64 protein-coding genes, 1 tRNA gene and 1 pseudogene (1 of these 66 only partly in view) are annotated in these 53,904 nt (G+C 62.0%); 32 read left to right on the forward strand and 34 right to left on the reverse strand.

Features of this window, described 5'->3' with window-relative positions:
- Positions 1-27: 27 nt before the first annotated feature.
- A complete protein-coding gene (locus NKI61_RS07070) occupies positions 28-636 on the reverse strand; it encodes a hypothetical protein (protein ID WP_196815042.1) in 609 nt (202 codons plus the stop codon).
- A gap of 271 nt (positions 637-907) precedes the next feature.
- Between NKI61_RS07070 and NKI61_RS07075 the strand changes: the two genes are divergently transcribed.
- Positions 908-2,281, forward strand: coding sequence for a class II 3-deoxy-7-phosphoheptulonate synthase (locus NKI61_RS07075; protein ID WP_023681558.1), 1,374 nt, complete (start codon positions 908-910; stop codon positions 2,279-2,281).
- Positions 2,282-2,343: 62 nt separating this feature from the next.
- On the opposite strand, the gene NKI61_RS07080 is transcribed toward NKI61_RS07075, so the two are convergent.
- The 3 genes from NKI61_RS07080 to NKI61_RS07090 all read right to left on the reverse strand — a co-directional run bounded on the left by NKI61_RS07080 (position 2,344) and on the right by NKI61_RS07090 (position 4,648).
- Positions 2,344-3,114 carry an RES family NAD+ phosphorylase gene (locus tag NKI61_RS07080; protein WP_023681557.1) on the reverse strand — a complete coding sequence of 257 codons (771 nt, stop codon included), beginning with the start codon at positions 3,112-3,114 and terminating at the stop codon, positions 2,344-2,346.
- Positions 3,074-3,472 carry an MbcA/ParS/Xre antitoxin family protein gene (locus NKI61_RS07085; protein ID WP_023681556.1) on the reverse strand — a complete coding sequence of 133 codons (399 nt, stop codon included), beginning with the start codon at positions 3,470-3,472 and terminating at the stop codon, positions 3,074-3,076. Before NKI61_RS07085 ends, NKI61_RS07080 begins: the two co-directional genes overlap by 41 nt.
- 105 nt (positions 3,473-3,577) lie before the next feature.
- The gene (locus NKI61_RS07090) at positions 3,578-4,648 is read right to left on the reverse strand and encodes a GGDEF domain-containing protein (RefSeq protein WP_023681555.1); all 1,071 of its coding nucleotides are present in this window, start codon (positions 4,646-4,648) and stop codon (positions 3,578-3,580) included.
- A gap of 338 nt (positions 4,649-4,986) precedes the next feature.
- Here NKI61_RS07090 and NKI61_RS07095 point away from each other — a divergent pair, with 338 nt between their 5' ends.
- From NKI61_RS07095 to NKI61_RS07105, 3 genes are all read left to right on the forward strand, one after another.
- The gene (locus tag NKI61_RS07095) at positions 4,987-5,406 is read left to right on the forward strand and encodes a GFA family protein (RefSeq protein WP_023667555.1); all 420 of its coding nucleotides are present in this window, start codon (positions 4,987-4,989) and stop codon (positions 5,404-5,406) included.
- 75 nt (positions 5,407-5,481) lie between these two features.
- Entirely contained in the window at positions 5,482-5,841 is a 360-nt protein-coding gene (locus NKI61_RS07100; protein WP_023681553.1) for a diacylglycerol kinase, read from the forward strand.
- Positions 5,842-5,884: 43 nt separating this feature from the next.
- Positions 5,885-6,472 carry a hemerythrin domain-containing protein gene (locus NKI61_RS07105; protein ID WP_023667553.1) on the forward strand — a complete coding sequence of 196 codons (588 nt, stop codon included), beginning with the start codon at positions 5,885-5,887 and terminating at the stop codon, positions 6,470-6,472.
- Between the two features lie 3 nt (positions 6,473-6,475).
- On the opposite strand, the gene NKI61_RS07110 is transcribed toward NKI61_RS07105, so the two are convergent.
- Both NKI61_RS07110 and NKI61_RS07115 read right to left on the reverse strand, forming a co-directional pair.
- Positions 6,476-7,084, reverse strand: a complete 609-nt coding sequence (locus NKI61_RS07110) for a DedA family protein (protein WP_023688331.1) — start codon at positions 7,082-7,084, stop codon at positions 6,476-6,478.
- Positions 7,081-7,644 carry a DUF1003 domain-containing protein gene (locus tag NKI61_RS07115; protein ID WP_023681550.1) on the reverse strand — a complete coding sequence of 188 codons (564 nt, stop codon included), beginning with the start codon at positions 7,642-7,644 and terminating at the stop codon, positions 7,081-7,083. The genes NKI61_RS07110 and NKI61_RS07115 overlap by 4 nt, the downstream gene beginning before the upstream one ends.
- Before the next feature lie 91 nt (positions 7,645-7,735).
- On the opposite strand from NKI61_RS07115, the gene NKI61_RS07120 reads away from it, so the two are divergent.
- The 6 genes from NKI61_RS07120 to NKI61_RS07145 all read left to right on the forward strand — a co-directional run bounded on the left by NKI61_RS07120 (position 7,736) and on the right by NKI61_RS07145 (position 14,785).
- A complete protein-coding gene (locus NKI61_RS07120) occupies positions 7,736-8,452 on the forward strand; it encodes a DNA-3-methyladenine glycosylase I (protein ID WP_352518646.1) in 717 nt (238 codons plus the stop codon).
- A gap of 62 nt (positions 8,453-8,514) precedes the next feature.
- Positions 8,515-10,230 carry an NAD+ synthase gene (locus NKI61_RS07125; protein WP_023725738.1) on the forward strand — a complete coding sequence of 572 codons (1,716 nt, stop codon included), beginning with the start codon at positions 8,515-8,517 and terminating at the stop codon, positions 10,228-10,230.
- Between the two features lie 32 nt (positions 10,231-10,262).
- Entirely contained in the window at positions 10,263-11,147 is an 885-nt protein-coding gene (locus tag NKI61_RS07130; protein ID WP_352839082.1) for an SPFH domain-containing protein, read from the forward strand.
- Positions 11,148-11,160: 13 nt separating this feature from the next.
- Complete coding sequence (locus NKI61_RS07135) at positions 11,161-12,111, forward strand: diacylglycerol kinase catalytic domain-containing protein (protein ID WP_352811363.1); 951 nt, start codon at positions 11,161-11,163, stop codon at positions 12,109-12,111.
- A 264-nt stretch (positions 12,112-12,375) separates the two neighbouring features.
- Entirely contained in the window at positions 12,376-12,591 is a 216-nt protein-coding gene (locus NKI61_RS07140; RefSeq protein ID WP_352811362.1) for a GNAT family N-acetyltransferase, read from the forward strand.
- A 388-nt stretch (positions 12,592-12,979) separates the two neighbouring features.
- Positions 12,980-14,785, forward strand: a complete 1,806-nt coding sequence (locus NKI61_RS07145; RefSeq protein WP_352811361.1) for an ABC transporter ATP-binding protein — start codon at positions 12,980-12,982, stop codon at positions 14,783-14,785.
- A gap of 43 nt (positions 14,786-14,828) precedes the next feature.
- Here the strand turns inward: NKI61_RS07145 and NKI61_RS07150 are convergent, their stop codons facing one another.
- From NKI61_RS07150 to NKI61_RS07180, 7 genes are all read right to left on the reverse strand, one after another.
- Positions 14,829-15,242, reverse strand: coding sequence for a GFA family protein (locus tag NKI61_RS07150; RefSeq protein WP_023741437.1), 414 nt, complete (start codon positions 15,240-15,242; stop codon positions 14,829-14,831).
- A 20-nt stretch (positions 15,243-15,262) separates the two neighbouring features.
- Positions 15,263-15,727 carry an SRPBCC family protein gene (locus NKI61_RS07155; RefSeq protein WP_023688339.1) on the reverse strand — a complete coding sequence of 155 codons (465 nt, stop codon included), beginning with the start codon at positions 15,725-15,727 and terminating at the stop codon, positions 15,263-15,265.
- Positions 15,724-16,044 (reverse strand): ArsR/SmtB family transcription factor, encoded by a 321-nt coding sequence (locus NKI61_RS07160; RefSeq protein ID WP_023741436.1) that lies wholly within the window; start codon positions 16,042-16,044, stop codon positions 15,724-15,726. The genes NKI61_RS07155 and NKI61_RS07160 overlap by 4 nt, the downstream gene beginning before the upstream one ends.
- Before the next feature lie 185 nt (positions 16,045-16,229).
- The gene (locus NKI61_RS07165; protein ID WP_023667541.1) at positions 16,230-16,727 is read right to left on the reverse strand and encodes an NUDIX hydrolase; all 498 of its coding nucleotides are present in this window, start codon (positions 16,725-16,727) and stop codon (positions 16,230-16,232) included.
- Positions 16,728-16,933: 206 nt separating this feature from the next.
- The gene (gene gpt, locus NKI61_RS07170; RefSeq protein WP_023667540.1) at positions 16,934-17,434 is read right to left on the reverse strand and encodes a xanthine phosphoribosyltransferase; all 501 of its coding nucleotides are present in this window, start codon (positions 17,432-17,434) and stop codon (positions 16,934-16,936) included.
- 87 nt (positions 17,435-17,521) lie between these two features.
- Entirely contained in the window at positions 17,522-18,355 is an 834-nt protein-coding gene (locus NKI61_RS07175; RefSeq protein ID WP_023741435.1) for a universal stress protein, read from the reverse strand.
- 98 nt (positions 18,356-18,453) lie between these two features.
- Positions 18,454-19,194: a competence/damage-inducible protein A gene (locus NKI61_RS07180; RefSeq protein ID WP_023734438.1), complete on the reverse strand. Its 741-nt coding sequence runs from the start codon at positions 19,192-19,194 to the stop codon at positions 18,454-18,456.
- A 173-nt stretch (positions 19,195-19,367) separates the two neighbouring features.
- Between NKI61_RS07180 and NKI61_RS07185 the strand changes: the two genes are divergently transcribed.
- Positions 19,368-20,429 (forward strand): alpha/beta fold hydrolase, encoded by a 1,062-nt coding sequence (locus NKI61_RS07185; RefSeq protein ID WP_352839083.1) that lies wholly within the window; start codon positions 19,368-19,370, stop codon positions 20,427-20,429.
- Positions 20,430-20,433: 4 nt separating this feature from the next.
- A complete protein-coding gene (locus NKI61_RS07190; protein WP_352839084.1) occupies positions 20,434-20,706 on the forward strand; it encodes a hypothetical protein in 273 nt (90 codons plus the stop codon).
- A 117-nt stretch (positions 20,707-20,823) separates the two neighbouring features.
- Here NKI61_RS07190 and NKI61_RS07195 read toward each other — a convergent pair whose 3' ends face one another.
- The 4 genes from NKI61_RS07195 to NKI61_RS07210 form a co-directional block, all read right to left on the reverse strand.
- Complete coding sequence (locus NKI61_RS07195; protein WP_023667535.1) at positions 20,824-21,063, reverse strand: DUF2188 domain-containing protein; 240 nt, start codon at positions 21,061-21,063, stop codon at positions 20,824-20,826.
- Positions 21,064-21,122: 59 nt separating this feature from the next.
- A complete protein-coding gene (locus NKI61_RS07200) occupies positions 21,123-21,401 on the reverse strand; it encodes a DUF982 domain-containing protein (protein WP_032891817.1) in 279 nt (92 codons plus the stop codon).
- Positions 21,402-21,577: 176 nt separating this feature from the next.
- Positions 21,578-21,853: an SH3 domain-containing protein gene (locus NKI61_RS07205; RefSeq protein ID WP_023734434.1), complete on the reverse strand. Its 276-nt coding sequence runs from the start codon at positions 21,851-21,853 to the stop codon at positions 21,578-21,580.
- Positions 21,854-21,869: 16 nt separating this feature from the next.
- Entirely contained in the window at positions 21,870-22,967 is a 1,098-nt protein-coding gene (locus NKI61_RS07210; protein WP_352839085.1) for an NADH:flavin oxidoreductase/NADH oxidase, read from the reverse strand.
- Positions 22,968-23,111: 144 nt separating this feature from the next.
- On the opposite strand from NKI61_RS07210, the pseudogene NKI61_RS07215 reads away from it, so the two are divergent.
- Together NKI61_RS07215 and NKI61_RS07220 are read left to right on the forward strand one after the other, a co-directional pair.
- Positions 23,112-23,689: pseudogene (locus NKI61_RS07215) on the forward strand (NUDIX domain-containing protein).
- A gap of 89 nt (positions 23,690-23,778) precedes the next feature.
- The gene (locus NKI61_RS07220) at positions 23,779-24,750 is read left to right on the forward strand and encodes an ATP-grasp fold amidoligase family protein (RefSeq protein WP_352839086.1); all 972 of its coding nucleotides are present in this window, start codon (positions 23,779-23,781) and stop codon (positions 24,748-24,750) included.
- Positions 24,751-25,125: 375 nt separating this feature from the next.
- Here the strand turns inward: NKI61_RS07220 and NKI61_RS07225 are convergent, their stop codons facing one another.
- On the reverse strand, positions 25,126-25,314 hold the full coding sequence (locus NKI61_RS07225; protein ID WP_023688348.1) for a hypothetical protein: 189 nt from the start codon (positions 25,312-25,314) through the stop codon (positions 25,126-25,128).
- A 724-nt stretch (positions 25,315-26,038) separates the two neighbouring features.
- The gene (locus NKI61_RS07230; RefSeq protein ID WP_023681532.1) at positions 26,039-26,260 is read right to left on the reverse strand and encodes a hypothetical protein; all 222 of its coding nucleotides are present in this window, start codon (positions 26,258-26,260) and stop codon (positions 26,039-26,041) included.
- A gap of 86 nt (positions 26,261-26,346) precedes the next feature.
- On the opposite strand from NKI61_RS07230, the gene NKI61_RS07235 reads away from it, so the two are divergent.
- Positions 26,347-27,210, forward strand: a complete 864-nt coding sequence (locus tag NKI61_RS07235) for an ATP-dependent DNA ligase (protein WP_023667527.1) — start codon at positions 26,347-26,349, stop codon at positions 27,208-27,210.
- Here the strand turns inward: NKI61_RS07235 and NKI61_RS07240 are convergent.
- The 5 genes from NKI61_RS07240 to NKI61_RS07260 form a co-directional block, all read right to left on the reverse strand.
- Positions 27,207-27,455 (reverse strand): hypothetical protein, encoded by a 249-nt coding sequence (locus NKI61_RS07240; RefSeq protein WP_023691191.1) that lies wholly within the window; start codon positions 27,453-27,455, stop codon positions 27,207-27,209. The two genes, NKI61_RS07235 and NKI61_RS07240, sit on opposite strands and share 4 nt — an antisense overlap.
- Before the next feature lie 899 nt (positions 27,456-28,354).
- Complete coding sequence (locus NKI61_RS07245) at positions 28,355-28,546, reverse strand: hypothetical protein (protein ID WP_023667524.1); 192 nt, start codon at positions 28,544-28,546, stop codon at positions 28,355-28,357.
- 1,097 nt (positions 28,547-29,643) lie between these two features.
- Positions 29,644-29,729 (reverse strand) — tRNA-Leu (locus tag NKI61_RS07250).
- A 128-nt stretch (positions 29,730-29,857) separates the two neighbouring features.
- The gene (locus NKI61_RS07255) at positions 29,858-30,520 is read right to left on the reverse strand and encodes an outer membrane protein (RefSeq protein WP_023681530.1); all 663 of its coding nucleotides are present in this window, start codon (positions 30,518-30,520) and stop codon (positions 29,858-29,860) included.
- A 127-nt stretch (positions 30,521-30,647) separates the two neighbouring features.
- Positions 30,648-31,499 (reverse strand): alpha/beta fold hydrolase, encoded by an 852-nt coding sequence (locus NKI61_RS07260; RefSeq protein ID WP_023681529.1) that lies wholly within the window; start codon positions 31,497-31,499, stop codon positions 30,648-30,650.
- A gap of 261 nt (positions 31,500-31,760) precedes the next feature.
- On the opposite strand from NKI61_RS07260, the gene ade reads away from it, so the two are divergent.
- Positions 31,761-33,572 (forward strand): adenine deaminase, encoded by a 1,812-nt coding sequence (ade, locus tag NKI61_RS07265; RefSeq protein ID WP_352839087.1) that lies wholly within the window; start codon positions 31,761-31,763, stop codon positions 33,570-33,572.
- Between the two features lie 21 nt (positions 33,573-33,593).
- On the opposite strand, the gene NKI61_RS07270 is transcribed toward ade, so the two are convergent.
- The 3 genes from NKI61_RS07270 to NKI61_RS07280 form a co-directional block, all read right to left on the reverse strand.
- Positions 33,594-34,757, reverse strand: coding sequence for an alpha/beta hydrolase (locus NKI61_RS07270; protein ID WP_352518636.1), 1,164 nt, complete (start codon positions 34,755-34,757; stop codon positions 33,594-33,596).
- A 133-nt stretch (positions 34,758-34,890) separates the two neighbouring features.
- Positions 34,891-35,964 carry an alpha/beta hydrolase gene (locus NKI61_RS07275; RefSeq protein WP_023695396.1) on the reverse strand — a complete coding sequence of 358 codons (1,074 nt, stop codon included), beginning with the start codon at positions 35,962-35,964 and terminating at the stop codon, positions 34,891-34,893.
- Positions 35,965-36,110: 146 nt separating this feature from the next.
- On the reverse strand, positions 36,111-37,514 hold the full coding sequence (locus tag NKI61_RS07280) for an aminopeptidase P family N-terminal domain-containing protein (RefSeq protein WP_352518635.1): 1,404 nt from the start codon (positions 37,512-37,514) through the stop codon (positions 36,111-36,113).
- A 124-nt stretch (positions 37,515-37,638) separates the two neighbouring features.
- On the opposite strand from NKI61_RS07280, the gene ilvA reads away from it, so the two are divergent.
- From ilvA to NKI61_RS07295, 3 genes are all read left to right on the forward strand, one after another.
- On the forward strand, positions 37,639-38,895 hold the full coding sequence (gene ilvA, locus NKI61_RS07285) for a threonine ammonia-lyase IlvA (RefSeq protein ID WP_023715803.1): 1,257 nt from the start codon (positions 37,639-37,641) through the stop codon (positions 38,893-38,895).
- Entirely contained in the window at positions 38,892-39,437 is a 546-nt protein-coding gene (locus NKI61_RS07290) for a DUF1697 domain-containing protein (RefSeq protein WP_352839088.1), read from the forward strand. Before ilvA ends, NKI61_RS07290 begins: the two co-directional genes overlap by 4 nt.
- 145 nt (positions 39,438-39,582) lie before the next feature.
- Positions 39,583-40,287, forward strand: a complete 705-nt coding sequence (locus tag NKI61_RS07295) for an outer membrane protein (protein WP_352518634.1) — start codon at positions 39,583-39,585, stop codon at positions 40,285-40,287.
- A gap of 105 nt (positions 40,288-40,392) precedes the next feature.
- On the opposite strand, the gene NKI61_RS07300 is transcribed toward NKI61_RS07295, so the two are convergent.
- Together NKI61_RS07300 and NKI61_RS07305 are read right to left on the reverse strand one after the other, a co-directional pair.
- Positions 40,393-40,686, reverse strand: a complete 294-nt coding sequence (locus NKI61_RS07300) for a DUF2218 domain-containing protein (protein WP_023681521.1) — start codon at positions 40,684-40,686, stop codon at positions 40,393-40,395.
- Between the two features lie 133 nt (positions 40,687-40,819).
- Positions 40,820-41,260, reverse strand: a complete 441-nt coding sequence (locus tag NKI61_RS07305; RefSeq protein WP_352518633.1) for a VOC family protein — start codon at positions 41,258-41,260, stop codon at positions 40,820-40,822.
- Between the two features lie 354 nt (positions 41,261-41,614).
- Here NKI61_RS07305 and NKI61_RS07310 point away from each other — a divergent pair, with 354 nt between their 5' ends.
- The 6 genes from NKI61_RS07310 (at position 41,615) to NKI61_RS07335 (ending at position 45,026) form a co-directional block, all read left to right on the forward strand.
- Positions 41,615-42,211 carry a cold-shock protein gene (locus tag NKI61_RS07310; protein WP_031194802.1) on the forward strand — a complete coding sequence of 199 codons (597 nt, stop codon included), beginning with the start codon at positions 41,615-41,617 and terminating at the stop codon, positions 42,209-42,211.
- Positions 42,212-42,323: 112 nt separating this feature from the next.
- Entirely contained in the window at positions 42,324-42,896 is a 573-nt protein-coding gene (locus NKI61_RS07315) for a DUF192 domain-containing protein (protein WP_352839089.1), read from the forward strand.
- A 10-nt stretch (positions 42,897-42,906) separates the two neighbouring features.
- Positions 42,907-43,674: an alpha/beta fold hydrolase gene (locus NKI61_RS07320; protein WP_352839090.1), complete on the forward strand. Its 768-nt coding sequence runs from the start codon at positions 42,907-42,909 to the stop codon at positions 43,672-43,674.
- A 100-nt stretch (positions 43,675-43,774) separates the two neighbouring features.
- Entirely contained in the window at positions 43,775-44,101 is a 327-nt protein-coding gene (locus tag NKI61_RS07325; RefSeq protein WP_156933922.1) for a hypothetical protein, read from the forward strand.
- A gap of 70 nt (positions 44,102-44,171) precedes the next feature.
- The gene (locus tag NKI61_RS07330; RefSeq protein ID WP_023667509.1) at positions 44,172-44,486 is read left to right on the forward strand and encodes a hypothetical protein; all 315 of its coding nucleotides are present in this window, start codon (positions 44,172-44,174) and stop codon (positions 44,484-44,486) included.
- Positions 44,487-44,525: 39 nt separating this feature from the next.
- Positions 44,526-45,026, forward strand: a complete 501-nt coding sequence (locus tag NKI61_RS07335; RefSeq protein ID WP_023734418.1) for a GNAT family N-acetyltransferase — start codon at positions 44,526-44,528, stop codon at positions 45,024-45,026.
- Here the strand turns inward: NKI61_RS07335 and NKI61_RS07340 are convergent.
- Complete coding sequence (locus NKI61_RS07340; RefSeq protein ID WP_027050421.1) at positions 45,023-45,637, reverse strand: HD domain-containing protein; 615 nt, start codon at positions 45,635-45,637, stop codon at positions 45,023-45,025. The two genes, NKI61_RS07335 and NKI61_RS07340, sit on opposite strands and share 4 nt — an antisense overlap.
- Positions 45,638-45,770: 133 nt before the next feature.
- Here NKI61_RS07340 and cysE point away from each other — a divergent pair, with 133 nt between their 5' ends.
- Both cysE and NKI61_RS07350 read left to right on the forward strand, forming a co-directional pair.
- Positions 45,771-46,619 carry a serine O-acetyltransferase gene (gene cysE, locus NKI61_RS07345; RefSeq protein WP_023691209.1) on the forward strand — a complete coding sequence of 283 codons (849 nt, stop codon included), beginning with the start codon at positions 45,771-45,773 and terminating at the stop codon, positions 46,617-46,619.
- Between the two features lie 255 nt (positions 46,620-46,874).
- Entirely contained in the window at positions 46,875-47,078 is a 204-nt protein-coding gene (locus NKI61_RS07350; RefSeq protein WP_006200852.1) for a DUF3126 family protein, read from the forward strand.
- A 255-nt stretch (positions 47,079-47,333) separates the two neighbouring features.
- On the opposite strand, the gene NKI61_RS07355 is transcribed toward NKI61_RS07350, so the two are convergent.
- On the reverse strand, positions 47,334-48,059 hold the full coding sequence (locus NKI61_RS07355) for a hypothetical protein (protein ID WP_352839091.1): 726 nt from the start codon (positions 48,057-48,059) through the stop codon (positions 47,334-47,336).
- A 110-nt stretch (positions 48,060-48,169) separates the two neighbouring features.
- Between NKI61_RS07355 and NKI61_RS07360 the strand changes: the two genes are divergently transcribed.
- The gene (locus NKI61_RS07360; protein ID WP_023734415.1) at positions 48,170-48,538 is read left to right on the forward strand and encodes a DUF6949 family protein; all 369 of its coding nucleotides are present in this window, start codon (positions 48,170-48,172) and stop codon (positions 48,536-48,538) included.
- Positions 48,539-48,622: 84 nt separating this feature from the next.
- Positions 48,623-49,150: a gamma carbonic anhydrase family protein gene (locus NKI61_RS07365; RefSeq protein ID WP_023710583.1), complete on the forward strand. Its 528-nt coding sequence runs from the start codon at positions 48,623-48,625 to the stop codon at positions 49,148-49,150.
- A gap of 243 nt (positions 49,151-49,393) precedes the next feature.
- Here the strand turns inward: NKI61_RS07365 and NKI61_RS07370 are convergent, their stop codons facing one another.
- The 3 genes from NKI61_RS07370 to NKI61_RS07380 form a co-directional block, all read right to left on the reverse strand.
- A complete protein-coding gene (locus NKI61_RS07370; RefSeq protein ID WP_502899862.1) occupies positions 49,394-50,002 on the reverse strand; it encodes a transglutaminase-like cysteine peptidase in 609 nt (202 codons plus the stop codon).
- A gap of 288 nt (positions 50,003-50,290) precedes the next feature.
- Positions 50,291-50,908 (reverse strand): PilZ domain-containing protein, encoded by a 618-nt coding sequence (locus tag NKI61_RS07375; RefSeq protein WP_352839092.1) that lies wholly within the window; start codon positions 50,906-50,908, stop codon positions 50,291-50,293.
- A 124-nt stretch (positions 50,909-51,032) separates the two neighbouring features.
- On the reverse strand, positions 51,033-51,668 hold the full coding sequence (locus NKI61_RS07380; protein WP_023706619.1) for a PAS domain-containing protein: 636 nt from the start codon (positions 51,666-51,668) through the stop codon (positions 51,033-51,035).
- A 400-nt stretch (positions 51,669-52,068) separates the two neighbouring features.
- Between NKI61_RS07380 and NKI61_RS07385 the strand changes: the two genes are divergently transcribed.
- From NKI61_RS07385 to gatB, 3 genes are all read left to right on the forward strand, one after another.
- Entirely contained in the window at positions 52,069-52,836 is a 768-nt protein-coding gene (locus NKI61_RS07385) for a rhomboid family intramembrane serine protease (RefSeq protein WP_023706620.1), read from the forward strand.
- A 138-nt stretch (positions 52,837-52,974) separates the two neighbouring features.
- Positions 52,975-53,406 carry a CBS domain-containing protein gene (locus NKI61_RS07390; protein ID WP_023667498.1) on the forward strand — a complete coding sequence of 144 codons (432 nt, stop codon included), beginning with the start codon at positions 52,975-52,977 and terminating at the stop codon, positions 53,404-53,406.
- A 202-nt stretch (positions 53,407-53,608) separates the two neighbouring features.
- On the forward strand, positions 53,609-53,904 hold the start of the coding sequence (gene gatB / locus NKI61_RS07395; RefSeq protein WP_023688375.1) for an Asp-tRNA(Asn)/Glu-tRNA(Gln) amidotransferase subunit GatB. Its footprint extends 1,204 nt past the window's final position; the window shows 296 of its 1,500 coding nt (coding positions 1-296); the start codon lies at positions 53,609-53,611; its stop codon lies beyond the right edge, outside the window.

Consider the following 53,904-nt stretch of genomic DNA (forward strand, 5'->3'; position numbering starts at 1 on the left):
GACCCAGCTGGCGCGGCTGGTGGCCGCCTAGACTTTCGGATGGAAATTCGACTGCAACTGCAGGTCGGATGCCGAGAACGTGCCGGCGCCGACGATGACGTGCCCGGCAGGCACGGTGAAGCCGCGCGCGGCGCCGGCGCCTTTCAGCAATCCGGCCCGGCGGTCGGGGTCGGGCTCACGAAAACTGCCGCCCGGTTCCAGCCGGCAACTGTCGACTGTGATTGCACCGAGAAGCTGGCTGCCTGAACCCAGCACCGTTTCGCCGAAGACCGCCGCGCCGTTGAGATAGCGGCCTCGATCGCCGATCACGATCGAGGCTCCCGGCCTGTTGGCCTTTGCAGTAAAACCGCCTTCGCCAAACTGGTTGCGTGAGCCGACGCGGATTGCGCCGGCGGATGCTTCGAACAGTGTGTTGGCGTGGAAAATGTTGGCGTCGCCGATCTCCAGCGCGCCACCGTCGGTGCAGAACAGGTAGACGCCGGGGAAGAAGACGTTGCCTCGCCCGATGACGGCGCCTGCGGAAATCAGCGTGGAGTAGGGGTCGTAGATCACGTTGCCGCGCTCGGACAGGCCAACCACCTCTTCGATCGTAAACAGGCCTTGCTCGCGGCGCACGCGGTCAAGGTAGGCGGACACGGACATAGGGACTCCATGGAGAATTGTTGCGCAGCGGACGATGACCGGCGCGACTAGATCGGTGAGGATCGATTCTGGCACCAAGCGATATTGCACAGCCGTCGCGAAGATAAGAAGCCAAAGTGGGTCGCGGCATGGCGCTCCCCATCATTCGCCAGCGCTTGAATTCCGGTCTAGAATAGGAAATCGGCTTCGTGTATGGAGCCGCCATCCCCATATGGGGCGGGAATGGCGGGCAAAAGCCTGCTGGAAAGAGCGTTTGGGTGCAGCGATGACGAAATGGTCGCCGAATTCTTGGAGAGCAAAGCCGATCAAGCAGGTTCCTGCTTATCCGGACCTTGCCGCGCTGAAGAACACGGAAGCCCAGCTCGCCACCTTTCCGCCGCTGGTTTTTGCCGGTGAGGCGCGCAAGCTGAAGAAGCAGCTTGCGGCTGTCGCTGCCGGCGACGCATTCCTTCTGCAGGGCGGTGATTGCGCCGAGAGTTTCGCCGAACATGGCGCCGACAACATCCGCGACTTCTTCCGCGTCTTCCTGCAGATGTCGGTGGTGCTGACCTTTGCCGGCGCGCAGCCGGTGGTGAAGGTCGGCCGTGTCGCCGGCCAGTTCGCCAAGCCGCGCTCGTCTGACAATGAGACCAAGGGCGAGGTGACGCTGCCAAGCTACCGTGGCGACATCATCAACGGCATCGAGTTCGACCCGAAGTCGCGCATTCCCGACCCGGCCCGCCAGGAAATGGCCTACCGCCAGTCGGCGGCGACGCTTAACCTGCTGCGTGCCTTCGCCCAAGGCGGCTACGCCAGCCTGGAGAATGTGCATCGCTGGATGCTGGGCTTCGTCTCCGACAGCCCGCAAGGCGAGAAGTATGGCATGCTCGCCAACCGCATCACCGAGACGATGGACTTCATGAAGGCCGTCGGCATCACCTCCGAGACCAATTACGCGCTGCGCGAGACCGACTTCTACACCAGCCACGAAGCGCTGCTGCTTGGCTATGAAGAAGCACTGACCCGCGTCGATTCGACCTCGGGCGACTGGTACGCAACGTCGGGCCACATGATCTGGATCGGCGACCGTACCCGCCAGCCCGACCATGCGCATGTCGAATATTGCCGCGGCATCAAGAACCCGCTCGGCCTCAAATGCGGTCCGTCGCTGACGGCGGACGGCTTGCTGGAGCTGATCGACCTGCTCAATCCGGAGAACGAGCCGGGCCGGCTGACGCTGATCGCCCGCTTCGGCTCCGACAAGGTCGCCGACCATCTGCCGAAGCTGGTGCGCGCGGTGCAGAAGGAAGGCCGCAGCGTCGTCTGGTCGTCCGATCCGATGCACGGCAACACGATCGAGGCCGCCGGCTACAAGACGCGGCCGTTCGACCGCATCCTCAAGGAAGTGCAGACCTTCTTCGAGGTGCATCGCGCCGAAGGCACGCATCCGGGCGGCATCCATGTCGAGATGACCGGCAAGAACGTCACCGAATGCACCGGCGGCGCCCGTGCCATCACCGCAGAGGAACTGCAGGATCGCTACCACACCCATTGCGACCCACGCCTTAACGCCGACCAGGCGATCGAGCTGGCGTTCCTGGTGTCCGACCTCTTGAAGAAAACCCATCCGATCCAGCACAAGCAGGCCGTGAACGGCTGAGAGCCTGTTTTCAGAAACTGAAATAATAAGCGCCGGAGAAATCCGGCGCTTTTTCGTTTTGATCAACGCCCGCGTTCCCAGCGCAATCCGTTGAGCCGGGGATCGTTGGCAAAGGCAGTTCTGGAAAACTCGATCCGCTTCTCCGGAAATTCTGAGATGGCCTGGACGCCGAACGAGCCGAGCCGGATGCGCCAGGTATGCGGCTCCAGCGGCTTGGCCTTGGCAAAACCGCGGCATGTCAGCAGCGCTACATTGGTGCCCTTCGGATCGCGCGCCGAGCGGTAGCGGATCGCCGCCAGCCCGACCTCGCGAGCGACATCGGCAATCGCCTGGCAGGCGGCGTAGTCGGTCGGATGCGTCCACTCAGCCTCATCGCGGTCGAGCGGCGGCCGCGTCAGGTCGACAGCTTTGTCGGTGCGGATCGCTGCAGCGAAAGCGGTGTATTCCGCGGCGTCATGCGGCCATGGCGTGTCGGGCGAATCGGCGAAGAACAACAAGCGGTAGAAGGTCATTTCGGCGACCGCCGCCATGATCGTCTCCGCGGCATAGTAGACACCCAGGGTGCGGCCAGCGCGGCGGAAGCGCGAGCCGTACGGATAGATCGACCCGTAGCGGAACGGCGTCGCCAGGAGGTAGTGGAGATGCCGGCACTCCATGGGGATTTGCGGCTTGGTTTCCTCGATCAGATCCTCAAGCAGCGCCTGTTCATCCAGCGTGTCGACGACTTTCAGCGTCGAGACCCTGTGCTGCGCCTCGACCATGCGCCAGTATTTGCCGTCGAGCCGGACGGCTTCAGACGAGAGCGCGTCGGGAGTCCAGATAGGCAATGACATCGACAAGCCCGGTAATGGTGAGGATCTTTTCAAGCGGGCTGCCATCGAAAGCCGTGTTGGCGTTCTTCAGCCATGCCCGGGCTATCGTCTCGTCACCGCCGACAATGGCATCGAGCGAACGGAACAGCCGCACGAACAGCACCGCGAGTTCGAACGGCTTGGTGCCGCGCTCCAGCAGGAATTCCTGCCTGCGCATGCGTGAAACCGTGGCTTCCGAGACGCCGATGATCGACGCAAGCACCCTGGCGGTTATATCCAAGAGTTCGGCGGCGCGCAGCGTGGCCTTGGTCAGAACCGCGTTTTCGGCCGCCTTCGCGGTCAGATCAGGGGCGGCAGCATTGGGTTGTGTAACAGACATGGCCTCTCTCTTTCCATGGAAAATATAGTCCACGGAAATTCATATGGAAAGAAGCGAGATCCGATAAATTTGCCTGTGCCCGGGAATTGGCTGCACGCCGAAGCGTCAGTCTTTCTTGTATAGCAGCCAGTTCTTGCCGGTGCGGCCGGCCATTGTCGAGTGCCGGGTGACGCGGTTGCGCCCGCCAACCTTGGAGCGGTAGAGCGCCCGGTCCGCCTTGGTGTAAAGATCCTCCGGGCTTTCCGCTTCGGAAGCCATGCAGATGCCCATGGAAACGGTCACTGTGCCGTAATTGGCGCCGGTCTGGCTGCTGGTGAACGGCGTCTGTTCGATCAGCACGCGGATGCGTTCGGCGATCTCGTAAGTGGTATCCTCGCTGGCGCCCTCGACGATCAGCGCGAATTCCTCGCCGCCGGTGCGGGCTACGAACATGTCTTCACGGATGCTGGTCTGGAAGATTTCAGCGACGATCTGGATGATCTTGTCGCCGACCGGGTGGCCGTAGCGATCGTTGACACCCTTGAAATGGTCGATGTCGGCAAGGATCAGGGCGTTGAACAGGATCCCCTTGTTGGAGGTGTAAATCGCCGTGATTTGCTTGTCGAAGGCGCGGCGGTTCCAGATATGGGTCAAGGGGTCGGTGTCGGCGAGCCGCTTGTACTCCTCAAGCTTCGACTTGACGCTCTCCAGTTCCGCCGTCTTGTCGCTCAGCGTGGTTGCAACCTGCTTGCCGTGGTCGAGGGTCGAGTTGGTGGCCGCCGCCATGGCGCTGGCGACCTTCTGCAGCAGATCCTGCGAAAGCAGGCTGCGGTTGGCGAGGCCGCTTGACGTCTCATCGAGGATCTTGCCGTATTTCTCGATATGGCTACGTTCGCTGCGCAGCAGCAAGGCGATGTCCTCGAGTTCCCTGGCCAGCACGTCGCGCGCCTGCTCGACAATGCCGGGACCGTGATGCTGGGCAAAGAAAGCGCGGCCGATGCGGTCGAGATCGTCCTGCGTCGGCTGGTTGCCCAGCGCGACGACGGCCAGGCCGAGTTCGCGATTGGTGCCTTTCAGTGCTTCGTAGAAGATTTCGTAATTGCGCGGCAGGCCAAGCACGCCGAGCTGACGCATGGTCGCCACAACGGCTGTTGCAATGTCGCTGTTTCGGTCGGTCTGGACGGCTGCCGGCTGCATGTTCTGTTCACTCTGCCTCTGGGAACCATCGCAGACCGTGCGAGATGCCGCCGACCGGAGAGTGCCAGCCGTATTTCGGATCATCCTGCGAAAGACACGTCCCCAATCGCGACATTCGCTTGGCAACGACCATAGATGCGCCGGCGCTAAAGTTTCCTTAATTTGCCGCCAGGTAACGCGTCCGTTCTACCGCAGGCTGCAGAAATGGTTTGCAAAGATCCTGAGGTCAGGTCCGAACACGCCCACCCCATGTCGCATTTGCCGGTGCCCGGCTGCGGCAAAACTGAAATCCTCTCGGCCAGCGGCGAAGCCGTGGACGATGGCTGGTGGAGGTAGGGATGAGCAACAACCACAGCGGATCTTGCCTGTGTGGAGCCGTGCGTTTCCAGACGCGAGGGCCGTTGCGCGGCGTCATTTATTGCCACTGTTCGCAGTGCCGCAAGCAGAGCGGGCATTTTTACGCCGCGACCAACGTCGCCGACGGCGACATCACGATAACCGGCGCCGACAACATCAGCTGGTACGAATCGTCTTCCTTTGCCAAGCGCGGCTTTTGCAAGATCTGCGGCTCGGTGCTGTTCTGGAAGCCGGGTCAGGATGCCTATGTCTCAGTTCTGGCCGGATCGTTCGACAACCCGACCGGGCTCGAAGGCCAATGCCACATCTTTGTCGGCGACAAGGGCGATTACTATACGATCGACGATGGACTGCCGCAGTTCGAGAAGTCGACGCCGACGATCAAGGTTGCGGAGGAGTGATTTTGCGGCGGCTGCCTTATTCCCTTGATCCAGCCATTGCGATATCCCCTGCCGGTGATTCGAAGGGGATGCGGCATGCAGCGGCTGATCGGTGCTTACTTCAATTCTGTGCGAGCCTTTCGCAAGCTCGCCGCCAGCGAAAGGGCATTTCAGCAGGAACTGATGCTGCTGGTGCTGGCGCTGCCGCTCGGCTGGTTCGTCTCGGTCTCGTGGCGCGGCTACGCGCTGTTGATCGGCGCGGTGCTGCTGCTCATCATGGTCGAAGTGCTGAACACCGGCATCGAGGCAGCCTGCGATGCCTTCAGTCGCGAGTTCAACGTCGACATCCAGCTCGCCAAGGACTGCGGCTCGCTGGCGGTGCTGATTTCGGTTATTATCGTCGCCGGCGTCTGGGGAATCGCCCTCATCGAGCGCATCACGGGACTACCGATCTGATCTGAACGCTCCCATATGTTAGTCACCAAAGGAGACTGACGTCGTGGAAGCCAATTTTCTGCTGCTTGAAAGAGCCGGCCTGCCGGAAGACCTGCGCTGGCTGGCGGAAAAATATCCGCGCGAGACATGGCAGGGCCACGCCAACATCCACGGCATGGCAAACATGTGGCTGCAGCGGCACGACATGTTCCGAGAGCTGGGCGGCATGCTCACCAACGGCATTGGCGACTATCGCGAAGGCAGGCTGACGGCGCCGGATTTCGCGCGCTGGTTCGCGCCGCGGCTGAACCACTTTCTCGGCAATCTCGACGGCCACCACAATGTCGAGGACTACCAATATTTCCCGGCTTTCGCCAAGGCGGAGCCGCGCCTGAAGCGCGGCTTCGAAATCCTCGATGCCGACCATCACACCATTCATGAGGGGCTGGAGCGCAACGCCGAGACGGCGAACGCCTTCATCCGCACGCTCGAGGAGAGCGAGGACAGGCAGCGCTTCGCCGCCGACGCCTATGCGGACGAGAACAGCCGGCTGATCGCCATGCTGAAGCGGCATCTGGCCGACGAGGAAGATCTCATCATCCCGCTGATCCTCGATCGCGGCGACCGGGCTCTGGTCGAGGACGACGACTGAACCTTACGATGTGGTTTCGCTGTCGCGGGCGTCCTTGGCGCGCTCCTTGCCGGCGACGGTGCGGGCGATGAGCCAGGCAAGGATGGCGACACCCAGACCTATGGCAAGCGCGATCAGCAGCCGTTCGTGATGGAGCAGTGCCTTGCCTATCATCTGCTCGGCGCCGAGGCCGAAGACGTAGCCGATGCCGCAGAACAAAGCCGCCCAGACCAGCGACGACACCGCGTTGAGGATAACGAAGCGCGCTACCGAAATGCTGGCGAAACCGGCCGCGATGCCGCCGACCAGGCGCAGGCCATAGATGTAGCGGTTGGACAGGACGAATATGTTGGGATGGGACGAGACGAGACGGTAGGCGTGGTTGAAGCCGGGCCTCGCCTTCAGTTTCAGCACCCTGGGATGGTCGGCAAAGCTGCGGCCGAGAATGAAGAAAAACGTGTCGCCGACGAAGGCGCCAATGGCGGCCGTGAGGAAAGCCTTCCAGAGGATGAAGACATGCTGATGGGCGAAGAAGCCGCCGAGGATGGCCGCACTTTCGCCTTCGGCGACACAGCCCAGGAAAACCGCGATCAACCCATATTGCTCGATGAGGTGATGGACGATCCCGGTCATTGAGAGGTTTGCCGGCCCGACAGTTTTTCGTCTATGCGGTTCACCTGTTCGGCCAGGCGCGCGATGTCCTCGCGCACGCAGATGATCTGGCTGTGGCGCAGTTCGTCCAGCTTTTCATGCAGAGCCATGATCTCGATCTCGGCCTTGAGGTTGACCTCATAGTCATGCGCGGCGTCGATGCGGTCGCGCGCGGCCTGGCGGTTCTGCGACATCATGATCACCGGCGCCTGCAAGGCGGCGATCATCGACAGCACCAGGTTGAGGAAGATGAAGGGGTAGGGGTCGAACGAGTCTCGCCCGAGCAGCCACCAATTGGCGCCGATCCACAGCACCAGGAAAGCAATGAAGGACAGGATGAACGTCCACGAGCCGCCGATGCGGGCAATGGCATCGGCGATCCGGTCGCCGGCGCCCTGAAGGCCGGTGAGGCTGTCGTTGATATCCTGCGAGATGGGCTTGCGATCGACGGTGCTCTGCAACACCCGCCGCTCGAGCTCGCTGAGGCCCTCCGGCGTTCGCTTCAGCCAGCGGTTGGCCAGTTCTGGCACGGTCTTGTGCATGGATGTCTCCATAGGAAAAGCGTCGGCTTGGCAGCCTCGTTTGCATATAGGAAGATGGCGTTTCGTCAAAAGCGCGGCGCGAGGATGCAGGATGCCCGATTTCGCGAAGATTCGCGCCCGTGCTGCAAAACGCAAAGGCGGCGACGCGGTGCTGACCTCGCTGCTCGGGCCGGCGCCTGACAATGCCGCCGTGGCTGACATTACGGACGATCGTATCCTCTCGACAATGGCCGAGCGGGTGTTTGCCGCCGGCTTCGTCTGGCGCGTTATTGAACAGAAATGGCCCGGGTTCGAGGACGCGTTTCTCCATTTCCAGCCGAAACGGCTGTTGTTTCAGCCTGATGACTTCTGGCACGACCTGACGGCTGATCAACGCATTGTGCGCAACCCGCAGAAGATCAAATCCGTCCGCGACAACGCCGCCTTCGTTGAGCGTGTGTCGAAGGAACATGGCGGTTTCGGCAAATTCCTCGCGGAGTGGCCTGACGACGACCAGGTCGGGCTGATGGCGTATCTCGGCAAGCATGGCAGCCGGCTTGGCGGCAACACCGGCCAGTATTTCCTGCGCTGGCTGCAATGGGACGCCTTCGTCATCTCGGCCGATATGGTCGCGGCTTTGCGTGACGCCGGCCTCGACATCGCCGAAAGTCCGACGTCGAAGAGGGATCTCGACAGGATTCAGGCGCAGATCAACAAATGGGCGCAGGAAACCGGCCTGCCGCGCCGGCACATTTCGCGCATTCTGGCGATGTCGATCGGAGAGAACCATTCGCCGCAATCGCTGCGCGAATATATGGGCGATGACTGATCACCGAATTGGTCCAAACGAACGCCATTGCCCGGGCAAATTTGCCGCGCTAAACCGCAGGCATGACCCAGAAGACCGCACCCGATATTCTGCGCATCGCCGTTGCCCAGCTCAACCCGACGGTCGGCGATGTCGCCGGCAACCTTGCCAAGGCGCGCGAGGCGAGGGCCGATGCCGCCCGCCAGGGCGCCGACATCGTGCTCTACACCGAGCTTTTCCTTGCCGGTTACCCGCCGGAGGACCTGGTGCTGAAGCCGGCCTTCCTCAAGGTTTGCGAGAAGGCCGCGCAAGACTTCGCCGGAGATACCGCCGATGGCGGGCCGGGCGTCATCATCGGCACGCCGCTGAAGCGCAAGAGCGGCACCCACAATTCGATCATCATCGCCGATGGCGGCAAGATCCTCGCCGAGCGCTACAAGCTCGATTTGCCAAACTATGGCGAGTTCGACGAGAAGCGCGTCTTTCAGGCCGGACCCGAGGCTCAGGGACCCGTCAACTTCCGCGGTGTGCGCATCGGAATTCCGATCTGCGAGGACATCTGGGGCGACGTCGGCATCTGTGAAACCCTGGCCGAAAGCGGCGCGGAAATCCTGCTGGTGCCGAACGGCTCGCCCTACTACCGCGCCAAGATGGACGTGCGCCATCAGGTCGTTATCCGCCAGGTCATCGAGACCGGTTTGCCGATGATCTATGCCAATCAGATCGGCGGCCAGGATGAGCTGATCTTCGACGGCGCCTCTTTTGCCATAGGCGCCGACAAGACGCTTGCCTTCCAGATGAGCCAGTTCGAGGAAACTGTCGACGTCACCACCTGGAAGCGCAACCGCGTCGCCGCAGGCGCGCAAAACGCAGAAGAGTTCGACGGCTGGGTCTGCTCGGAAGGGCCGATGTCGAAAATCCCCGAGCGCGAAGAGGCGGACTACCGCGCCTGCATGCTCGGCCTGCGCGACTACGTCAACAAGAACGGCTTCAAGAACGTCGTGCTGGGTCTCTCCGGCGGCATCGATTCGGCGATCTGCGCCGCATTGGCCGTCGATGCGCTCGGCGAGGAGCGGCTGCGGGCGGTGATGATGCCCTACCGCTATACCTCGGAGGATTCGCTGAAGGATGCCGAGGATTGCGCCCGTGCGCTTGGCTGCCGCTACGACATCGTGCCGATCTTCGAACCGGTCGAGGGTTTTCTGCATACGCTGACGCAGCTTTTCGAGGGCACCAAGGAAGGCATTACCGAGGAAAATTTGCAGAGCCGCGCGCGCGGCACGATCCTGATGGCGATCTCCAACAAGTTCGGCTCGATGGTCGTCACCACGGGCAACAAGAGCGAGATGTCGGTGGGCTACGCCACGCTTTATGGCGACATGAATGGCGGCTTCAACCCGATAAAAGACCTCTACAAGATGCAGGTCTATGCGCTGTCGCGCTGGCGCAACAGCCATGTGCCGCCGGGCGCGCTCGGTCCCTCAGGCGAGGTGATCCCCAGGAATATCATCGACAAGGCGCCGTCGGCGGAATTGCGCGAGAACCAGACCGACCAGGATTCGCTGCCGCCCTATCCGGTGCTGGACGACATTCTGGAATGCCTGGTCGAGAACGAAATGGGCGTCGACGACATCGTCGCGCGCGGCCACGACCGGGCGACGGTGACGCGCGTCGAACATTTGCTCTACATTGCCGAGTACAAACGCCGGCAAGCGGCGCCGGGTGTGAAGATCACCCGGAAGAATTTTGGCCGCGACCGCCGCTATCCCATCACCAACCGTTTCAGGGATCGCGGCTGAACTTCGTTTAATTAGAGAACCTTGGGGCTTTCATGTTTTTCAGCTATTTCAAGGGAACGCCTGAATATCACATCCTGCGCTTCAAGAACGGCAAGGTCCGTGAGCAGGGGCGCGGCATCTCCTTCTGGTACGGCACGTTCGGCACCACGATAGCGATCGTGCCGGTGACGTCGCTCGATAACCCCTTCATCTTCACCGAGACGACGGCGAATTTCCAGGATCTGGCAATCCAGGGGTCGGTCAGCTACCGCATCATCGATCCGCTCAAGGCAGCCGAAGGTTTTGATTTCAGCGCCAAGCTCAGCCGTTCCGACGTTGTTGGCGACGGCCGTGAGAAGATCGCCGAACGCCTGGTGCTGGCGATACAGAGCCGCGCCCGCGCGGTGGTTTCGAGCATGACGCTGGAGCAGGCGCTGGCCGAGGTGACCAAGCTCGGCGGCAATCTCGCCGAACTCCTGCGCAACGATCCGATTGCGGCAACCGCCGGCCTGTCGATCGAGGAGGTCCACATCACCGCGGTCCAGCCGACGCCGGAGATCCGCAAGGCGCTCCAGACCGAATATCGCGAGGCGCTGCAGCGCCAGGCCGATGCCGCGATCTATGGGCGCCGTGCCTGGGGCGTGGAGAAGGAGCGCGAGATCAAGCAGAGCGAACTGGCGACCGAAATCGAGCTTGCCGAACGCAACAAGCTGCTGGTCGACACCGAAGCGCGCAACAAGCTGACGCTTGCCGAGGCGCAAGCCAAGGCGCAGCAGCTCGAACTCACCGTCTATTCGTCGGCGCCCGCCCACGTGCTGACGGCGATGGCCTTCAAAGCCTGGGCGGAAAAGGGCGGTTCGGTCGGCAATCTGTCGATCACGCCTGATATGCTCACCAGCGCGCTCAGCCAGCTTTCCACGCCGAAAGCCGGGTCCTGAAAGGCAAGCTCGGGTGGCAAGCGACCAGAGCGGCAGGCCGATCGACCGGGTGATCGTCGTCACCCGCAAGACCGAGCTGGATGAGCTGACGACGCGCTTCAACACGCAGGGACAGGCGCGCTTTTATCTCCGGCAGGCCGGCATGAATTTCGACCCGGTCAAGGCAGCGCATGACGCCTATCACCAAGCGCTCGACCGGGTGATGGGTTCGCTTCCCCAAGGCCTCAAGCAGTTGCGGCTCGACCGAGAACTGGTCCCGCAGTTCGAATTCGGCTCCGACGCGGTGATCGCGCTCGGTCAGGACGGGCTGGTGTCCAACACCGCGAAGTACCTCCCGTACCAGCCGCTGATCGGCATCAACCCGAACCCGGCGCTTTTCGACGGCGTGTTGCTGCCGTGGAATGCCGACGATACCGAAAAGGTCCTCGGCCTGACGATCGCCGGCAAGGCGAAGCGCCAGGCGGTGGTGATGGCCGAAGCGCGCTCCAATGACGGACGCCGGCTAATCGCCTTCAACGATCTGTTCGTTGGCGCCTCGACGCATATCTCGGCGCGCTACGAATTGACCTATGGCGGCAGGACCGAGCGCCAGTCGTCGAGCGGCATTATCATCTCCACGGGCGCCGGCTCTACCGGCTGGCTGCGCTCCGTGATGGCGGGCGCCGCGGGACTGGCCGCGGCCTATGGTGACAACTCCGTGCCGACCGTGCCGCCGCAAGGCTATGACCGCGAAGGCGAACAGCTGTTCTTTTCGGTGCGCGAACCGTTTCCGAGCAACACGACCGGCGTGTCGCTTGTGCATGGCGTCATCACCCGCGACCGGCCGCTGGTGGTTTCTTCGCGGCAGAGCAGGGGCGGCGTCATCTTCAGCGACGGGATGGAGCTCGATTTCGTCGAGTTCAATTCCGGCACCGACGTGACCATCGCGATCGCCGACCAGAAGGCCTATCTCGTGGTGCCATAAGCGCGCCACGTGGGCAGCCAAATCACCGGCCGGACTGAATTCGGCCGCCCTCCATTCTTTGCGAGGCACCATGCCCGACTGTGAGATCAGCTTCGACATGTCACGGATCGATTTCCGGGCGACCTCCGACCTGTTGATGGCAAGTTATTGGGGCGCCGGCCGCAGCGATGAGTTTCATCGCCGCGCCTTTGCCAACTCGTTCTGCACCGCGGCCTATCTCGACGGGAACCAAGTCGTTTTGGCCGGGCCATCACCGACCGTACGGTGTTTGCCTATCTCGCCGACATCATCATCTGGCCGCAGCATCGCAGCCAAGGCATTGGCTTGCAACTGGTGCAGGCGCTCATCGACCACCCTGAACTCAGCACGGTCTCGCACTGGAGCCTGTCGACCAGTGACGCGCATGGCCTTTATGAGAAGCTGGGCTTCAAGGCATCGACCGACGGCCGCTACATGCGCCTCGATCGCAACCCGGAATGAGGCATAGCGAGGGGGTTGACCGGCTGTTGTTGCAAAATAACCTCACTGGTTGGACCAGTTACGCTTTGCCACGTGCCCGGCCTTGGCGATCCTTCATGGCGTCTCTATAAGGACCGCTCCGCAAGTGTCGTGCGGGAGGTCCGAATGGCAGTATTTCACATGGTAATGCGAGGCCGCGAAGCCTAGGTCTCACCTGGCGTCCGGCGAAGGTTTGTCCTTCGCGCCGATGCCGGGTCGAGTACAGGCTTCTGCCGATGCCGGTCGCCACCCGACGAATCGGGCGCGCCGCCACCTATGCCGAACCTCCGCAGCCCCGGGCGAATTGCCCAGCGCGGTTTTCAATTTCAGACCTTACCGGGACCGGGCAGATTTGCGCCCGGATGACAACATGGCTCGTTTCCGAATCGATCTGCGTGCAAGCGCCTTTCGCAGCGTTCTTGGCTTCACGCTCAGCCACTGGCGGCGCCAGCCGTGGCGGCTTTCGCTGATCATGGGCAGCTTCCTGCTGTCGACCCTGGCCGACGTCTTGACGCCGCTCTATTCCGGCCGGCTGGTCGACGCCGTCGCCAGCAGTGCGTTGGCTGACGATGTCGCGTGGAACGCGGCAATGGCGGCGTTCTTCGCGCTCATCGCTTTGGCGCTGACCGGCGTGGTGCTGCGCAACCTCGCCTTCATGGGCATTGTCGAGCTGACGCTGAAGATAATGGCCGACATCGCCGCCGACGCGTTCTATCGCGTGCAGCGCTTCTCAACCGACTGGCACGCCAATAGCTTTGCCGGATCGACGGTGCGCAAGGTTACGCGCGGCATGTGGGCTCTCGACGTGCTCAACGACACCATCCTGATTGCGTTGCTGCCGTCGGTCGCCATGCTGGTCGGCTCGACGTTGCTGCTCGGCTGGTTCTGGCCGCTGATGGGGCTGGTCGTGGCAGTCGGCTCGCTGCTGTTCATCACCGTGACGGCGCTGCTGTCGCTCGGCTATGTCGCGCCCGCGGCACGGCTCGCCAACAGCTGGGATACGCGGCTTGGCGGCTCGCTTGCCGATGCCGTGAGCTGCAATGCCGTGGTCAAGGGTTTCGGCGCCGAGACGCGCGAGGAAACGCGGCTTGCCAAGGTCGTCGCCAAATGGCGCGCGCGGACCAGCCGCACCTGGGCGCGCGGCACCATCAACGGCACGACGCAAGGCGCCATGCTGCTGGTGCTGCGGACGGCAGTAATCGGCCTGTCGCTGATGCTGTGGGCCTGGGGCCAGGCAAGTGCGGGCGATGTCGCCTTCGTGCTGACCTCGTTCTTCGTGCTGCAGGGCTACCTCAGGGACATCGGCACGCATATCCGCAATTTGCAGCGTTCGGTCAACGACATGGAGGAACTGGTCGATTTCCAGTCGCAACCGCTCGGCGTCGAGGACCGGCCCGGCGCCAAGCCGATCCGGATCACGCATGGCCACATCGCCTTCGATAACGTCACCTTCCACTATGGTAGCCATCGCTTGCCGCTCTACCGCGACTTTTCGGTGGAGATAGCGGCGGGCGAGCGGGTCGGACTGGTCGGCCATTCCGGCTCGGGCAAGACGACCTTCGTGAAGCTGATCCAGCGTCTCTATGATGTCAGCGGCGGCAGGATCCTGATCGATGGCCAAGACATCTCCCAGGTTGCACAGGCGTCGCTGCGCGCGCAGATTGCCATCGTCCAGCAGGAGCCCATCCTGTTCCACCGCTCGCTGGCGGAAAACATCGCCTATGCCCGTCCGGACGCCACGCAGGCCGAGATCGAGCATGCCGCCAAGCTCGCCAGCGCGCACGACTTCATCACCGGCCTGCCGAAGGGCTACGGCACGCTGGTCGGTGAACGCGGCGTGAAACTGTCGGGCGGCGAGCGCCAGCGGGTGGCGATCGCACGCGCCTTCCTGGCGGATGCGCGCATCCTGATCCTGGACGAGGCGACATCGAGCCTCGATTCGGAATCGGAAGTGCTGATCCAGCAGGCGATGGAGCGGCTGATGGTTGGCCGCACGACGCTGGTCATCGCGCACCGTCTGTCGACGGTGCGGGCGCTGGACAGGCTGCTCGTGTTCGACCGTGGCAAGATCGTCGAGGAAGGCTCGCATGACGAGCTGATCCGGCTGAAGGGCGGCATCTACCGCCGCCTGTTCGAGCGGCAGGCGCTGGAACTGACCAAGGGCCTGGTGATCTGAGCTGAACGCAGAGCCCTATCCGAGGGATAGGGCTCTGCCTGGTTCATCCAGGCATTCGCTCGAATGGCTGAAGCGCTGGGTCGATCGTGTCCCAGGCGTGGCCGCGCACGGTGTAGGTGACCGCCTGCGGGTCGAACTGGCCGGGATCATCGAGGCTCGTGGCCTGGATAGCCGTCACCTCCGGGATGGCGACGAACGTTACGTAGACCGGCGTGCCGCAGGTCGGGCAAAAGGCCTGGGCTTTTTCATTGCCGCTGTCGGCGATCATCCGCCATGTGCTCGGCTCGCCGGTGATCTTTACGTCAGCGCGCCGGCCGAAGGTCACATAGGAACAATGGCCAGTACCGCTGCGCTTTTGGCAATCGAGGCATTGGCAGTGGTTCTGAAAGATCGGCTCGCCGCGGGCCTCATAGCGGATCGCGCCGCAGGCGCAGCCGCCGGTAAAGTGCTTGGTCATCATCGTTCTCCGCGGTTGCTTCAGGCCGATTTCGGCTTGGCGAACAGGTCGATGCCTGTGCCGGTTTCGAGGAAGGATTTCATGCTGGACAGCACGGCCGGCCAACCCTGGCTGATGCCCTTGGCCATGCCGCTGCCGGCTTCGAGCTCGTCATGGCTGACGGTCAGCTTGACCATGGTGTCGTATTCCTCGATGGCGAACGTCACCTGGCTGTGCTTGGTCGGATCGTCGGCCTGCGAGGCGTTGGCCCAGCTCATGACCAGCCGAGTTGGCGGCGAGATTTCGACGACCTTGCCAACGAGTTCGACGGTCCGTTCGTCATTGGCGCGGATGTGTTCCCATTTCGAGCCGGGCTTCCAGTCGGAGACGTTTTCGTGGCCCCAGTAGCGCTTGGCGATATCGGGCCTGGTGATGGCTTCGAACACCTTTTGTGGCGTCGATCTGATGTAGGTCACGTAGACAAAACTGGTGGTTTCCCGGGTCATTGGTCGTCTCCTTCGAGTTCTTGTTTCAGGTCGTGCAGCAGGCTCAGCCGCTGCCGTTCGAATTTTCGCACCCACCGCTCGTAGACTTCGTGCAGCGGCACGGGGTTGATGAAATGCAGCTTCTCGCGGCCACGCTTGACCGTGCTGATCAGATTGGCCGCCTCCAGAAGATCGATGTGCTGGGTCGCGGATTGCCTTGCCATGTCGAGGTTTTGGCAAAGCTCGCCGAGCGTCTGGCCGTTCTTCTCACACAGAAGATCCAGCAGCATTCTGCGGGTCGGGTCGCCCAGCGCTTTGAAAACCTTGTCGGCGTCCATTGGTCTCACTCATCTTGAAGACACAATATGCAGGTAAACGCCTGCATGTCAAGCTATGGCTAAGCTTGGCCTGAAGGGGAGGGATTTATAGTGTCGGATTGCTGGCGCGCGGAGCGAAGCACCGAGCCCGGAATCGGGGCAAGAACCGGTGCGGGCGCGCAGGACTATGCAGCGGTGGCTGTGAGCTACGCTCTAACGACGAACTTGTCGGGATCGGCGCAGAAATGGGCGATGATCTGGCAGAGGTCCGGCTCGTTGACCATGCGTACGGCCTCGGCCCCATTGACCCATTTGCGGGTGCGCGCGCGCTTTTCCTTCCAGCGGTCGGCAACGTGCTCGACCTGCAGCGGAAACACCAGCACTTCGCAAGGGACTTCCTCGCCGGACGCGAGGGCCTTGGCGTAGAAGTAACGACCGGCCTCGAAAAGCGAAATCTTGCCACGCAATCCGGCTTCCTCGCCCGCCTCGCGCGCCGCTGCCTCGCAGAGCGGCTCCCTGGCCTCGGGCCAGCCCTTCGGCAGCACCCAACGCCCGGTGTCTCGGCTGGTGATCAGCATGATCTCGACGCCGTCTTCGTTATTGCGCCATGGCAAAGCGGCAACCTGCAGGCGACAAGGCGAAGTGCCGAAGAGCTTGCGGACCCTTTCAGCCAGATGGTCGTGTGTCGCCGGTGTCGTCAGCATCAGTGAAAGCTACCCCAGCCCTCAGAATCGTTAGCCGCCGTATGAATCTTACCGACAAGTGTAAGTCTTAAAAGTAAAAAACATCACACCAACCGTCCAATCCGCCAACAGGCGTCGATTCGACAGAATAATGTGCCTTCCAGTGTCTGTTTTCATAGCAGACGGGGCGGGTTTGGCCGTCTGGGCAGAAATGGGGCTGGCGCGAATCAGCCGGCGTGATCGTCGGCGATCGGCTTCTGGTAGGTGAAACCCATGTCCCAGGGAAAGTAGATCCAGGTGTCCTGGCTGACTTCGGTGATGAAGGTGTCGACCAGCGGCCGGCCTTTCGGCTTGGCGTAGACGGTGGCGAAATGCGCCTTGGGCATCATGGCGCGCACGATGCCTGCCGTCTTGCCGGTGTCTGTGAGGTCGTCGATGATCAGCACGCCCGCGCCATCATCGGCGAGCAGCGCCGGCGTGATCTCCTTCAGCACCTGCAATTGCCCCTGGCTGGTGTAGTCGTGATAGGAGGCGACGCAGACCGTCTCGATGACGCGTATGCCGAGTTCGCGTGAGATGATGGCAGCGGGAACCAGGCCCCCACGGGTGATGCAGACGATGGCCTTCCACTGACCCTTGTTGGCGCCGGCAAGCCGCCAGGCGAGCGCCCGGGCATCGCGGTGGAACTGGTCCCAGGAGACCGGAAAGGCTTTTTCGGGAAGGGACATTCTGCACTCCGCGCGCAACATTGTGGAATGCGCGCGGAATTAACTGGAAAGTCAGGGCATTGGCAAGGGCGGGGCCAGTCTGTGGAGTTACCGCGACAAAAAGGCCGCAACCGGCACGCTGCGCAACACGGTGCGCGTGACGCCGCCGAACAAAAGCTGACGCAGCCAGGAATGGCTGTAGGCGCCGAGCACCAGAAGGTCGGCTCCGGTCTCGGCGATCCGGGTCTGGATGACGTCATCGACCGAAGCATTACCCGATTTCTGCACCGACACGCTGACCGTTGCGCCATGCCTGGAGAGTGCCGCGGCGATCTCGGCGCCGGCGGCTTCCGGGTTGTCATCCAGCGTATCCGGCGGATCGATGACAAGAATGTCGGTCTTTTCGGCCTCGATGATGAAGGGCAGCGCGTCGAAGGCGGCACGCGCCGCCTCCTTGCTGCCGTTCCAGGCCAGCAGCACATGTTTGAATGTGGTGACCAACGGCCCCTCATGCGGCACCACCAGCACTGGCCGGCCGGCATCGTAAACCAGCGTGTCGACATCGGCGCTCGTGTCGCCCCCGGTCTCGCGCTGCGCGGCAATAATCAGATCGGCGGCGCGCACGCTGGAAATACCCGTCAGCGCGCTGTCGCCGGAAAAGCTCTCGAGGCTGCGCCATTCGAAGGAAAGGCCGGAATTCTCGATCCGCCGAACGAAAAGCGCCTGCAATTTCTCGGCGCGCTCGCGGTTCATGTCGGCGGAGACCTGCAGGAACTCGGTGTCGGGGAAGCCGGTTGCCGAGGTGTAGGGAACGGGCAGCGCTTCGGCATGGATGCCGATGAGATGGCTCTCGAACCGGTCGGCAAGCGGGATGGCGCAGTCGAGCACGCGTTCGGCGTCCTGTTCGTTCTGCAATATGGCGACGATGGTCTTGAAGCGCATGCGAAATCCCTCAAATCTGCCAGCGCGTGCTGCGCCCGAGGGAAAACGTGGGAGTGCGGTGCTTGGTTCCGGCCCGGCGATGGTCCGCGAACCCAGGGTCACTTGGCGGCGGTGAAGCCGGCCACCATCGCCTCGACGTCCTTGCGTGCCGAATCCAGCGCCTCCTGGCCGCGGGCGCGGACCACCAGCTCCGTCCAGAACTTGCCGTCGCCATATTTCGGATAGGAGCCGATGACGGTGTCGGGATGCGCCTTCTGGATGTCGCCCAGGGGACCGCCGATCAGGCCTTCGCCGAACGGGCAATGGACGGTGGCCGACAGCATCTTGGTGCCGGCCTTCAGCGTCGGCACGACATTGTCGAGCATGGCCTGGAAAATCGCCGGCACGCCGGCCATGACATGGACGTTGCCGATGCGAAAGCCGGGCGCGACGGAGACCGGATTGTCGATATGGTCGGCGCCGCGCGGCATGCGCGACATGCGCTTGCGGGCCTCGGTATATTCGATGCCGCGCGCGGCATAGCTCTCGCCCAGCATGGCATAGGCCTTGGCGTCGTATTCGCACGGCACCCCAAAAGCCTTGGAAATCGAATCGGCGGTGATGTCGTCATGCGTTGGGCCAATGCCGCCGGTGGTGAAGACATAGGTGTAGCGGGCGCGCACGGCATTCACCGCAGCGACAATCTCGTCCTCCTCGTCGGGAACGATCCGCACTTCCTTCAGGTCGATGCCGATGGCCGTCATGATGTCGGCGAGGTGGCCGATATTTTTATCCTTGGTGCGGCCGGACAGAATCTCGTCGCCGATGACAAGCATGGCGGCAGTGACGATTTCAGGCATGGAAGGCTCCGGCAAACAGGCCCGTTGGCAGACAAGGTCGCCTGAGGCAGAAAGAAGGTCGCCTGAGATAGCGCGACATCGAACTGGCGGCAATGCCGACACAAGCCGCCATCTGCCTTGCCGAGCGTTCGTCAGTGGGTGATGGTGCGCGCCGGTCCGCTCCCGGGTGAAACATGCTGGTATCGATTCTGCTGTGGCTTGTTGCCGGCCTGTCCGTGCTGGCTCTCGTCATCGTAGCCTGCCTGGTCGCGGCAACGCTCTGGATTGCCGCCAAGGCCGAAAGGCTGGTGCCGGCCAGCGGAAACTTCGTCGAGATCGGCGGCAGCCGCATCCATTATGCCGAAACGGGCGAGGGACGGCCGATCCTGTTCGTGCACGGACTTGGCGCCCAGCTTCATCAGTTCCAGCACACGCTGTTCAACCGCTTCGGCCCCGGTTGCCGGCTAATCGCGCTCGACCGGCCGGGATCGGGCTATTCGGTGCGGGCCAAAGGAGCCACCGGCCGCTTGCCTGAGCAGGCCGAGATCATAAGGCGCTTCATCGAAACGCTCGCGCTGGAAAGGCCGCTTGTGGTCGGGCATTCCCTGGGCGGCGCCGTCGCGCTGACCCTGGCCTTGGAGCATCCCGGCGCGATTTCCGGCATCGCCTTGCTGGCGCCGCTGACGCATCTGGAAGCCGGCGTCCGCGAGAAAGCGGGCCTGCTCTATATCCGTTCGCGGCTTTGGCGCTGGATCATGGCCTACACCGTCGCGATACCAACAAGCCTCAGATATGCGCGGCAGACACTGGAGTTCATCTTCTCGCCGCAGGCCGTTCCCGCCGACTATATGGTCAATGGCGGCGGATGGCTCGGGCTGCGGCCTGTCCATTTCCATGCGACCTCCACCGATTTCGTGGCGGTCGAACAGGATCTTGGCCGCATCGAAGAGCGCTATGGAGAGATCGCCATGCCGGCCGGGATTTTCTTCGGGACAGCCGATCGCGTCATCGCCATGCGCATACATGGGGAGCCGATGAAGGACAGGATCGAAGGGCTCGATTTCGAGACGGTCGAAGGCCTCGGCCACATGCCGCAATTCGTCGCGCCGGACCGCGTCATCGCCTTCATCAAGCGCATTGCCGAGCGGGCATTCGCCGGCCAAGACCTCACCACAGCCTCACAACAATTTCACCGAACCATTCGGCTGATATCCGGTTTACCCCGTGTCGCACCCAAGGCGGCAGATACGGAGTAATTCAATGTACAGGAAAGTTTTTGCAGCATCCGTCCTGACGATCGGTCTTGCCACATCGGCGATGGCGCAGTCATCGGACGGCAGGTATTCCAACGATCACAGCTGGTGGCCGTTCGGGAACGAGCAGTCATCGACCGTCGACCAGAGCACCACCGGCAGCATCAATGCCGACGGCAGCAAAGGCTATGGCGGCGCTACGGGGCCGTGCGCCTCCGACCCGTCAGGACCCTACGGAAATGTGAGGCCCAACGTGAACGATCAATATTGCGGCAACTGACCAAGCCGCGGCTTCGACTGACCGGCAGGATGTCCCGCCTGTTTGTTTTGACGCAATTCCCAAGGGAATTGCTTAGGCGAGCATCCACGGCCGGCAGCGAAAGCTGAGGGGCAAGGATCAGTCGGAAACTTCGGTCTGCGGCCGGTCGCGGCCGTCGGCCAGTTCGTCGTGCCACTTGCCTTCGGCATCCTCATACTGGATGCCGTCCGTGGCGCCGGCGATCTGCTGTTCGGCCGAGGCGATCTCGGCGGCGCGCAGCGCATCCTGGTGGGTCGGGAATGTCTCCGAGAATGTCGAACCGACCTTGTAGGCCCAGCCCCCGTCATGCTCGACGATCTTGTAAGTCAGCTTCGCCATGAAATCCTCCGGTTCGTCCGTCCGCTCAATGCGGCCCGTTTTTCATTGCAATTTGGGCTTCAATGCAACTTGGCGTCTGGCAGCCGGTCTTCGGGAACCAGCACTTCCGATTCCTTGGCCGCTTCGATCAAGGCCCTGCGTGCATCGGCCGTCGAACGATAACCTTCCAGCACTTTGAGGCAAGTGTCGAGAGCATCACGATGGCGCGGGCCGCGATTGAGCGGCCACACCGTCATCAGACACTCCGCCGCTTCCTGGGTGCTGCGGATCTGGCGATATTTGCCGACATGGCCGAGTTCGACCACGACCGGGGTTTCAAAAGGTTTGTTATCCATGATGGCCGCAACGCAAAGCAGCCAATATGGTTGCAAAAATGGCCGTCAGCCTGCGCCCAAAAGTCGCGTCGCGTTTGCGACGCGCTTTTGATTTCTGTTTAATGCATGTCGTTGTCCCAAAACCGGGTCCCACTTTTGGGCGACATGCATTGGCGTCTCAGCAACCGCAATCGTTGGTCTCAGTAACCGCAGTCGTTGCGCAGCCAGCGGGCGTTGGCCCAGCCGGTCCGTCCGCCGATTTCGACCTGGTACCAGTTGCCGCGGCGGTCGAAAATCTCGGTGTGGTCGCCATTGAACAATTGCCCGATCATGCGCGACGACAAGTTCGGCCGTGCGCGCACAGCGAGAAACCCGCTGCCGGTATCGAGATCGTAGTGCCTGGACAGGCCGTGCACCGTGCCTTCGCAATATTGCGCGCCGACCGGAGACGACGCGGCGAACGACAGCGCGACCACCGTCGGCGCAGCCTGTTCAGCCCTTCGTCCAGTGCTGCATCGTGGTCACCGAGCGGGCGAGCTGTGGCGCGGGATGGATTTTTTCGCTGAAGGTGGCGGCGGCGCGCCAGCCCCAGCGCGGATCGGCGAGGAAGGCGCGGGCCAGCGCGACCATGTCGGCGCGGCCGTCGGCGACGATCGCCTCTGCCTGCGCGGGATCGTCGATCAGGCCGACAGCCCGTGTCGGGATGCCGGCGCCCTTGCGCACCGCTTCGGCCAGATGCACCTGATAGCCGGGGCCGGTCGGCAGCTTCTGCAACGGCGAATTGCCGCCGCTCGAACAGCAGAGATAGGCAACATCAAGCGCCTTCAAGGCTTTGGCCACCTCGATCGCGTCCGCGACCTCGAAACCGCCATCGACCCAGTCCTTTACCGACAGGCGGGCGCCAAGCATCAGGTTTGGAACCGCCTTCCTCACCGATTTGGCGATCTCGATGAGGAAACGCATGCGGTTTTCCAGCGAGCCGCCCCAGCGGTCGGTGCGCTGGTTGGAAAGCGGCGACAGGAACTGAAAGATCAGATAGCCGTGCGCGGCGTGCAACTCGAGGAAGTCGAAGCCGGCGCGCTCGGCCCGCCTCGCGGCTTGAGTGAAGCGCTCGATAAGCTGCAGGATTTCATCCTCCTCCACCGCATGCGGCACATTCCAGCCGGTGTCATAGGCGATGGCCGAGGCCGAGACGGTCTGCCAGGGATCCTCGCCCGGCTGCAATGGGCCGCCGCCTTCCCAGGGCTTTCGGTTGGAGGCCTTGCGGCCGGCATGGGCAAGCTGAATGCCGAATTTCGTTTCCGGCGCGGCGACGCGCCTTGCTGCATCTAGCGTGCGCCGGGCGGCCGCCTCGTTGTCGTCGGAATAGAGGCCGAGGCAGCCATGGGTGATGCGGCCGCGCCGTTCGACGTCGGTCATCTCGACGGTGACCATGCCGGCGCCCGACATCGCCAGGTTCATCCAGTGATAGAGATGCCAGTCGCTGGCCGAGCCGTCTTCGGCGGAATACTGGCACATCGGCGCCACCGCGATACGATTCGGAAAGGTCAGGCCATCGAGGGCGATCGGCTGGAAAAGCGCTGCGGTCATCAAAAAAACTCCGGAGAGGGACTGCAGCTATTTAGGCGATGGCAGTTGCCGGCACCAGACACGAGGCGGTGAAAGCTTCGCCGTTTCGGTTGCGCGCAAAACCGTTCGCGGTTACGCCATGGCGCCGACAGCTTGGAGCTCATCATGGAAGATCGTATCCGCATCCGCTCGGAGGAAGTCCTGTCCGACGACTGGGCGGTTCTGAAGAAGACCGTCCTCGATTACCGTCGGCGAGACGGGCAGTGGGAGACGCAGATTCGCCAGACCTACGATCGTGGCGACGGCGCGGTGATCCTGCCTTTCGATCCCGAGCGTCAGACGGTGCTTCTGGTGCGGCAGTTCCGCTACCCCGCCTACGTCACCGGCCACCGCGAACCGCTGATCGAGGCCTGCGCCGGCCTGCTCGACAAAAACGATCCCGAAACCGCCATCCTCAAGGAGGCCGAGGAAGAGCTCGGCTATCGCTTACAGAACATCGAGCGGCTGTTTCCCCCTATATGAGCCCAGGCAGCGTCACCGAACGGCTGTGGTTCTTTGTGGCGCGCTATTCACCCGCCGACCGCATCTCGGCCGGCGGCGGCGCGGCCGACGAGGGCGAGGACATCGAGGTTCTGGAAATGCCTCTTGATGAAGCGCTGGCCGGCATTTCAGACGGCCGCATCATCGATGCCAAGACGATCATCCTGATCCAGCATTTGAAACTGTACCCGATGAAGGGCTAGCTCGGCGAAGCTCGACGTGCCTCACTGCTGCGGGCAGGGTGGCACGTCCACTTCGCGGATGAAGTTGCGCAGGTTGCAAGGACACCGGAATGGCGCGTGGCGCAAAGGCATGGCTGAAGCGAAACAGCGCGCGGGCATCTCTCCTGTTGCTGAACGCCGCGCTGCTTGTCCGCTACGGCCGGTTGACCCAGCGTTTCCTTGAGCGGATGCGGCATCTGCCGAATTTTGCAGCCCCGGTGACGTTCACGGAAAAGATCCACTGGCGCAAGATCTTCGATGACGATCCTCGCTTTACCGGCCTTCTCGACAAGCTCAAGTCCAAGGAAATCGTCAGGGAGCGGCTTCCCGGGCTCGCCATCCCGGAGGTGCTGTGGCAGGGCGACGATCCGCGCCAGATCCCCTTCGATGACCTGAAAATCCCCTACGCCGTCAAATGCAACCACGGTTGCGCCATGAATGTCATCGTTCGCGATCCGGCCAACGCCGACCGGGAGTCGATCATTGCCGAGATGACGGGATACCTTGGCCAAACCTATGGCGCCCGCAAGCTGGAGCGCAGCTATGCGCACATAGAGCGGCGGGTTTTCGTCGAAGCACTTGTGGGCAAGGACCAGGGCTATGACCCGGTCGACTACAAATTCTGTGTGCTGGCTGGCCACGTCGCCTACATTGTCGTCGTCGCCTTCCGTTCCACGGTCAAGAATACCGCCCACCTGGATCGCGATTGGCGCCGGCTGAACATCGTCCAGGGCGCGATCGACTCGAGCCTGGAAATTCCCCCTCCCAAGAGCCTGGCGCGGATGATCGAGGCAGCCGAGGCGCTCGGCAGCGAGTTCGACATGGTGCGTGTCGATTTCTACGAGGAGGAGGGGGAGCCGATCTTCGGAGAATTCACGGTCTACCCACGCAGCGGCTTGCTGCAATTCGACCCGGCTGCCTTCGACCGCGAACTGGGCGCGCATTGGGATATTGGCGCGTCAGGTTACCTCAGTCGTTTGCCCAGCCGATTTGCCCAACGATACAAGGCGATGCTCGTCGCCGCCGGCTATCTCGACGTTTGAGATGGCTGCCTTGGGTGGCGTGCCACCCGAAGCTCGAAGAGCGAAGGGTGGTGCGGAGAACCCATACGATTAGAGATCGAGGGAAACTGATAGCTCAGCAGGTCAATAGCCGTGATTTCGAAGTGCTGCCTCAACTGAGCCGTAGCGGTCAATTTGCCCTGCTGGGATCAATCTTCGTGAGCCGCTGCCTGGTCTCGACCACGCGCCTTTGCGCAGATCGGATTCGGCAACACAAGGCGAGATTCATAGCGACGCCGCAGTCTTCATCGAGCAAGTTTTCAGCGCGCTTCCTGCTGCGACTCGGCCGATTACCGCTAAGGTTACCGGCAAGCTCTCCCACGTCCGGACTGGGTCGAGATCATTTGAAGAACTCTTTCAGCTTGTTGAGTCGACTGTCGCCAGAGGCCTTCCGGCCTTCAGGACACGCCGCCTCGCCGATCGTATCCTGCTGGATAAAGCGAGGTTCTCAGCCACCATTTTCTCGCTGAGTACCAGCGCGAACTCGGTCTGTTTGATGCGCTGCTGAGCATCAGCGAGTTGCATCGTGAAAAGATCGGTTGCCATTGTTGATCCAGGATCCGCGAGATTCATGATTGCGTAACACATGGCGGCCGAAATCGTTCCTAGTTGTCGGGCGAAGCCGGTGCCGCAAAGGGCGGCTGAGTTTGAACTTCCCACCCGACCAGACGTCCGCGAGCGCCAAGGCATCGAGAGCCCAGTAATCGGAGGGCCACTACGAGCGGGCGCAACCCGACCACTTAAGTGATCAGCCTCGCTACAGCCTTGACAGGTACAGTCGCGGCCTCATCAAGGGGAGGTATCAATGGTCTCGGCGATTGGAAACCAACATCGGCAGGCAGCTGAAACTCGACCGAAACCCGCAAAGACAGAACCGGGCGAAGGATTTGCGCCAGGCAAAAGCGCAGACAGCGTAGGACATCGCGCCAAGGCAATGGCGGCAGAAAGTGGCGACACGGATTCTGGCGCCCAGGGGCGCGCCGCATCGACAATCGCCAGGATGGATATCACCGTTTTGGCTCCACAGAGCGAAGAGCCGCCTTTGGAGTAACCCGGGCGGCCGTGCCGCTGCCTCGGTCCTTGTGCAGCACGACGCGCGCTGGCTACGCTCGGTGGACATCGTCGTCTCGAAACACTTCGGGCGTTGCACTGCCGCGAGCCGCCTTCGCTGCTGGTCGAGGGGCTGTAACCCTTGGTGAGGCCGGCATCGCCTCGCCGGTCGTTGCGAGCCCACGATCGCGCGGCCAAGCGACCTTCCCTGTGTCGGTCTCTATTTGATACTAGGGGACGGCGGTTTCATCACGGGCAATTGCAGCTGGTCAATGGTTGCGACGATGCCGGCGGCAATGGCTTCCGCCTCATGGATCAGTTCCGGACCATAGAGCCCATTGACCATCTCTTCGCTCGGCAGCACGCCAGGAGGACAGTGCTCTTCCATTGTGCGCCGGATGAGCGTCAGCGCTGCCCGGCATTGGTCGGCTTCGATCTTCATAGCCCTTCAAACATCCAATTCGTCTAAAATGTTCCGGAACTAATTTAGCGATAGCTAATTGAAGTCGTGGTTCTGCGAGTCAGTGCATGCGTCTGAAATTCATCAAGCCTATGGAACCCGAACTGGTCGACACGCCGCCGATGGGCGATGATTGGATTCATGAGATCAAATTCGATGGCTACCGCACCCAGGTCATCAAGGATGATGACGGGATTCGGCTGATCACCAAGAACGGTTATGATTGGACGGGCCGCTACATCCAACTTGCCGGTGAGGCGGAAGCGATCGAGGCGAAAGACTTCATCATCGACGGCGAGACCATTACGATCAATGAGGCTGGCCTATCCGACTTCCATGCGCATCAATCAGCCGCGACCAGCCGCAAGCCGTCGCGCGATCTGTATCTGCTAGCATTCGACCTCTTGCATCTGAACGGGCATGACTTGCGGAACACGCCGGTGGAAGACCGTCGCGAGATCCTCCGGGCGTTGATCCCGGACGGCGGCCGAATCCAGTTCAGCGAAGCGATGCCGGGCACTGGCGACGCCGTCTTTCATCTGGTCGACCAGGCTGGGCTTGAAGGTATCGTTTCAAAGCGGAAGGGCAGCAAGTATCGGTCGGGTCCGACGACGAACTGGCGCAAGATCAAGTGCTATGCCGAAAAGGAGATGGACATCATCGGCGTGCAGCGCGAGGCCGGCAAGCCTGCCATGGTGCTGATGGCCGACAAAGGCCACTATGCCGGCGGCGCCTTCGTCACCTTCAAGGCGGACAAGCGCCAGCGCCTATGGGACCGCGTGCAAGGCAAGATTGGCGGGCCGGCGCCGAAAGGGCTCAAGAGTGACAAGGCCGAATGGCTAAAGCCGGGCCTGGTCGGCCGCGTGCGGTTCCTAAAGGGCGAGGAGAAGCTTCGCCATGCCAAGCTGCTGGATTTCCGGGAGGAGACTTAGCCCGGAGGCTTGTCCCGGGGCTGTGCCGGTCCTGTCCCGTTCCACTGGATGAACTTCGCCTTCTGGCCGGTGATGGTCTCGATCGACTTCAACAGGGGTCCATGGACCTTACGTAGAGCTTGGTAGTGCTCGCCGTGGTACGCCAGGAGCGGCCCGACGATGCTCTTGTGCAGCGCTTCGGCTGCCGCCAGGAAGCGCTCGATTTCAGCCCGGGAAAGTTGTTCCGAAGGTTTGGTTCTGGCCATTGGCGCTCTCCATTGAGGGGTCGCCGCAACGAGGACTATAATCCTACATGCCGGACTGCCTGACAAGAGGGCTCGCCGGCCTTACCCCGCAGGTAGCAGTAGGGCGACGGCGTCAAGCGCAGCCATCAGGAGCAACCACCAGCAAAGATGAGCAACGGCAGGCCCGGCGACCTCCTTTGGCACACGGGACAAACAAGAAGGTCGCCGAGCCTTACCGGCGCTGCTTTGTGAGGGAGACGACGCCGGATGAGATGAGAGTATGCGATCGTGCTAATCTCTGCGAACCATGCGAACGAAGGAAAGCCTTGTGGCACCGACGTTGAGATCAAGGTCGGGCGGGGCGCTGATCGCTGCGGCAGGATTCTTCCAAAGCGGTAGTGAGTCCAGAGCGGAACATTAGCGTCGGCTAACGGTTAATTCGGCAGTGTTCCGAACCGTGATTGGTAGAGCGATGGTGACGTTTCATCTTGTCTATTTTTCCGGCCTGACGGCAGACCAGCTGCTAGGCAGCGCCGTTTCTATCCTGGCGTGTTTGCTGCTTTATAACGCTCTGGCTTCGGACGCCTGACTGATAGGTCGGCCAGCGGCCCGGCATCCTTGGCAGCCGGCGATTGCGATCCCGATGCCAACTTCAAGACCTATCACGAGGCCAAAGACAAGCTTGCCGACGAAATCAATGGCGAGGGCCGGACAGGACGCCACACGTCCAGGCAGGGCTCTCTGAGGGCATTGGCGATGCCCGTTGCCTCAAGGTGGCGAGCTTTTTCGTTAATAGGCCTCCGCGCTGGGCAATCTGTTCCGAGAGCTTCTGTGATGCCTCTATGACGCGGCAAACCTTGGAAAAGGTTTCCGTGGCAGGACCGGGGTACGATTCTAACCAACTAGGGCTGTATAGGCCACTAGCGCCCGACGATCCGGCTAATCATGTCGTCGTCAGGTGCGCTGTCGGTGAATTCCCGTAGGAGCGCCTTCGCGTGGTCTACCCAATGCTCTTCAGCCAGGTTCAGCTCCCGAACGGATCTCCTGAAGGTCTCGCACACCACATCGAAATCGAAGGCGTCAATGCTGTAGCCTTCCTCGTCATGGTCCATCGGCAGCTCCCCCAATGGGGGAAACTGTACGGAATCGTACGAAGCAAGTGCAAGGGCATTCAAAAGCAATTGGCTGATGCCGCCCGATCGTTCCACAATGTGTTGCTAATATGCAGCACCGACTGAATCTCCGATCAGCGGCACTTGTGGTTGGTTCCAACAGCTGCACGTTGACGGCAAGATGCCAAAGCCAACGACATGCGGGCGACGAAGATGGACAAGCGACAAAACACAAGAAATGTTGAGTTGGTCGGTCTTCTGGCCGTGCCGTTGTCAGTTCTAATCACGCTGCTGATAGCTGGAATGATCCTTTGCTGAAATGTTTGAGTGGCAAAAGGCTGGGGCGGCGGGTTTTTCCCCTTTGAAAGAAGTCACGATGTCCCAATCCGTCGAACCCCCGATATTGCCAGAGGATAGCCCAGACCGTGAGGTGAACTGTGAAGTCGCATTAGAAGCCGCGTTTGCGGCCTTGGTGACTGCGTCAGAAGCGCAAGGTTGGACGCCACAGGAAACGGCTGCAACTCTTCTTAAAATCGCGACGGGGCATGCCCACCGGGTTGAGGCCGCTGCGGCCCCAGCCGGCTCCCGTTCTGCGGCCACATCCTGATCTCATAATGACCGTCAAGGCCGGACGACGGGTATTTCTCATGTCGGCCTTCATTGTAAGTTCCGGTACTTCGGAAGGCATCCTCGATGTCGACATGCTCCATAGGTATGAAGAGCTACCAGCACGCTTGTAATATTGCTTTTGATCGCTTCGATGTGGTCGACGTTCCGACCGTGGCACGTCGATGACTATGAACTCGGCGTTTTGGTCGGCATTCGATGCAAATCCAGCGACACGGATACCGTCGTTTTTCGGATGCAGTAGATCCCCAACTGCCGAGCTTACGACCGAAGGGGCTACAGGTTCGGGATTTGGCTCAAGCGCAGTTGCGCCGTCAGCCCCGTCACTGTTCTTACGGCAGCCAATACCGAACACCAAAACTCCAGCATGGCAGTTCCCGGCTTTGTATCCCGGCTCTACGGCTACCCGCGTCAGCCTTTTCTATGGTAGCCAGTGAGTTCTTACAGAACCAATCCTAAGCATTTCAATTTGGTGCGGACGACGGGAATCGAACCCGTACGATCAGAGATCGAGGGATTTTAAGTCCCTTGCGTCTACCAATTCCGCCACGTCCGCAGGCCAGCCCTTTTCAGACGCCAGCGAAAACCCGTCAAGCCATCTTTTGCCGAGTGTCGGACTCATGAAAGGTGGTTCGTGATGGCAAAACAGTTGGTTGTTGCCAAAATCTCAGTCGCCGAGAAGGCTCAGAATTTGTAGCTGAGATTGATACCGACCGCGTTCAGCTTCACATCCTGATCGCGATCGTTGAAGGGTTCCGCTACGTCATAGTGCTCGGAGCCGAAATCATAATAGCGATATTGCGCGCCGACGATGAATTTGTCGGTCAGCGCATAGTCGACGCCGGCGCCCAAGGTCCAGCCGACATTCGTGCGTGTGCCGGCGAACGACGCGCCCGCGACTTGCGAAGTTTCGATGCCGGCAAAGGCGACGCCGCCGACGCCGTAGACCAGCACGCGGTCCATGGCGAAGCCCGCTTTGGCGTCGACAGATCCGAACCACTTGATGTCCGTGCGGAATGTGCTTCCAAGGCCTGATACGGCCGTACCGTCGACGGCGGAATAATTGAGCTCCGCCTCGGCGCCGAGCACTGCCTGGTCGAACTGCCACAGGCCGGCGACATGGCCCCCGACGAAACCGCCGTCAATGTCGGGCGCGATGGAAAACGGCGCGCCTTCCGTCACTGATATGTCGGACTGGCCCCAGCCGTAGCCGGCCTGCAGGCCGGCATAGTAGCCGGTCCAGTCGAAGCCTGGTTCGGTCATCGGCACCGCCATCGGGTCGGCGGCGAATGCCGGCCCGGCCAGAGCAATCAGAAATCCGGCACTGGCAATGGTCAGACAGCGCATCGAGTTCTCCGAAAAGGCGGTTCAGAAGGCGTCTTGCCGGAAGGTAATCCTATTCGCCGCAAAACGGAACCCATTGTTCAACAATCGGAATGTACCCGTTGCTGCGCTGGGTGCTCAGCTGGGGGCGCTATTTGGCGTCGATGAAGTCCAGCGCCGCCTGGCTATATTCGTCCGGCGCCTGCAGCATGGCGAAATGACTGGCGTTGGGCAGGATGATGAGCTTGGCGCCCGGAATGACGGAGGCCATGTATTCGGTGTGTTCGCGCTTGATCGCCTCGTCATGGTCGCCGGCAACGATCGCGGTCGGCGTGGTTATCTTGCCGAGCTGTTCCTTGGTCCAGGCCGGCTCCGACTCCCACATGTGGCTGATCTGCGCCACGAAGGCACCGTACTGGTCGGGAGTCTTCGCCAGTTTCTTGTAGTCGCGGCCCGAGCGGTCGATGTAGGCGGCAAAGGTCTTGTTGGTCAGCACACCCGGATCGACGCCATCGGTGGTGACGTTGGCGGCCTGCGCAAAGAGCCGTGTCAGCCGCTCCGGATGATGCAGCGCGATGTCGATGCCGATAATGCCGCCGTCGCTCCAGCCGACAAGAGCGGTCTTGTCGATCTTGAGATAGTCGAGCAGCGCAAGATAGTCCGACGCCATGAGGTCATAGCCGTAAGCTTGCTCGGTGCGGGTAGAACGGCCATGGCCGCGGCTGTCGGCAATGATCACCATGTGCGTCTTGGACATCGTCGCCACCTGGCTTGCCCAGATGTCGCCATGGCCAAGGCCCCCATGGATCAGGAGAATCGGATCACCGGCGCCGAAAACGGCATAGTACATCTGAATGCCGTTGACCGGCGCATATCCGCTCTGATCCGGTTTGGGCATCGCCGCCGGCTCCGGCAAGGTCTGCCAACGCTCCTCGGCGGATGCAAAGCCGGACGAGATCAGGAACAGGGTGACGAAGGCGAATGCTTTCAGGAACCGGATCATGACTTCACCTCAGGAGTTTCGGGCTCATCACAACAAAAACCCGCCTCGCGGCGGGTCGTCGGCGCAAATCAGCACCATAGCCAGAATGGTAGCATAAGTGGCGGCACAAGCCAAACTGAATGACCGCACCGCTGATGCCTGCCCTCGGGGTGAGCAGGTGCGGCGCATCCGCCCGGGCGAATTCTCATCAAGCGGATTTCGTCCGTGATCGCTGGCCAAAACCTTGCCGGCTTGGCACAGTCGGGCAAACAGGAGTCTTTCATGGCCAAGCAGCCGTCGGCGACGAAACCCAAGCCCTGGACCGAGATGGCGACGCATCTGGTCGACGTCGCAACGGGGCGCAAGCCGGCCGACCTCGTCATCCGAAACGGCCGCTGGGTGAACGTGCATTCCGGCGAAATCATAGCCGGCACCGACATCGCAATCTCAGGCGGCCGCTTCGCCTATTGCGGGCCGAATGCCAGCCATGCGATCGGCCAGGGCACCAAGGTGGTCGATGCCGGCGGCCGCTATCTCGTGCCCGGCCTGTGCGACGCGCATATGCATGTCGAGAGCGGCATGGTGACGGTGACCGAGTTCTGCCGCGCCGTCATCCCGCACGGCACCACCTCCATGTTCATCGATCCGCACGAGATCGCCAATGTGCTGGGTCTGCCCGGCGTGCGGCTGATGCATGACGAGGCCGTCGCCATGCCGATCAACATCCATGTCCAGATGCCGTCCTGCGTGCCGTCCGCGCCGGGGCTGGAGCATGCCGGGGCAGAACTGACGGTCGCCGATGTCGCGGAAGCGATGACCTGGGAAAACATCATCGGGCTCGGCGAAGTCATGAATTTTCCCGGTGTCGTGGCCAACGATCCGGTCATGTCGGGCGAGATAGCCGCCACTGTGAGAGCGGGCAAGACGGTTGGCGGCCACTATGCGTCGCGCGACCTCGGCCTGCCGTTCCATGGCTATGTCGCCGGCGGGCCGGAGGACGACCATGAAGGCACGCGCGCCGAGGACGCGATCGCCCGCGTGCGCCAGGGCATGAAGGCAATGCTGCGGCTGGGCTCGGCCTGGTACGATGTTGCCTCGCAGATTAAGGCGGTGACCGAGAGCGGTCTCGACCCGCGCAACTTCATCCTGTGCACCGACGACAGCCATTCCGGCACGCTGGTGCATGAAGGCCATATGGACCGGGTGGTCCGCCACGCCATCCAACAGGGATTGAAGCCGGTGACGGCGATCCAGATGGCGACGCTGAATACCGCCCAGCATTTCAAGCTGGAGCGCGAGATCGGCTCGATCGCGCCGGGACGGCTGGCCGATCTGCTGATCGTCTCCGATCTTGCCGCCATGACCATCGACGAGGTCTATGGCCGCGGTATCAGGCTGGCCAAGGGCGGCAAGCTCGAGATCGACATCCCGGCCTATGATTACCCCAAATCGGCGAAGAACACCGTCAAGCTCGGCAAGAAGCTGAAGCCAGGCGACTTCGACATTGCGGCGCCCAAGGGCGCCAACGAGGTGCGGGTGCGGGTCATCGGCGTGATCGAAAACCAGGCGCCGACGCGGGCGCTGGAGGCCGACCTGCCGGTCGAGGACGGGCTGGTCGCCATGGACCGCCGCAACGACATCTGCCAGATCGCGCTGGTCGAGCGCCACCGCGGCACCGGCGGCGTCACCAATGCCTTCGTCTCAGGCTTCGGCTATATGGGCGACTGCGCCATTGCGTCGAGCGTCGCACATGATGCCCACCACATCATCTGCGTCGGCACCAACAAGGAAGACATGGCGCTGGCCGTCAACCGGCTGGGCGAGGTCGGCGGGGGCGTGGTGCTGTTTTCGAAGGGCAAGGAGCTTGCGCTGGTCGAAATGCCGATCGCCGGGCTGATGTCGGACGAGCGGGCGGAAATCGTGGCGGCCAAGGCGGAGAAACTGACCGAGGCGATGCGCAAGATGGGCTGCTCGCTCAACAACGCCTACATGCAGCACTCGCTGCTGGCGCTGGTCGTCATTCCGGAGCTCAGGATTTCCGATGTCGGCCTGATCGACGTGACGACGTTCCAGAAGGTCGATCTTTTTATCTGAGATCAGCCCGCTGCTTGGCTCTCATCCGCCGGTGGCGATGGTCAGCACCTTGAATGGCGTCGTGATGATGATCTCGGCGACGGATCCGACTGCCTTGCCGAGGCCTCGGCCGAGATTGTCGATCTGGCCCTGCGTGGGTTCGTCCGATGCCAGGCCGGCTGGAGCGCGCAGACGGTCGCCGAGCAATTGCACCAGGAACGGGTTGTCGGCGAATTTGGCGTGGTTCAGGCGGTCGCCGCCCTTGATCTGGCTGAGGTCGGCCACGACCACGCCGTAGCTGGCAATGTCGGCGGCGTTGCCGTAGTCGCCGACGCGCGGCTTGTCGCCGGATATCAGGCTGGACAATCGCAGAGCACGGTCGTCGGCGGAAAGCAGGATGACGAACGGCCTGTCGGGCTTGCCGTAGCGGATCATCTGCTTCTTGAAGACGTCGACATCGATATCGGGCGATGCCAGGACGACACGGCCGAGCTTGCCGTCGAGATCGCGGTCGCCGGTGATGGCGAGCTGGCGCAGCGCTTCCATCGTCACCCAGGTTCCCATCGAATGCGCGATGATGTCGATGCTCTTGACCTTTGTCTTGGCGAGCATCCTGAGCGTCGCCTCGAGGTCGTCGCGCGCGGCGTTGGCGCTGTCCTTGTCGTAGATATAGCCCGTGGTCTTGCCGCTCGAAGCCCACGAAAACAAGATCGGCGTACCCGGATATTCGGTGTCGTGGGCGATCTGCGTCAGCCGGTAGACCCCATCGTCGAAGCCGTTGTTGAAGCCGTGGACGAAGACCAGCGCGCGGTCGCCATTCATGGTGATGTTGGCGCCGACGGCCTTGGCGAATTGCGAGGCGTCGCCATAGTGGACGACGTCGGTGGCGGTGAATTGCTTGGCCGGGTTCGAATTGGCCGAGCCCTTGGCGCGCTCGATGGCGCCGACCTGGTGTACCTTCGGCACGGTGACGTCGACGCGGGCGTAGCTGGTGGTCAGCGAGCGATCGCCATCGAACACCTGGCGTGGGTCCTTGGTCGCCTGCTTGCGGGTGGTGGCGACGAAGATTTCGTGGGTGGCCGCGATGTCGGAGGCAGGCACCGAAACCGTCGTCTCGTTCAACAGGTCATGGGTGTTCGGGCCGGCGCAGCCGGCGGCAGCGAGCGCGAACGCAAGGACCAGGACAGTCTTCCAACGCTCGTTCACGCGGGCTCCCGCTGGCGCATTGGCGCCGATTTCAATGTCGTAGAGGCAGAGACCGGCCCGGTCCAGTTGAAAGTGATCGGGCCGAGCGGCATTCGCGACCTCACGCGGCGACGGTCGCCGCAAGGCGACAGCCTTATTGTCCGAGCGCGCTGATACGGTCGGTCACCGTCTGGTCGCTGGCAAAGCCGTCATCCTCGCGCAGCCGCTGGCCGATCATCTTCACCAGTTCGGGATTGTCGGCGAATTTGGTGTGGTTGAAGCTGTCGCCTCCCTTGACCTTGGAGAGGTCGACCACGGTGACGCCATAAGCGGCGAGGTCGGCGGCATCCTTGTAGTCGCCGACGCGTGGCCGCGAGCCGGCGATCAGGCCTGAGAGCCGCAGCGCCCGGTCGTCGTCGGAGAGCAGCAGGATGAACGGCTTGTCCGGCTTGCCGTAGCGGCGCATCTGGCTCTTGAAGACGTCGACGTCGATGTCGGGAGAGGCCAGCACGACATCGCCGAGCTTGCCGCCGAGATCGCGGTCGCCGGTGATGGCCATCTGGCGCAGCGTTTCCATGGTCACCCAGGTTCCGAGCGAGTGGGCGACGATGTCGATGCGCCGCGCGCCGGACTGCTGCAGCATGCGCAATGTCACCTCCAGCTGATCGCGGGCGGCGCTGGCGCTTTCCTTGTCATAGACATAGTCGGTGGTTCTGGCGCCCGATGCCCAGGAAAACAGCACCGGCGTGCCGGGATAGCCGGAATCGTGGACGATCTGGGTCAGGCGGTAGACCGCGTCGTCGAAGCCGGTGTTGTAGCCATGCACGAAGACCATGACGCGGCCGCCGCGCGCGGCAATGTCGGCATTGAGCGCGCTTGAGAATTGAGGCTGCGCATCGTAGCCGACGACCTCGGAAGCCATGAAGTATTTCGCCGGGTCGTTCGACTTGCCGCGCGAGCGGCGCTCGATCTGGCCGGTCTGGTGGGTGCCGGGAACGGTGACGGTGACGCGGGCGTAGTTCAGCGTCGCCGAGCGTTCGCCGTCGAAAACTTTGTTGGGATCGTCGGATTTCTTGCGTGTGGTCGCAATGAAGATCGAGTGATTGCCCGAGATTTCGGTCACCGGCGTGGACATGACGGCGCTGCCGAGCAGTTCCTCGGTTTTGCGGCCGCCGCAGCCGGCGATCAACAGGGCAAGTGCAAGAATGCAAATCGTCTTCAAACGCACGTCAAAAATTCCAATCGAAAGATGAATTCACTTAGAATTCACTTTGAGGCCCAAAGGCCTGTCTACCCTCGGCCCGTCTACCCTCCGCGACACCTCCCGGACAGTGAGAGTGCGGCAGAAGTAAGTCGTGTCCAGCCGAAATGTGGTCAGCGTCGGGCCACAGCCATCGCACTGTTGCGCGAAAGCCAGAATGGCGGCAGGAACGCCGGAATGTTGGAGAAGGGCAATACCTCGGGTTTGAGCCTGATGCCCAGCACGTCGCGCATGAAGGCGCGGCGCGCCTCGATGCGGCGCCATGCCTCGGGATAGCGGGCCGCGATCTCCTCGCGCAGGGACTCATCGGCAAGCGCGATACCGTCTTCGATGTTGGTGGTGAAATAGCTGGTTCCGGTCGCCGGAATGATGTCGACCTGCAGCGCCATGCCCGATTGCAGCTTGATGTCCGAGCCGGAAAACACCGGCGAATGCATCCATTCGTCGATGTGGACGAGATGGCCGGGATTGAGCGAGACGCCGAAGAACGGGTCGCCTATGCGGTCGTGCACGGCTTTCCACAGCACGCCGCCGGCAACGCCGATGCCGATGGTCTCGTACCAGTCGACGACGGCGGCGAAATAGGGCGCGACCAGCTTGTCGACATAATCGTCTATCTCGCGCGGCAGTTCCGCGGCGCTCTCGACCAGGAAGCCAGCGCGGGCGTTGAGCGAGCCCTGGATGCCATAGGCCATGGTGACGGGATCGCCGCGCTTGATGATGTCGAGGCGCGGGCTAGGCAAGCCGTAGGGCGCACGCCTGCCGGCGGACAGCATCGGGTGGCAGCACAGGGGCAGGCCGTTGATCCCCATCAGCCGCGTGGCCTGCAATTCGCTCATGCCGGGCTCGATACTCCCAAGCACGTTGCGCAGGCCCTGCGAGGAGAAGGCGGCGGCGAATTCGAAGGCCGCCAACTGGTCGGCCTCGTTGATGGCGCGTAAGCCGTCGGATGGGTTCATCAGAAGATTGGCGGCGTTCACCACCGCGCCTCTGTCGCCGGCCAGTGTGCGCAGCGTATCGGCGATGAAGGACGGCAGGTCGAGCGTCGTCTCGCCAAAACCGCCATCGCCGGGGCCGAACGGCTTCCAGCCGATGGCGCCGATCTTCTGGCCGGCCTTCAGGCCGCAGGCGGCAAGCGTGTCGGATAGAGAGGCCGAGCGGTCGCGTGGCTGCGCCGGCAGCGAGAAGGTCTGGTAGAGGACGCGCTCGTAAGGCCCGTCGCAGATTTCGGCATAGCCCCAACCCTCATTGCCGACGAGAAGTTTTGGCTGGCTGCCGGGAACGATGACCAGCAGCGTCTCCTCGAAACGCGGATCGTAACCACTGAGATAGGCGACATTGGCCGCGTGCTCGCGGTCGCCATAGACGGCAAAGGCGTCGAGCCCGGCCTCGGCGCCGCGCGCCAGCAGAGCCTCGATGCGCGCTTCGTAGGTCCGCCGCTGAACCAGCGGCATCACTGTTGGTTCGCCGAATTCAGGAAGGTCTACGGTCTTCAGGGCGACAGCCGAAACAGGCATGAAGATGGCTCCAATGGATTTCCTGCTGGCGCGTCAAAGCGGCCGCGCCGCATCGGTGGCTGCAAACGGCGAATTGTGCAATAGGCTTCGCCTTCGAACCATTCGATCCAGAGGTGACGGCGCCATGAACAGTTTCTCCTCCCGTGTCGCCACCGCCGCAGCCGCGATCCGCGAGATCTTTCCCGAAACGCCGCTGCAGGAAAACGACTATCTGTCGAAGAAGACGGGGGCTCGGGTGCTGTTGAAGCGCGAGGATCTTTCGCCCGTGCGCTCCTACAAGATCCGCGGCGCCTTCAACTTTTTCCGCAAGGCGCTTGCCGCCGGCAATGAGGCCGAGCTGTTCGTCTGCGCCTCCGCCGGCAACCATGCGCAAGGCTTTGCCTTCGTCTGCCGCCATTTCGGCAAAAAAGGCGTGGTGTTCATGCCGGTGACGACGCCGCAGCAAAAGATCGACAAGACGCGGCTGTTCGGCGGCGATTTCGTCGAGATCAGGCTGGTCGGCGACTTCTTCGACGACTGCTACCGCGCCGCCTTCGAATTCACCGAAAGTTCCGGCGCGCATATGGTGCCGCCCTTCGACCACAAGGATATTATCGAGGGGCAGGCGACGGTCGCCTATGAGATCGCCGACCAGATGCCAGGCGCGCGCATGCCCGACATCATCATGCTGCCGGTCGGCGGCGGTGGCCTGGCCGCGGGGGTGACGCACTATTTCGCCGATCAGCAACGTGACGCGCGCTACGTCTTTTGCGAACCGGCCGGTGCGCCGAGCCTGCATCAGAGCCTCGCCAGCGGCAAGCGCGTCCGGCTCGCCAATGTCGACAATTTCGTCGACGGCGCGGCGGTGGCCGAGATCGGCCGCGAGCCGTTGCGCCACCTCAAGGAGTTCGCCGCTCAGGCGGTGCGGCTGATCCCTGAGAACCGGCTCTGCGCCACCATGATCGAGATGCTCAACATCGAAGGTGTGGTGCTGGAGCCGGCCGGTGCCTTGGCGATCGACGCGTTGAAGGATTTTTCGCGCAAGGAAATCCGCGGCAAGACCATCGTCGCGGTGGTGTCGGGCGGCAATTTCGATTTCGAGCGGCTGCCCGACGTGAAGGAGCGGGCGCTGCGCTTCGAGGGGCTGAAGAAATACTTCATCATCCGCTTTCCGCAGCGGCCGGGCGCGCTGCGCGACTTCCTCGAACTGCTCGGTCCCGACGATGATATCGCCCGCTTCGAATATCTGAAGAAATCGGCACGCAATTTCGGCTCTGTGCTTATCGGCATCGAAACCAAAGACCGGCGTAACTTCGATCTGCTGAGGGCAAATTTCGAGGCCGAGGGCGTGCACTATCAGGACATCACCGACAACGAGACCCTGGCCGGGTTCATCATATGAGCGGCACTGTCTTCGTCGCACTGTTTTCCGGCATCAATGTCGGCGGCAACCGCATCGTCCAGATGGCGGAGTTGCGGGCGTTATTCGAGGCGCTAGGCTTCACCGATGTCGCCAGTTATGTGCAGAGCGGCAATGTCGTGTTCCGGACCAAGAAGGGCGCCGCCGCCACGCTGGCGAAACAGATCGAAGCCGCTTTCGAGAAGAAATGGGGCTTTCATTCGCGCATCATGGTGCGCGATCTCTCCTGGTTCGAACGGTTGGTGAAGGAGAATCCGTATCCGGAAGTCGCCGGCGATCCGACCAAGCTTCACGCCTACACGCTGGAGCGCCAGCCGACGGCGGACGAGATCGCCAGGCTTGCCGAAAAATGCACCGGCCCGGAAAGCTTTGAGGTCAAGGGCGACGTGCTCTACCTCAAGGCGCCGGACGGGCTCGGCAAATCGGTGTTCGCCGGGCTGATCCCGCGCATGCTGAAAGTGCCGGGCACCGCGCGCAACTGGCGCTCGGTGCTGGCGCTGCTGCAGATAGCGCGTTCGCTTTGAACCGCTTCTGCGTTGCGGTCGCGATGCTAATTAAGCCTCGGCTAAACAGTTGTTTTTCTGCAACAATTTTCGATTATCCGGCCTGGGCAGCTTAATGAATACTGCATGTCTGTGCTATGCTCTTTCCGACGCATTGGGGAGTTTCGTGAAACGTCTGCTTCTGGCATTCACTTTCCTGATTTCGGCTTGCGGCGCGACGTTCGCCGCCGACGTGGTTGAGACCGTACCGGCAGGGTTTGTCTGGTCGGGTGGCTATGTCGGCATCAACGCCGGCTATGCCTGGGGACGCGGTGACGCGGTCGACCAGACGGATTCCTTCTTCGACGAGGAGCTTGGTCAGACCCATGACGTCGATACCGACGGCTTCCTCGGCGGCGTTCAGGCCGGTTACAACTGGCAGTCCGGAGCATTCGTCTATGGCGTCGAAGCCGATCTGGGCTATCTCAGCATCGAGGGCGACAGGACTATCGTCGAAGAGCCCGACAATTTCGGATCGGCGAAACTGGGCGTCTATGGCGATCTGACGGCCCGCCTAGGCTACGCCACCGACAGGCTGCTGATCTACGCCAAGGGCGGGGCGGCGGCGACTCACTACAAATTGAGTTATGGCGATACTTTCGATTTTGACGGGGTGCCCGATCCGGACAGCAGCGCATCGAGGAGCGGAGGCCGCTTCGGCTACACGATCGGTGGCGGTGTCGAATGGGCCTTCGCCGACAAATGGACCACGAAGCTGGAATACCAGTACTTCGACTTCGGCAAGGTCCGTTTGACAGATATCGAGGGCAACGACGCAAAGGTGAAGATCGACGCCCATACGATCAAGATCGGCCTGAACTACAAGTTCTGAGCGATCCGTTGTTCCGACGGTTCAGATGGCGTCGCAACCAAGTGACGCCATAACGTTGTCCGGGGCTGGCAGCTTCCGGCGTTCGGCGTTGCGGCTGACAGCAGATCAGGTCGCCGGAGCCTGCTTCCACTCGAAAGTCAGCTCCTCGCGGAAGGCAAAGCGCTTGATGTGATCGGCAACGACGCTCTCCATGCGCTCCAGCGATCCGCTTTCATCCGTCGACACCGTGATATGCAGCGCTGCCGCATCGGCATCGAGAACCGTGCGGCCGAGCGACAGATCGATGGTGCCGTGGTTCGGATCGAACTCGACGGGAAATTTGTGCGCCCAGTGCTTGCACAGCTGCTGCAAATAGCGGCTGGCATATGCGGTGGTGACATCGGCACGGCTGGTCGGCATGAACGAATTCTCCTGGATGAGGCACTGGCTTTGCTTGGCTGGCGCGACAGGCAGGTAAATAGGTGCCGTTGGTCGAAATGGCAAAGGCGGCCGGCTTGTCGGCGCGGCCGCCTCGCTCAAGATGGCGTGATCGCTACCAGGTGCCGGTGTTCGGCATCGATGCCCACGGCTCGGCCTTGGGTTTGGCCGGGCCCTTCTGCAGCAGTTCGAAGGAGATGCCGTCCGGCGACTTGACGAAGGCCATGTTGCCGTCGCGCGGCGGCCGGTTGATGACGACGCCATTGTCCATCAGATGCTGACATGTGGCGTAGATGTCGTCGACCTCATAGGCGAGATGGCCGAAATTGCGGCCGCCCTTGTACTCCTCCGGATCCCAATTGTAGGTCAGTTCGACCAGCGGCGCCTTCTCAGTGATGCCGCTTTCTACATCCTCGGAGGCGGCGAGGAAGATCAGCGTGAAGCGGCCCTGCTCGTTTTCGTAGCGGCGCACTTCCTTAAGGCCGAGCTTGTTGCAGTAGAAATCGAGCGAGACATCGACGTCGGCGACACGGACCATTGTGTGGAGGTAGCGCATGGGATTTCCTCGGGGATGTTGGGTTGCGAGGCAACATAAGGTCCACCCCGCCGAAGGGCAACGAGCATCGGACCGAAGATGGTCACCGGTTTGGAAAAATCAGATGCTCTGACAGAAGCGCCGGACACAAGTGGTTGCCGATTTCGGCGAAATCCCTTGCAAATTGCCGACCGGTTGACCGCCTTGACGGATCGTCATTGCTGTCGGCAGCGACGCCGGCAAACAACAAGTCGGCTATTCCTGTATTCAACCGTGAAAAAAGGCACGGCAGGTCTTGCACACCCCGGAAGCGGCGGTGTTAATCTAATGTCAAGAATCACTTGCGGTTTTCTTGAAAAAAAAGGGGGCGTTCTTATGGGGGATAAGGCCTCTTTCACGAGGCGGGATGAGAACCTTGACGACGCCCTGAAGCGCGACAGTGGCGGCGATACCGCCGACCTTGTCGAAATCGCCGGCGCCATCAAATGGTTCGACGTGGCCAAGGGCTACGGTTTCATACTACCCGATGACGGTTCTTCGGGCGACATCCTCCTCCATGTCACCTGCCTTCGAAAGGACGGTTTTCAGACTGCATTGGAGGGCGCGCGTGTCGTGTGCCTTGTCAAGCATGGCGACCGTGGTTTGCAGGCTTTCCGGGTGCTGTCCATGGACACCGCCACGGCGGTCCATCCGGCCGAGATGCAGGAACAGCGCACCCATGTGGCGGTGACGCCGGAAAGCGGGCTCGAGCGGGCGCTGGTTAAGTGGTTCAACCGCACCAAGGGCTTCGGCTTTCTGACGCGCGGCGAGGGCACCGAGGATATCTTCGTCCATATGGAGACGCTGCGCCGCTATGGCATCACCGAGCTCAGGCCCGGACAGGTCGTGCTGGTGCGTTTCGGACGCGGTGACAAGGGCCTCATGGCTGCCGAGATTCACCCCGATATGGGCACCTTGCCGGTCGCGCATTAGGACGCGAGCCCTCCTGAGGAAATCAGGACGGCTCTTTCTTGGTTTCACCACGATCTTATCCGAATACCTGAGACCACTTTTAGGGATCATGGTCTTTGGTCGAGGATTTCCAATGGCGTACAGGAACTGGCTGACAGCGGGCGCGCTCTGCGTCATCGTTGCGGTAGCCGCAGGCGCTTACTTCTATTCCGGGCAGCCGACCGCATCCCAGCAGACGATCGCCGGCGGTCAGGCGATGATCCTTCCCGTCGATCCGACACCCTTGGTCGTGGCGACGAAAGGGGGCAATAAATCCTTTTCCATCGAAGTCGCCGACACCGACTCGGAACGCGAGGCCGGCCTGATGTATCGCCAGGATATGGCCGACAATCATGGCATGCTGTTCGTCTTCGAGATGCAGAAGCAGGTCGGCTTCTGGATGCACAACACGCCGATGCCGCTCGACCTGATCTTTGTTGGACAGGACGGCAAGGTCCGGGCCGTCAAGCACGGCACTCCATTGTCCGATGCAGTCATCTCGCCGGGTGTGCCAGTGCGCTTCGTGCTGGAGCTCAAGGCCGGCACCGCCGCCAAAAACGGCATCGACCATGGCGATCTGCTGCGCCATCCGGCCGTCGGCACGGTGTCCGGCCCCGGCATGCCGCCATCGGACAAGGGCAACGCGCCCACGCCCGGCGCCGGCTGAGCCGCTCCCGATGCAATTCTTCTCCCATGACGGGTTCGACTTCGCCTTCCTCGACCGCCAGCCGGCGTCGGGCGATCGCGATCCGGTGCTGATGATCCACGGCTTTGCCTCCAGCCACTATGTCAACTGGGTCTCGCCCGGCTGGTTCAAGACGCTGAACGACGCCGGCTACCGCGCCATCGCCTTCGACAATCGCGGCCACGGCTCGTCGTCGAAGAGCTATGACGAGGCCGACTACACACCAGCCAAAATGGCCTCGGATGCGGCGGCCCTGCTCGACCATCTCGGCATTGGGCGCGCGCATGTCATGGGCTATTCGATGGGCGCGCGCATTTCGGCGTTCCTGGCGCTGTCGGATCCGGACAGGGTGGCGACGCTGGTCTTCGGCGGGCTCGGGATCGGCATGGTCGACGGGGTCGGCGACTGGGATCCGATCGCCGAGGCGCTGCTGGCCGACGATCCGGCCGCCACCAGCCATCCGCGCGGCCGCTCGTTTCGCGCCTTTGCCGATCAGACGCGCAGCGACCGCCGCGCGCTGGCCGCCTGCATCGCCACGTCGCGCGAACTGCTCAGCGAACACGACATGACGCGCATCGCCCAACCGACGCTGATTGCGGTCGGGACGACAGACGATATCGGCGGCTCGCCCGACGAGCTCGCCGCGCTGATGCCGAACGCCAAGGTGTTTCACATAGACGGCCGCGACCATATGCTGGCTGTGGGCGACAAGACCTTCAAGCAGCGGGTTTTGGAGTTTTATGCCGAAAATCCGCTTTAACCGGTAAGCGATTTTCGGGCGATATGGATTGGGCGGCCGGCGAGGGGTGGCAAACAATGGCACAATGGGGAAGAAGCGCCGAGCTCTGCCGGGCGCCGTCGTGACAAGCAAGTTCGGCAAGCGTTCCGTCATCCTGGCGCTGCTCGCCTTCGGTGCCGGTGTGATGGCGCTGACCACAATGGTGGCGCTTCCGACCCACGCATCCGAGCGTGCCCAGAACATCGCCACGGGTTTCTTCATGGCGGTTTTCCTGCTGGCAGGGCCGTTGGCGCATATTGCCGGATTGATTTTCGGGCTGATGGCGCTGGTGCGTTCGAACGATAGCCGCGTGCTTGGGGTCGTCGGCATCCTGCTCAACGGCGGCTCCCTGGCGGTTGGCTTCCTGCTGCTTGTGGCAATGGCATCGACGATCGGCGCTTTCACCTGATCGGGGACGAGTAATGGCCGGATGGGGAAGAAGCACGATAGCAATGCCCGGCGTGGCGGGGCGGAGCAGCTTGGGCAAACGCTCGGTGATCCTGGCCCTGCTGGCGTTCGCAATGGATTTTGCGGCGGTGGTCACGCTGGCGTTGATGCCAGGCGAGGCGTCGCTGGCCGCTCAAAACGTCCTCGGCGGGGTTTTTCTGCTGGTGTTTCTCGTTGCGGCGCCGCTGGCGCACATCACCGGCGTGGTTTTTGGCTTGATGGCACTGGGACGTTCAAACGACAATCGTGTCCTCGGCATCGTCGGTATCATCCTCAACGGGCTGTCGTTGGTGATCGGCCTGTTCTTTGTTTGGGCGGCCACCAAGTCCGTTGGCGCCTTCAGGTGATCGATCTTCGTCTGGCTTGCAGCCGGAGGCGGTGCCGCTTTGGTTGACCTTCTCGTCACCTATATGGACATGCGCGAACCGAATTCGGCGCCGGCTTTCGACTGCCCGCTATCGGGCGCCACGGTGGCGCGTGAAACACTTGATGTGGCCGACTATATCAGCCTCTACCACGCGGTCGGCGAGCCCGTGCAATGGGACCAGCGGCTGCGCATGCCGGCGGAAGACCTCGAGCGCCTGCTGGCGCTGCCCTCGACACATATCCACGTGCTGCGCGTCGAGGGCGTGGCCGCTGGCCTGTGCGAATTCAACGGCGTCGGCCAGCCTGAGGTCGAGCTGGTTCATTTCGGGCTGATCCCCGTCTTCCACCGCCGCAGGCTTGGGCCATTCCTGCTCGACCAGGCGCTTCGCGCCATCTGGTCGCGGGCGCCGCAAAGGGTCTGGCTTCATACCGACACATACGACCATCCGGCCGCGCAATCGGTCTACAGGCGCGCCGGTTTCAAAGCCTATGCGCAGCGCATGGAGACATTTCCGGATTAGGATTTGAGCGTTTCTAGAGACCGCGCCAGGTTTTGCCTGGCCTGGGGCTCGAACCTGTGGCGGAATTCCTGCGTGTGAAAAATATGCTGGCGCGCGAGGAAAGTCTTGAGAATCGCGCCGCGACCGGCGCGCCACATCGGCTCCTCGACCCAGCCATATTCGCGGCGGACCGCTTGTTCATAGGCGTCGAAAGCGTCGGCTGACGCACCCAGGATCGCCAGGTCCATGTCGAGGAAAAGCGCTGCGTCGCGGAGGGCGTTCTCATCGGCAAGGCACCGTGGTTGAAGGCTGGGCAGTTCATGCGTGGCGGTGGCGACGATCATCGCCGCTATGCGGCCGAGGCGCTCCGGATCGGTGCGGGCGGCAAGTTTGTCCTGCGCAAGTGCCGCACTCCTGGCCTCGTTGTCCTTGGCGCGGCTGTCATATATGGCGTCATGGAACCAGATTGCGGCTTCGACGGCGCCGGAATCATGCAGCGATGCTCGATATTCGTCCGCCAGCGCCAGCAACGCCTCTATATGGGCGAGGTTGTGATAGTGGCGATCCGGAGCTTGATAGAGCGCGGAGAGCGCGCGTTTCAGCGGAGCGTCGATCAAGGGTTCGTTTTCCATGGCGGCTTGAATTTCCGTGAACCAAATCCATTTCACCGAGCACTAAGGAAAATTGAGTTCAATCGTGCTATGATCTGGCTTATATGTGCCGCCGGAGAATAGGCAAGCGGCCAGGACGCAGGACAAGACGTCGATGAACAGCATCAGCATTTCCCGCCCCACAATGGTCCAGCCGATCGATCCGATCTGGCGTTCGGTCCGCGACGAGGCGATGGAAGCGGTCAACCGCGACCCGCTTCTGGCGGCGTTCCTCTATTCGACCATCCTCAACCAGGAGAGCCTGGAGGAAGCTGTCATCCATCGGCTCGCCGAGCGGCTCGCGCATCAGGACATCGGCTCCGACCTCATCCGCCAGACGTTCAAGTCGATGCTGGCCGACGACAAGGAATGGTCGTCGATCGTGCGTGTCGACATCCAGGCCTATTACGACCGCGATCCGGCCTGCGACCGCTTCATCATGCCGGTGCTCTATTTCAAGGGTTTCCATGCCATCCAGACGCACAGGCTGGCACATTGGCTGTGGAATCAGGGCCGCAAGGATTTCGCGCTCTATCTGCAGAGCCGCTCGTCCTCGGTGTTCCAGACCGACATCAACCCGGCCGCCCGCATCGGCAAGGGCATCTTCATCGACCACGCCACCGGCCTCGTCGTGGGCGAGACGGCGGTGATCGAGGACGATGTGTCGATCCTGCATGGCGTGACGCTGGGCGGCACCGGCAAAGCCGGCGGCGACCGTCACCCCAAGATCCGTTACGGCGTGCTGATCGGCGCCGGCGCCAAGATTCTCGGCAATATCGAGATCGGCCATTGCTCGAAGATCGCGGCAGGCTCGGTCGTGCTGTCGCCGGTGCCGCACAACAAGACGGTTGCCGGCGTACCGGCCCGCGTCGTCGGCGAGACCGGTTGCGACCAGCCTTCGCGGCAGATGGACCAGCTTTTGCCGTCGCAGTCGATGGATCAGGTCGTCAGCTTCGACATCTGATTTGCAACACCCGGCGTGCCGGACTGAGTCCGGTTGCCGGCGCCGTTGCCCCTGGAGCATGATGCCGAAACGTGTGAGGCGGTTTTCGGACGACATCATGCTCTACCTCCTTGATTTAGAGGCGGATTTGGATTCGACCTGAAATCATCCGGCCCCAGGGTTCGCGTTCTATCCAGCCGGCTTGCCTTTACATCGCCATTGTCGACGTGCCAGAAGCGCGTTCCAACGAGCAAGCCCGACGATCGGAGAAGACTTTTGAAGCCGGACGAAATCAGAAAGCTGGACGCCTATTTCAAGCGCGTCTTCCAGAATCCCAAACTCGAGGTGAAGGCGCGGCCGCGCAAGGAAGATTCGGCCGAGGTCTATGTCGGCGACGAGTTCCTCGGCATCGTCTTCAAGGACGAGGACGACGGCGACTATAATTTCTCGATGGCGATCCTCGACATCGATCTGGCCTGAGCCCAGACGGCTACGGACTTCGGCGATTGGCGGCAGCCAGCTGCGCCATCGTCATCCCGGGGAGAAGCAGCCGCAGAGCGGCGTCGCTGAGACCCTGGGATACATTCCGGGCCTCGGCTCAGGAATGTGGCGGTCCAGAACTGCCTCTGCTGCTTCCCAACAGTAATTCTGCACCGCTTCGCTGCCTTAAGGGCATGGAACGGATCCTCGGGTCCGCGCGGCTTCGCGCCCGTGTATGACAAAAGCAGAGGGCCGCTACCGTGCGGTCTTTAAGACGCGCGTGGCCTCGGCAACGATAGCGGCGTCAAGCGCCGGCCAGTTGCCCAGCAACTCCCGGGGAAAGCGGTAGGTCAGGCTGAGGCTGTCGCCGACCTGGATGTCCCGCTCGCAGGGCGCCAGCGATTCCTCGGCGCTCGGTCCGCTCAGGCAGCGGGCGACGAACGGGTCCTTGCCGGCCCGGTCGGCGACCGCAAGCACCTCGTTGAGATGGCCTGATTTTTCCGTAAAACCGTAAATCGTCGTGCCGCCGGGGCCGGGCGCGCCGGGCTGGCTGATGAGCGCGCTGTAGATCGGCGCGAAACGGCCGCTCATGTCGCGCGACATCATCTGCGGTTCGAACGACAGGAAGATGATGTTTTTGGCCGTGCCCGTGTGGTTGAAATCGTCGCGTGCGGCTTCGCTGTAGCCGTCCATCTGGGGATAGCGCAGATAAAGGTCGAGGCGCGAAGCGATGCCGTCGCGCCGCGCCTGCAGGAAGCGGATGGCGTTGGCCGGCACGGCAATGACATTGTTGCCGATCACCACCTTGTGGACTGTGGTGTCGTCGGTGTAGCCGGCCATGGCGATCGAGCGGCCGAACCATTTTCCGCCAAGGCTGATCGCCAGCGACAGCAGCGCCAGTGCGGCAAAGGCATAGAACACCCGCTTCATCAGCACGGAATCGACGACGTTGAATTCTTCGGCGGTCGCTGCCTGCTTCATCGCAATCCCCATAGTCGCCGCCGTCTGTCCCTGGGCTGCACACATGCCGCGGCACGGCTCTTGCTGCGCTGGACGCGACTGTGCGATCTCATGGTAAACGGAAGGTAAAGATGAGCCTGCTGCTGCCCGTTCTCTTCGCTTTTGCCGTCGGGCTCACAGCCTGCGGGCTTACCGGGTCCGTGATGGAACTGGCGGCGGGCCGCCGGCTTGCCTTTGCCGAACCTTATGTGTCGCCGGCGTACATCCTGCGCTCGCTGGCCGCGACCGCTTGCGCCGGTCCGTTCATGCTCGCCAACGATGCGCTCGATGCGCGGCGCGACGGCCGCATTTCGATGCTGATGCTGGTGTCCTGCGGCTGCACGGTGATCGCCTGGGCGCTGGCGCTGGGCATCGTGCTGATCGCCATTGCCTCCTGGGGCATTGGCTCTCCTGGTGCGCTTCAGCTGTTGGTGGAATCGCTGGCGCGGTATTTGCCTTGAGGCAATTGCTGGGGAAACCGCTACGCGGTTTTCCCAGGATTGTTCTAGGGTTTGTCCCGGCCTGCGACGAATCGGAGACTGGAAATGCCGACCTATGCAATCGACGGAAAATCGCCCCGTTTCGAGGATGCCGACAGCAACTGGATCGCGCCCGATGCGACCTTGATCGGCGACATCAGCGTCGGTCGCAATGCCGGCTTCTGGTTTGGCGCAGTCATCCGCGGTGACAATGAGCCGATCGTCGTCGGTGCCGACAGCAATGTCCAGGAGCATACGGTGATGCACACCGATCCCGGCTTTCCGCTGACGATAGGGCAAGGCTGCACCATCGGCCACCGCGCCTTGCTGCATGGCTGCACGATCGGCGACAACAGCCTGATCGGCATGGGCACCATCGTGCTCAACGGCGCCAGGATCGGCAGGAATTGCCTGGTCGGCGCCGGCGCACTGGTCACCGAAGGCAAGGAGTTCCCCGACAATTGCCTGATCGTCGGCTCGCCCGCGCGGGTGATCAGGACGCTGGACGATGCCGCGGTCGCCAGGCTGCGCGCCTCGGCCGCGCACTATGTCGCCAACGGCAAGCGCTTCAAGGCCGGGCTGAAGAAGGCCTGAACTCTATTCCTGTTTGACGATGATCTTTCCCGAACGGCGGGTCAGCGCAGCAAAAATCGTTTCTCGCTTTCGCTGACGCGGTCCTTCGGTTCGGGATCATGGTCTGAAATGGTGGAGCCGGCCCGGGGACGGGGCCGGCTCCTTAAAACCCGGTCGTTGGGGACGGGGAGGGTGGGGACTCGACCGGGCTTTCTCGTTAGGCACGTCGCATTATTCGATGTGCTTGACCTCTGTAATGGCGTCCTAGCGGACGCTGGCGACCGCGTCGGCGCGGCCGTCGTTGATCGTCACCCACACGCCGGAATTCTGGTCGGACTGGCGCTTCAGGTAGGTGTAGTCGGTGTCGGTCCAGGACAGCACCTTGGACTCCAGATTATCGAGGATGAACTCGCCGAGGCTGGTGCGCACGGTCAGCACCGCATGGCCGTCGCCATTTTGTTGGCGCGCCACGGTCATCAAGAGATTGCCGGCGGGAACGCCAAGCGCCATCAATTCGCGGCGCTTCTCCAGCGCATAATCCTCGCAGTCGCCGAAGCCGCTGTCGGGATAGGACCAGACCTCTTCCTTGCCCCACATTTCCATGTCGGTGCGCGGCACGATCCGGGTGTTGACAGAATTGTTGACGTCGACGATCGCCGCCCACAGCTTGCGGGTCAGTTCGACCGGTGTCTGCTTCGGCGTGCGCTGAGCGCATTCCTGCGGCAGCTTCTGGCAGAATTCGTAGTGACCGACCGGCTGTGTCGTGCGGCCGCCAGTGTGCATGTAGGCCGGTCCTGCTGCTTGCGCCGTTCCCCAAGCGGGAAGCTGCATCGCCATTGCCAAGAGCAACAGCTTGCCCCACATCTTTGCCATTCGTCAGTCTCCCCGTTTGAGGAGACAATGACAGCGTTGGATTTATTTGACGCAAAAACCCGAAGTAGACATTGAGTAAAACCCCAATAGAATAAGCGTAAAATTTGATCTATTTTAATATAAAATCGTTCAGGGTCTCGGCGTAAAACCGCGGTGTCGGAGGCGCGGATTCCGGGTGGAGCCGTGGATTTGCGAGTGCCGCTACAAGCTGCAGAGGCAGGCGGAACGCCGGCAACAAAAAACCGGCCGCGCAGGGCGGGTTCGTCTTTGCTGCCTGTTGCCGATCGTTCAGGCGCGCGGAGCGTTGAACTCGGAATCGAGCGTTTCCGGGCGCTGGATGACGGCGAATTCGATGGCGACGCCATCCTCGAAATGACGCACCACCTGGCCACGCATGGTGCCCAGCATCACCTGGATGCCGAGCGCCGGCTTGACGTCGATCTCGACCGCCGCGCCCGACAGCGACAGGTCGATGATGCGGCACTGGTACTGCCGCCCATCGGTGAGCTGCAGCACGCTTGTCGGGTTGCGCGGCGCCACGCGTTCGTGGCGGCGGTCTTCCGGCAGGTCGAGTTCATGCTTGTTGGCGAGCCAGGTCAACTGCGCGGCCAGTTTGTCCTTCTTGCGATCCGAGGCAATGACGGTCATGGCAAAGCCGTCCTGCGAAGTGCGCGTCACCACGCCCTCGATGCGGCCGATATGATCGATATAGGCAATGATTTTTTCGCCCGGCATGCCGACGCGCTCGGTGCGCAGCGCGACATTGCCCGGCGACATATCGACGACCTGGCAGGGGTGCTCGGTGCGGTCCTCCAGCATGAAGCGCCCGTAGATCTTGACCCGGACGCGCTGAAAATTACGCCTTTCGGCGCGGGACGGTGCGTATTCGACCGCCGCTAACCTCATGACTGCCTACACCCCGTTGGCATTCCCGCGTCGTGCGTGGAATCTCGGCAAAAACTACAGCCAAGCAGGTTAACAAAGGGGAAAAGCGGGCCGCCGATAGTTAAGATTAGCGCCGGCTTGGAGACTATTGCTCGCGCCCGCCGTCGAACACGACGAGGTGGCGGATACGGCGCGACCGACCGAGCGCCGAGATGGTCTCCGGCGCTTCGAGTTCGGGAGCCAACGACGGAACGGATATTTCCGGCCGGTTTTTCAGGAACATCGGGTCCTTGTCGGGATCGATGACGTGGATGGCATCGATCAGCGCATCGGTGATCGGGTCGGCGCCCAGCCAGAACGGCTTTTCCACGGCGCTGATGACGCCGAGGCAGCGCGGGTTCTCGACGCCGCCATCGAGCGGCAGCGCAAGCAGTTCGAAGTGGTTGGAACGGCCGCTGCGGCTGAACCCCTCATAAGTGATCAGCACCACGGATTTCTGCTCGAAAACCCCGTGAATGAGGCGCGACACCAGCCGCTGGTCCTTCTCACGCCATAGCGAGGGGAACGAAAAACCCTTGAGCTCGCGGCCGTAGCCGGCGCAAAGCCTGGTGCCGGCAAGCCGGAACACCGCTTCGCCACGCGTATCCCTTTCCAGGATGAAGGTGTCGGCCAAAAGCGCCTTGATGTCGGCAGGTTCGATCTCCGAACGCTTTGGGGCAGGACGTCCACCACGCAGGCGATTCCAATAATGGAACAGCGCGATTGATCCGTTCTGGTTCATGCTATTAAACTCCGCGCATTCTGCCGTCTGATGGTCCCATCGGTGAACAGAAAGGGCGCCCTCCGATGACCTACATGCGTTCCGGAGCAGGATGCGTGCCAGCGTCGTTAAGACTTGTTCACGGGTCGGGGGCGTTAAGGTTAACAAGTGGTTTACGTTGCGCGCGCAGGCTTGCCATGGCACACCAAAACCACTCCAGAAGCGGTCGTTTCGCGACGACCAACAGCACTTCGGTCAATAGTTTTAGGGGAGCAGGGGGCTCGACCAGCCGTTCAAGGGAAACCTTGGACGGCTTCTTTTTGATTCGCGGTTTGTGATTCGCGCTTTGTGATTCGTAGTTTGTGATTTGTCCGGGCATGGCCTAGATGCTCGCGACACGCAAATCCCTGGATCAGAGCATATGAGCGAACCGGCCGGCCCCCTGGAGACCGAACAGACCGCGGAGGCGCCGCCGCCGCGCCGCGAGCCGGTGTTCAACCTGCCACCGGCGGTGCTGGCGGTGATCGGCATCTGCGTTGCCGTCTTCCTGCTGCAGCAATATGTGCTGACCGAAGAGCAGCAGATAACATTGCTCACCGACGGCGCCTTCATTCCGGTCCTCTACACCGGCCAATACGGTTTCGACTGGTTCCTCTTCACCCGTCCTTTCACCTATGCCTTCATGCATGGTGGCGTTGCCCACATTGCCATCAACATGGTTGCGCTGGCCGCCTTCGGGTCGCCGCTGGCCAACCGTCTCGGCTGGTTCTGGTTCGCCTTGTTTTTCGCCGCCACCGGGCTGGCCGCGGTGGTGCTGTTCTGGGCGGTCCATCCATACGGCGAAGCACCGCTGGTCGGCGCTTCCGGGGCGATATCGGGCATGATGGGTGCGGCGGCTCGCTTCGGGTTCCGTACCGACCGCTCCTCCGGCAGGGCGGCCTTTGCCGGTCCCGTGCTGCCGATCGCAGTCGTTTTGCGCATGCGCGGCGTCGTCAATTTTCTCGGCGCCTGGATGGTCATCAATCTCGCCACCGGCCTTTACGGTCTCGGGCTCGGAGAACCCGGCCAGATCGCCTGGGAAGCGCACATTGGCGGCCTCGTCGCAGGCTTCTTCGGATTGCGCTGGTTCGACCGGCGCTGGCGGGCGCCTGAATGGGAGATCCCCGACGACCAGCGCACCCCCCACTAGCGCACTCTATTGGCGCACCCCACTGGCACACCCCACTGGCACACTTGAAAAGCAACCGATCACGGCGCACGATGTTCACTCTTATGTGAAGCCGGTCAGGGCGGGAGCTGGCTAGCCAAGCAGGAGGAGGAGGACGCCATGACGGTTAAGGCAATTCTCGAGAGAAAAGGCCATGACGTGTTCACGCTCGGGCCGAATGTAAAGCTCAGCGAAGCCATTCGAATCCTGGCCGACCACAAGATCGGTGCACTGGTCATCACCAACGGCGATCGCAAGATCGTCGGCATCCTTTCCGAGCGTGACATCGTGCGGGTCGTTGCCAGGGAAGGCGCTGCCGCACTTGATATAACGGTACGCTCGGCGATGACGCCGAAAGTGAAGATCTGCAACGAGAACCACACGGTCAACGAGGTGATGGAGATCATGACCAAAGGCCGTTTCCGCCATCTGCCGGTGGAAAAGGATGGGCTGCTCGACGGGATCGTGTCGATCGGCGACGTGGTCAAGCGCCGCATCGAGGATGTCGAGCGCGAGGCCGACGAAATCAGGGCCTATATCGCAACGGCCTGACCTGACGAAGAAACCGCCGTCCGAATACCGGCCGGCGGCGTTCATTCTATCGGTTGCCGAGCGGCCGAAAGGGGCTGAAAAGGCCAGCCCACTGCTCTGCGCTGCTTTGGGCGCTTGTCTCGCGAAGCGGTTTGCACTAGCGAAGACCGATACCCAAATTCGCGAAAATCGCAGTTTTCGCGAGCCAAAAGCGCAGGCCACCATGACCCTTATCGATACCCGCACGCCCGATGCCAAACGTTTTATTCCCGGCGCTACCGGCGATTGGGAGATCATCATCGGCCTCGAGGTCCATGCGCAGGTAACCTCGGAAGCAAAGCTGTTTTCCGGGGCGTCGACGACTTTCGGCGCGGCGCCCAACGCCAATGTCAGCCTGGTCGACGCGGCCATGCCCGGCATGCTGCCGGTCATCAATGAGGAATGCGTCAAGCAGGCGATCCGCACCGGCCTCGGATTGAAGGCGCAGATCAACCACAAGTCGGTTTTCGACCGGAAAAA

Origin of the sequence: Mesorhizobium sp. M0514 (assembly GCF_040321145.1) — a bacterium.
GTDB lineage: Bacteria > Pseudomonadota > Alphaproteobacteria > Rhizobiales > Rhizobiaceae > Mesorhizobium.

Excerpts from the sequence above, each read along its gene's own strand:
- NKI61_RS07075 (WP_023681558.1), top strand. The coding sequence starts at position 908 with ATGACGAAATGGTCGCCGAATTCTTGGAGAGCAAAGCCGATCAAGCAG.
- NKI61_RS07080 (WP_023681557.1), bottom strand. The coding sequence starts at position 3,114 with ATGTCATTGCCTATCTGGACTCCCGACGCGCTCTCGTCTGAAGCCGTC.
- NKI61_RS07085 (WP_023681556.1), bottom strand. The coding sequence starts at position 3,472 with ATGTCTGTTACACAACCCAATGCTGCCGCCCCTGATCTGACCGCGAAG.
- NKI61_RS07090 (WP_023681555.1), bottom strand. The coding sequence starts at position 4,648 with ATGCAGCCGGCAGCCGTCCAGACCGACCGAAACAGCGACATTGCAACA.
- NKI61_RS07095 (WP_023667555.1), top strand. The coding sequence starts at position 4,987 with ATGAGCAACAACCACAGCGGATCTTGCCTGTGTGGAGCCGTGCGTTTC.
- NKI61_RS07100 (WP_023681553.1), top strand. The coding sequence starts at position 5,482 with ATGCAGCGGCTGATCGGTGCTTACTTCAATTCTGTGCGAGCCTTTCGC.
- NKI61_RS07110 (WP_023688331.1), bottom strand. The coding sequence starts at position 7,084 with ATGACCGGGATCGTCCATCACCTCATCGAGCAATATGGGTTGATCGCG.
- NKI61_RS07115 (WP_023681550.1), bottom strand. The coding sequence starts at position 7,644 with ATGCACAAGACCGTGCCAGAACTGGCCAACCGCTGGCTGAAGCGAACG.
- NKI61_RS07120 (WP_352518646.1), top strand. The coding sequence starts at position 7,736 with ATGCCCGATTTCGCGAAGATTCGCGCCCGTGCTGCAAAACGCAAAGGC.
- NKI61_RS07125 (WP_023725738.1), top strand. The coding sequence starts at position 8,515 with ATGACCCAGAAGACCGCACCCGATATTCTGCGCATCGCCGTTGCCCAG.
- NKI61_RS07130 (WP_352839082.1), top strand. The coding sequence starts at position 10,263 with ATGTTTTTCAGCTATTTCAAGGGAACGCCTGAATATCACATCCTGCGC.
- NKI61_RS07145 (WP_352811361.1), top strand. The coding sequence starts at position 12,980 with ATGGCTCGTTTCCGAATCGATCTGCGTGCAAGCGCCTTTCGCAGCGTT.
- NKI61_RS07150 (WP_023741437.1), bottom strand. The coding sequence starts at position 15,242 with ATGACCAAGCACTTTACCGGCGGCTGCGCCTGCGGCGCGATCCGCTAT.
- NKI61_RS07155 (WP_023688339.1), bottom strand. The coding sequence starts at position 15,727 with ATGACCCGGGAAACCACCAGTTTTGTCTACGTGACCTACATCAGATCG.
- NKI61_RS07160 (WP_023741436.1), bottom strand. The coding sequence starts at position 16,044 with ATGGACGCCGACAAGGTTTTCAAAGCGCTGGGCGACCCGACCCGCAGA.
- NKI61_RS07165 (WP_023667541.1), bottom strand. The coding sequence starts at position 16,727 with ATGCTGACGACACCGGCGACACACGACCATCTGGCTGAAAGGGTCCGC.
- gpt (WP_023667540.1), bottom strand. The coding sequence starts at position 17,434 with ATGTCCCTTCCCGAAAAAGCCTTTCCGGTCTCCTGGGACCAGTTCCAC.
- NKI61_RS07175 (WP_023741435.1), bottom strand. The coding sequence starts at position 18,355 with ATGCGCTTCAAGACCATCGTCGCCATATTGCAGAACGAACAGGACGCC.
- NKI61_RS07180 (WP_023734438.1), bottom strand. The coding sequence starts at position 19,194 with ATGCCTGAAATCGTCACTGCCGCCATGCTTGTCATCGGCGACGAGATT.
- NKI61_RS07185 (WP_352839083.1), top strand. The coding sequence starts at position 19,368 with ATGCTGGTATCGATTCTGCTGTGGCTTGTTGCCGGCCTGTCCGTGCTG.
- NKI61_RS07190 (WP_352839084.1), top strand. The coding sequence starts at position 20,434 with ATGTACAGGAAAGTTTTTGCAGCATCCGTCCTGACGATCGGTCTTGCC.
- NKI61_RS07195 (WP_023667535.1), bottom strand. The coding sequence starts at position 21,063 with ATGGCGAAGCTGACTTACAAGATCGTCGAGCATGACGGGGGCTGGGCC.
- NKI61_RS07210 (WP_352839085.1), bottom strand. The coding sequence starts at position 22,967 with ATGACCGCAGCGCTTTTCCAGCCGATCGCCCTCGATGGCCTGACCTTT.
- NKI61_RS07220 (WP_352839086.1), top strand. The coding sequence starts at position 23,779 with ATGGCGCGTGGCGCAAAGGCATGGCTGAAGCGAAACAGCGCGCGGGCA.
- NKI61_RS07225 (WP_023688348.1), bottom strand. The coding sequence starts at position 25,314 with ATGGCAACCGATCTTTTCACGATGCAACTCGCTGATGCTCAGCAGCGC.
- NKI61_RS07230 (WP_023681532.1), bottom strand. The coding sequence starts at position 26,260 with ATGAAGATCGAAGCCGACCAATGCCGGGCAGCGCTGACGCTCATCCGG.
- NKI61_RS07235 (WP_023667527.1), top strand. The coding sequence starts at position 26,347 with ATGCGTCTGAAATTCATCAAGCCTATGGAACCCGAACTGGTCGACACG.
- NKI61_RS07240 (WP_023691191.1), bottom strand. The coding sequence starts at position 27,455 with ATGGCCAGAACCAAACCTTCGGAACAACTTTCCCGGGCTGAAATCGAG.
- NKI61_RS07245 (WP_023667524.1), bottom strand. The coding sequence starts at position 28,546 with ATGGACCATGACGAGGAAGGCTACAGCATTGACGCCTTCGATTTCGAT.
- NKI61_RS07255 (WP_023681530.1), bottom strand. The coding sequence starts at position 30,520 with ATGCGCTGTCTGACCATTGCCAGTGCCGGATTTCTGATTGCTCTGGCC.
- NKI61_RS07260 (WP_023681529.1), bottom strand. The coding sequence starts at position 31,499 with ATGATCCGGTTCCTGAAAGCATTCGCCTTCGTCACCCTGTTCCTGATC.
- ade (WP_352839087.1), top strand. The coding sequence starts at position 31,761 with ATGGCCAAGCAGCCGTCGGCGACGAAACCCAAGCCCTGGACCGAGATG.
- NKI61_RS07280 (WP_352518635.1), bottom strand. The coding sequence starts at position 37,514 with ATGCCTGTTTCGGCTGTCGCCCTGAAGACCGTAGACCTTCCTGAATTC.
- ilvA (WP_023715803.1), top strand. The coding sequence starts at position 37,639 with ATGAACAGTTTCTCCTCCCGTGTCGCCACCGCCGCAGCCGCGATCCGC.
- NKI61_RS07290 (WP_352839088.1), top strand. The coding sequence starts at position 38,892 with ATGAGCGGCACTGTCTTCGTCGCACTGTTTTCCGGCATCAATGTCGGC.
- NKI61_RS07300 (WP_023681521.1), bottom strand. The coding sequence starts at position 40,686 with ATGCCGACCAGCCGTGCCGATGTCACCACCGCATATGCCAGCCGCTAT.
- NKI61_RS07305 (WP_352518633.1), bottom strand. The coding sequence starts at position 41,260 with ATGCGCTACCTCCACACAATGGTCCGTGTCGCCGACGTCGATGTCTCG.
- NKI61_RS07310 (WP_031194802.1), top strand. The coding sequence starts at position 41,615 with ATGGGGGATAAGGCCTCTTTCACGAGGCGGGATGAGAACCTTGACGAC.
- NKI61_RS07315 (WP_352839089.1), top strand. The coding sequence starts at position 42,324 with ATGGCGTACAGGAACTGGCTGACAGCGGGCGCGCTCTGCGTCATCGTT.
- NKI61_RS07320 (WP_352839090.1), top strand. The coding sequence starts at position 42,907 with ATGCAATTCTTCTCCCATGACGGGTTCGACTTCGCCTTCCTCGACCGC.
- NKI61_RS07340 (WP_027050421.1), bottom strand. The coding sequence starts at position 45,637 with ATGGAAAACGAACCCTTGATCGACGCTCCGCTGAAACGCGCGCTCTCC.
- cysE (WP_023691209.1), top strand. The coding sequence starts at position 45,771 with ATGAACAGCATCAGCATTTCCCGCCCCACAATGGTCCAGCCGATCGAT.
- NKI61_RS07355 (WP_352839091.1), bottom strand. The coding sequence starts at position 48,059 with ATGAAGCAGGCAGCGACCGCCGAAGAATTCAACGTCGTCGATTCCGTG.
- NKI61_RS07360 (WP_023734415.1), top strand. The coding sequence starts at position 48,170 with ATGAGCCTGCTGCTGCCCGTTCTCTTCGCTTTTGCCGTCGGGCTCACA.
- NKI61_RS07365 (WP_023710583.1), top strand. The coding sequence starts at position 48,623 with ATGCCGACCTATGCAATCGACGGAAAATCGCCCCGTTTCGAGGATGCC.
- NKI61_RS07370 (WP_502899862.1), bottom strand. The coding sequence starts at position 50,002 with ATGGCAAAGATGTGGGGCAAGCTGTTGCTCTTGGCAATGGCGATGCAG.
- NKI61_RS07375 (WP_352839092.1), bottom strand. The coding sequence starts at position 50,908 with ATGAGGTTAGCGGCGGTCGAATACGCACCGTCCCGCGCCGAAAGGCGT.
- NKI61_RS07380 (WP_023706619.1), bottom strand. The coding sequence starts at position 51,668 with ATGAACCAGAACGGATCAATCGCGCTGTTCCATTATTGGAATCGCCTG.
- NKI61_RS07385 (WP_023706620.1), top strand. The coding sequence starts at position 52,069 with ATGAGCGAACCGGCCGGCCCCCTGGAGACCGAACAGACCGCGGAGGCG.
- NKI61_RS07390 (WP_023667498.1), top strand. The coding sequence starts at position 52,975 with ATGACGGTTAAGGCAATTCTCGAGAGAAAAGGCCATGACGTGTTCACG.